Annotated in this window: 53 protein-coding genes and 1 tRNA gene (1 of these 54 running past the window's edge); 23 read left to right on the forward strand and 31 right to left on the reverse strand. The window is 59.9% G+C overall.

What is annotated here, in order from left to right:
- The 3 genes from BZK31_RS03505 to BZK31_RS03515 form a co-directional block, all read left to right on the forward strand.
- The coding region (locus tag BZK31_RS03505) for an efflux RND transporter periplasmic adaptor subunit (protein ID WP_425273291.1) at positions 1-456 on the forward strand (456 nt) is incomplete at its 5' end.
- The gene (locus tag BZK31_RS03510) at positions 453-3497 is read left to right on the forward strand and encodes an efflux RND transporter permease subunit (protein WP_083181290.1); all 3045 of its coding nucleotides are present in this window, start codon (positions 453-455) and stop codon (positions 3495-3497) included. The genes BZK31_RS03505 and BZK31_RS03510, both read left to right, overlap by 4 nt.
- Positions 3498-3681: 184 nt before the next feature.
- Positions 3682-4896: an MFS transporter gene (locus BZK31_RS03515; protein ID WP_083181291.1), complete on the forward strand. Its 1215-nt coding sequence runs from the start codon at positions 3682-3684 to the stop codon at positions 4894-4896.
- A gap of 21 nt (positions 4897-4917) precedes the next feature.
- On the opposite strand, the gene BZK31_RS03520 is transcribed toward BZK31_RS03515, so the two are convergent.
- The 13 genes from BZK31_RS03520 to BZK31_RS03580 form a co-directional block, all read right to left on the reverse strand.
- Positions 4918-5637 (reverse strand): alpha/beta hydrolase, encoded by a 720-nt coding sequence (locus tag BZK31_RS03520; RefSeq protein ID WP_083181292.1) that lies wholly within the window; start codon positions 5635-5637, stop codon positions 4918-4920.
- Between the two features lie 74 nt (positions 5638-5711).
- A complete protein-coding gene (gene gspD / locus BZK31_RS03525) occupies positions 5712-8042 on the reverse strand; it encodes a type II secretion system secretin GspD (protein ID WP_083181294.1) in 2331 nt (776 codons plus the stop codon).
- A complete protein-coding gene (locus BZK31_RS03530) occupies positions 8042-8572 on the reverse strand; it encodes a type II secretion system protein N (protein WP_083181295.1) in 531 nt (176 codons plus the stop codon). The genes gspD and BZK31_RS03530 overlap by 1 nt, the downstream gene beginning before the upstream one ends.
- The gene (gene gspM / locus BZK31_RS03535) at positions 8569-9180 is read right to left on the reverse strand and encodes a type II secretion system protein GspM (RefSeq protein WP_083181297.1); all 612 of its coding nucleotides are present in this window, start codon (positions 9178-9180) and stop codon (positions 8569-8571) included. The genes BZK31_RS03530 and gspM overlap by 4 nt, the downstream gene beginning before the upstream one ends.
- Positions 9161-10243, reverse strand: coding sequence for a type II secretion system protein GspL (locus BZK31_RS03540; protein ID WP_083181298.1), 1083 nt, complete (start codon positions 10241-10243; stop codon positions 9161-9163). The genes gspM and BZK31_RS03540 overlap by 20 nt, the downstream gene beginning before the upstream one ends.
- Positions 10240-10974 carry a type II secretion system protein GspK gene (locus BZK31_RS03545; protein ID WP_083181300.1) on the reverse strand — a complete coding sequence of 245 codons (735 nt, stop codon included), beginning with the start codon at positions 10972-10974 and terminating at the stop codon, positions 10240-10242. The genes BZK31_RS03540 and BZK31_RS03545 overlap by 4 nt, the downstream gene beginning before the upstream one ends.
- Positions 10971-11603 carry a prepilin-type N-terminal cleavage/methylation domain-containing protein gene (locus tag BZK31_RS03550; RefSeq protein ID WP_083181301.1) on the reverse strand — a complete coding sequence of 211 codons (633 nt, stop codon included), beginning with the start codon at positions 11601-11603 and terminating at the stop codon, positions 10971-10973. Before BZK31_RS03550 ends, BZK31_RS03545 begins: the two co-directional genes overlap by 4 nt.
- Positions 11600-11971 carry a prepilin-type N-terminal cleavage/methylation domain-containing protein gene (locus tag BZK31_RS03555; RefSeq protein WP_083181303.1) on the reverse strand — a complete coding sequence of 124 codons (372 nt, stop codon included), beginning with the start codon at positions 11969-11971 and terminating at the stop codon, positions 11600-11602. Before BZK31_RS03555 ends, BZK31_RS03550 begins: the two co-directional genes overlap by 4 nt.
- Positions 11971-12405, reverse strand: coding sequence for a prepilin-type N-terminal cleavage/methylation domain-containing protein (locus BZK31_RS03560; protein WP_083181304.1), 435 nt, complete (start codon positions 12403-12405; stop codon positions 11971-11973). The genes BZK31_RS03555 and BZK31_RS03560 overlap by 1 nt, the downstream gene beginning before the upstream one ends.
- Before the next feature lie 8 nt (positions 12406-12413).
- Positions 12414-12845 (reverse strand): type II secretion system major pseudopilin GspG, encoded by a 432-nt coding sequence (gene gspG, locus BZK31_RS03565; RefSeq protein ID WP_083181306.1) that lies wholly within the window; start codon positions 12843-12845, stop codon positions 12414-12416.
- 25 nt (positions 12846-12870) lie between these two features.
- Positions 12871-14073, reverse strand: coding sequence for a type II secretion system inner membrane protein GspF (gspF, locus tag BZK31_RS03570; RefSeq protein ID WP_083181307.1), 1203 nt, complete (start codon positions 14071-14073; stop codon positions 12871-12873).
- Positions 14070-15794 (reverse strand): type II secretion system ATPase GspE, encoded by a 1725-nt coding sequence (gspE, locus tag BZK31_RS03575; RefSeq protein ID WP_083181308.1) that lies wholly within the window; start codon positions 15792-15794, stop codon positions 14070-14072. Before gspE ends, gspF begins: the two co-directional genes overlap by 4 nt.
- Positions 15795-15887: 93 nt before the next feature.
- On the reverse strand, positions 15888-16115 hold the full coding sequence (locus BZK31_RS03580; protein ID WP_167377835.1) for a hypothetical protein: 228 nt from the start codon (positions 16113-16115) through the stop codon (positions 15888-15890).
- Positions 16116-16597: 482 nt separating this feature from the next.
- On the opposite strand from BZK31_RS03580, the gene BZK31_RS03585 reads away from it, so the two are divergent.
- A complete protein-coding gene (locus tag BZK31_RS03585) occupies positions 16598-19339 on the forward strand; it encodes a beta-glucosidase (protein WP_083181311.1) in 2742 nt (913 codons plus the stop codon).
- A 43-nt stretch (positions 19340-19382) separates the two neighbouring features.
- On the opposite strand, the gene BZK31_RS03590 is transcribed toward BZK31_RS03585, so the two are convergent.
- The 3 genes from BZK31_RS03590 to BZK31_RS03600 form a co-directional block, all read right to left on the reverse strand.
- Positions 19383-20027, reverse strand: coding sequence for a TetR/AcrR family transcriptional regulator (locus tag BZK31_RS03590; RefSeq protein WP_083181313.1), 645 nt, complete (start codon positions 20025-20027; stop codon positions 19383-19385).
- Between the two features lie 117 nt (positions 20028-20144).
- Positions 20145-21320 carry an MFS transporter gene (locus BZK31_RS03595; protein ID WP_083181315.1) on the reverse strand — a complete coding sequence of 392 codons (1176 nt, stop codon included), beginning with the start codon at positions 21318-21320 and terminating at the stop codon, positions 20145-20147.
- 6 nt (positions 21321-21326) lie between these two features.
- A complete protein-coding gene (locus tag BZK31_RS03600) occupies positions 21327-21869 on the reverse strand; it encodes a GNAT family N-acetyltransferase (protein ID WP_083181316.1) in 543 nt (180 codons plus the stop codon).
- Between the two features lie 105 nt (positions 21870-21974).
- Between BZK31_RS03600 and BZK31_RS03605 the strand changes: the two genes are divergently transcribed.
- From BZK31_RS03605 to solA, 3 genes are all read left to right on the forward strand, one after another.
- Positions 21975-22865 carry a LysR family transcriptional regulator gene (locus tag BZK31_RS03605; protein ID WP_083181384.1) on the forward strand — a complete coding sequence of 297 codons (891 nt, stop codon included), beginning with the start codon at positions 21975-21977 and terminating at the stop codon, positions 22863-22865.
- Between the two features lie 285 nt (positions 22866-23150).
- The gene (locus tag BZK31_RS03610) at positions 23151-24734 is read left to right on the forward strand and encodes an aldehyde dehydrogenase (NADP(+)) (RefSeq protein ID WP_083181318.1); all 1584 of its coding nucleotides are present in this window, start codon (positions 23151-23153) and stop codon (positions 24732-24734) included.
- A 467-nt stretch (positions 24735-25201) separates the two neighbouring features.
- Complete coding sequence (gene solA / locus BZK31_RS03615) at positions 25202-26377, forward strand: N-methyl-L-tryptophan oxidase (protein WP_083181319.1); 1176 nt, start codon at positions 25202-25204, stop codon at positions 26375-26377.
- 43 nt (positions 26378-26420) lie between these two features.
- Here the strand turns inward: solA and BZK31_RS03620 are convergent, their stop codons facing one another.
- The 6 genes from BZK31_RS03620 to BZK31_RS03645 all read right to left on the reverse strand — a co-directional run bounded on the left by BZK31_RS03620 (position 26421) and on the right by BZK31_RS03645 (position 34027).
- A complete protein-coding gene (locus BZK31_RS03620) occupies positions 26421-27770 on the reverse strand; it encodes a TolC family outer membrane protein (RefSeq protein WP_083181321.1) in 1350 nt (449 codons plus the stop codon).
- A 1-nt stretch (position 27771) separates the two neighbouring features.
- Complete coding sequence (locus BZK31_RS03625; RefSeq protein WP_083181323.1) at positions 27772-29109, reverse strand: HlyD family type I secretion periplasmic adaptor subunit; 1338 nt, start codon at positions 29107-29109, stop codon at positions 27772-27774.
- Positions 29106-30914 (reverse strand): type I secretion system permease/ATPase, encoded by a 1809-nt coding sequence (locus BZK31_RS03630; RefSeq protein WP_083181325.1) that lies wholly within the window; start codon positions 30912-30914, stop codon positions 29106-29108. The genes BZK31_RS03625 and BZK31_RS03630 overlap by 4 nt, the downstream gene beginning before the upstream one ends.
- Before the next feature lie 83 nt (positions 30915-30997).
- On the reverse strand, positions 30998-31381 hold the full coding sequence (locus tag BZK31_RS03635) for a protease inhibitor Inh/omp19 family protein (RefSeq protein ID WP_083181326.1): 384 nt from the start codon (positions 31379-31381) through the stop codon (positions 30998-31000).
- A 58-nt stretch (positions 31382-31439) separates the two neighbouring features.
- Entirely contained in the window at positions 31440-32879 is a 1440-nt protein-coding gene (locus BZK31_RS03640; RefSeq protein ID WP_083181328.1) for a serralysin family metalloprotease, read from the reverse strand.
- A 476-nt stretch (positions 32880-33355) separates the two neighbouring features.
- Positions 33356-34027, reverse strand: coding sequence for a Bax inhibitor-1/YccA family protein (locus tag BZK31_RS03645; RefSeq protein WP_083181329.1), 672 nt, complete (start codon positions 34025-34027; stop codon positions 33356-33358).
- A 121-nt stretch (positions 34028-34148) separates the two neighbouring features.
- Here BZK31_RS03645 and BZK31_RS03650 point away from each other — a divergent pair.
- The 7 genes from BZK31_RS03650 to BZK31_RS03680 all read left to right on the forward strand — a co-directional run bounded on the left by BZK31_RS03650 (position 34149) and on the right by BZK31_RS03680 (position 37933).
- Positions 34149-34236, forward strand: a tRNA-Ser gene (locus tag BZK31_RS03650).
- A gap of 208 nt (positions 34237-34444) precedes the next feature.
- Complete coding sequence (gene tusD / locus BZK31_RS03655) at positions 34445-34837, forward strand: sulfurtransferase complex subunit TusD (RefSeq protein WP_083181331.1); 393 nt, start codon at positions 34445-34447, stop codon at positions 34835-34837.
- A gap of 1 nt (position 34838) precedes the next feature.
- Complete coding sequence (tusC, locus tag BZK31_RS03660) at positions 34839-35201, forward strand: sulfurtransferase complex subunit TusC (RefSeq protein WP_083181332.1); 363 nt, start codon at positions 34839-34841, stop codon at positions 35199-35201.
- A complete protein-coding gene (gene tusB, locus BZK31_RS03665) occupies positions 35201-35497 on the forward strand; it encodes a sulfurtransferase complex subunit TusB (RefSeq protein ID WP_083181334.1) in 297 nt (98 codons plus the stop codon). The genes tusC and tusB overlap by 1 nt, the downstream gene beginning before the upstream one ends.
- Positions 35494-35829 (forward strand): TusE/DsrC/DsvC family sulfur relay protein, encoded by a 336-nt coding sequence (locus tag BZK31_RS03670; protein WP_083181335.1) that lies wholly within the window; start codon positions 35494-35496, stop codon positions 35827-35829. Before tusB ends, BZK31_RS03670 begins: the two co-directional genes overlap by 4 nt.
- On the forward strand, positions 35826-36827 hold the full coding sequence (locus BZK31_RS03675; protein ID WP_083181336.1) for a glycosyl transferase family protein: 1002 nt from the start codon (positions 35826-35828) through the stop codon (positions 36825-36827). The genes BZK31_RS03670 and BZK31_RS03675 overlap by 4 nt, the downstream gene beginning before the upstream one ends.
- Before the next feature lie 107 nt (positions 36828-36934).
- Positions 36935-37933, forward strand: coding sequence for a glutathione S-transferase family protein (locus BZK31_RS03680; protein WP_083181338.1), 999 nt, complete (start codon positions 36935-36937; stop codon positions 37931-37933).
- 45 nt (positions 37934-37978) lie between these two features.
- Here the strand turns inward: BZK31_RS03680 and cysG are convergent, their stop codons facing one another.
- From cysG to ftsK, 6 genes are all read right to left on the reverse strand, one after another.
- Positions 37979-39373 carry a siroheme synthase CysG gene (gene cysG / locus BZK31_RS03685; protein ID WP_083181340.1) on the reverse strand — a complete coding sequence of 465 codons (1395 nt, stop codon included), beginning with the start codon at positions 39371-39373 and terminating at the stop codon, positions 37979-37981.
- Positions 39373-40653, reverse strand: a complete 1281-nt coding sequence (serS, locus tag BZK31_RS03690; RefSeq protein WP_083181341.1) for a serine--tRNA ligase — start codon at positions 40651-40653, stop codon at positions 39373-39375. Before serS ends, cysG begins: the two co-directional genes overlap by 1 nt.
- A gap of 16 nt (positions 40654-40669) precedes the next feature.
- Positions 40670-41044 carry a fluoride efflux transporter CrcB gene (gene crcB / locus BZK31_RS03695; protein ID WP_083181343.1) on the reverse strand — a complete coding sequence of 125 codons (375 nt, stop codon included), beginning with the start codon at positions 41042-41044 and terminating at the stop codon, positions 40670-40672.
- A complete protein-coding gene (locus BZK31_RS03700; protein WP_083181344.1) occupies positions 41044-42366 on the reverse strand; it encodes a replication-associated recombination protein A in 1323 nt (440 codons plus the stop codon). Before BZK31_RS03700 ends, crcB begins: the two co-directional genes overlap by 1 nt.
- A 19-nt stretch (positions 42367-42385) precedes the next feature.
- Entirely contained in the window at positions 42386-43009 is a 624-nt protein-coding gene (gene lolA / locus BZK31_RS03705; protein ID WP_083181346.1) for an outer membrane lipoprotein periplasmic chaperone LolA, read from the reverse strand.
- A gap of 75 nt (positions 43010-43084) precedes the next feature.
- On the reverse strand, positions 43085-45487 hold the full coding sequence (ftsK, locus tag BZK31_RS03710) for a DNA translocase FtsK (protein WP_083181347.1): 2403 nt from the start codon (positions 45485-45487) through the stop codon (positions 43085-43087).
- Between the two features lie 479 nt (positions 45488-45966).
- On the opposite strand from ftsK, the gene aat reads away from it, so the two are divergent.
- The 3 genes from aat to infA all read left to right on the forward strand — a co-directional run bounded on the left by aat (position 45967) and on the right by infA (position 47733).
- Complete coding sequence (gene aat, locus BZK31_RS03715) at positions 45967-46656, forward strand: leucyl/phenylalanyl-tRNA--protein transferase (protein ID WP_083181349.1); 690 nt, start codon at positions 45967-45969, stop codon at positions 46654-46656.
- Between the two features lie 49 nt (positions 46657-46705).
- Entirely contained in the window at positions 46706-47413 is a 708-nt protein-coding gene (locus BZK31_RS03720; RefSeq protein WP_083181350.1) for an arginyltransferase, read from the forward strand.
- A 101-nt stretch (positions 47414-47514) separates the two neighbouring features.
- Entirely contained in the window at positions 47515-47733 is a 219-nt protein-coding gene (gene infA / locus BZK31_RS03725) for a translation initiation factor IF-1 (RefSeq protein WP_002553999.1), read from the forward strand.
- A gap of 113 nt (positions 47734-47846) precedes the next feature.
- Here the strand turns inward: infA and clpA are convergent, their stop codons facing one another.
- Entirely contained in the window at positions 47847-50120 is a 2274-nt protein-coding gene (clpA, locus tag BZK31_RS03730; RefSeq protein WP_083181352.1) for an ATP-dependent Clp protease ATP-binding subunit ClpA, read from the reverse strand.
- Positions 50121-50150: 30 nt separating this feature from the next.
- Entirely contained in the window at positions 50151-50513 is a 363-nt protein-coding gene (gene clpS, locus BZK31_RS03735; RefSeq protein WP_004884680.1) for an ATP-dependent Clp protease adapter ClpS, read from the reverse strand.
- A gap of 222 nt (positions 50514-50735) precedes the next feature.
- Here clpS and cspD point away from each other — a divergent pair, with 222 nt between their 5' ends.
- A complete protein-coding gene (cspD, locus tag BZK31_RS03740; RefSeq protein ID WP_083181353.1) occupies positions 50736-51005 on the forward strand; it encodes a cold shock domain-containing protein CspD in 270 nt (89 codons plus the stop codon).
- 83 nt (positions 51006-51088) lie between these two features.
- Here the strand turns inward: cspD and icd are convergent, their stop codons facing one another.
- On the reverse strand, positions 51089-52342 hold the full coding sequence (gene icd, locus BZK31_RS03745) for an NADP-dependent isocitrate dehydrogenase (protein ID WP_083181355.1): 1254 nt from the start codon (positions 52340-52342) through the stop codon (positions 51089-51091).
- A gap of 439 nt (positions 52343-52781) precedes the next feature.
- Between icd and BZK31_RS03750 the strand changes: the two genes are divergently transcribed.
- The 5 genes from BZK31_RS03750 to purB form a co-directional block, all read left to right on the forward strand.
- Positions 52782-55007: an NADP-dependent isocitrate dehydrogenase gene (locus BZK31_RS03750; RefSeq protein WP_083181356.1), complete on the forward strand. Its 2226-nt coding sequence runs from the start codon at positions 52782-52784 to the stop codon at positions 55005-55007.
- Between the two features lie 142 nt (positions 55008-55149).
- Positions 55150-55596, forward strand: a complete 447-nt coding sequence (locus tag BZK31_RS03755) for an NUDIX hydrolase (RefSeq protein ID WP_083181358.1) — start codon at positions 55150-55152, stop codon at positions 55594-55596.
- A 60-nt stretch (positions 55597-55656) separates the two neighbouring features.
- Positions 55657-56787, forward strand: a complete 1131-nt coding sequence (mnmA, locus tag BZK31_RS03760) for a tRNA 2-thiouridine(34) synthase MnmA (RefSeq protein ID WP_083181359.1) — start codon at positions 55657-55659, stop codon at positions 56785-56787.
- Positions 56787-57407, forward strand: coding sequence for a high frequency lysogenization protein HflD (gene hflD, locus BZK31_RS03765; protein ID WP_083181361.1), 621 nt, complete (start codon positions 56787-56789; stop codon positions 57405-57407). Before mnmA ends, hflD begins: the two co-directional genes overlap by 1 nt.
- 132 nt (positions 57408-57539) lie before the next feature.
- A protein-coding gene (gene purB, locus BZK31_RS03770; protein WP_083181362.1) for an adenylosuccinate lyase crosses the window boundary here: on the forward strand, positions 57540-57671 show its 5' portion. 1239 nt of this gene lie beyond the right edge of the window; the window shows 132 of its 1371 coding nt (coding positions 1-132); its start codon is at positions 57540-57542; its stop codon lies off the right edge, out of view.

The following is a 57671-nucleotide window of genomic DNA, read 5'->3' on the forward strand; positions in this document are numbered from 1 at the left end:
CTGCCGGTCGGTCTGGCCGCCTCGCTGAGTGAAGAGGTGCGGATCAGGGTGATTTCGCCGCTCAACGAGCAGGTTTCAGTCGGCGCGCGGGTCCGCCAACTGTCGCCACAGATTGACGCCGCGACTCGAACCCAGCGAGTGCGACTGGCGCTACAAGGCCCTGCGGAGCTGTTTCGGCTCGGCTCGACTGTCGCGGTCGAGATCAGCGTAGCCGCCCCGGCGTTTCATCAATTACCGGGCAGCGCCGTGCTGCAGCGCGATGGGCGCACGCAGGTCTGGGTGATTGATCCGCTGACCTCCACCCTCAGCCCGCGCGCGGTTCAAGTGGTGGCGCACAACGGATCAATGGTTCAGGTCGGCGGCGAGCTGCAGGCTGGCGACAAAGTGGTGACTGCGGGCGTCAACTCGATGCACCCGGGGCAGAAAATTCGTATGCAACGAGAGGTCGGTTTGTGAGGGAGCGCTTCAATCTGTCGGCCTGGGGGCTCAGACACCGCACGCTGGTCTGGTACATGATGTTCGTTTCGCTGCTGATGGGCAGTTGGTCATTTCTGAATCTGGGCCGCGAGGAAGACCCATCGTTTGCCATCAAGACCATGGTCATTCAGGCGCGCTGGCCAGGCGCTACGCTGAATGACACCTTGCAGCAGTTAACCGACCGGCTGGAAAAGAAACTCGAAGAAATCGATGCGCTGGACTACGTGAAAAGCTACACGCTGGCCGGTGAATCAACATTATTCGTATTTCTAAAGAGCGAAACCCGCAGCGCCGATATTCCCGAAGCCTGGTATCAGGTACGCAAAAAAATCAGCGATGTACGCGCCGAACTGCCCAGCGGCATTCAAGGCCCGGCGTTCAACGACGAGTTTGGCGATGTGTTCGGCAGTATTTACGCCTTCACCACCGATGGTTTGTCATTTCGCCAGTTGCGCGACTATGTCGAGCAGGTTCGGGCCGACATTCGCAGCGTTCCCAATCTGGGCAAGACCGAGTTACTGGGCGCCCAGCGCGAAGTCATTTACCTCAATTTCTCGATCCGCAAGCTGGCAGCGCTGGGCATCGATCAGCGTCAGGTGCTGCAAAGCCTGCAGGCGCAGAACTCGGTCACGCCCGCCGGCATCATGGAAGCCGGTCCGGAACGTATCGCAGTCAGGGCCAGCGGCCAGTTCACCAGCGAAGCGGACCTGCTGGCAGTCAACCTGCGCTTTGGCGAGCGCTTCTTTCGTCTGAGCGATCTGGCGACCATCGAGCGACGTTACGCTGACCCGCCCTCCTCGCTGTTCCGCTTCAACGGCCAGCCGGCAATCGGCCTGGCGGTTGCGATGAAACAAGGTGGCAACATTCAGGCTTTCGGTACGCAATTGCAGCAGCGGATAGACCAGTTGACCGGCGAACTGCCGCTGGGCATCGACGTACACCTGGTATCGAGCCAGGCGGACGTGGTCGAAAAAGCCATCGGTGGTTTCACCCGCGCGCTGTTCGAAGCGATTCTGATCGTGTTGCTGGTCAGCTTCATCAGCCTGGGCATTCGCGCAGGTCTGGTGGTGGCCTGTTCGATCCCCTTGGTGCTGGCGCTGGTGTTCGTGTTCATGGAGTACAGCGGCATCACCATGCAGCGCATTTCCCTCGGCGCACTGATCATTGCATTGGGCCTTTTGGTGGATGACGCGATGATCACCGTCGAGATGATGGTGACCCGCCTGGAGCATGGCGACACGCGAGAACAGGCCGCAACCTTCGCTTACACCTCGACCGCGTTTCCGATGCTGACCGGCACGCTGGTCACGGTGGCAGGTTTTGTACCGATCGGTCTAAACCACAGTTCGGCCGGAGAGTATGTCTTCACCATGTTCGCGGTGATTGCCGTGGCGCTGCTGCTGTCCTGGCTGGTGGCGGTGTTGTTTGCGCCGCTGATTGGCGTGCATATCCTTAAAGTGTCCGTCGTGCATGCCGCGCCGGGGCGCTGGATGCGCGGCTTCAGTTGCGTGCTGATCAAGGCGCTGGAGCATCGCGGCTGGGTGATCGCCATTACCGCCCTGATTTTCATCGGCTCGCTGTTCGCGGGAAAACTGCTGCAAAACCAGTTCTTTCCAGACTCGGATCGCCCGGAAATCCTGGTCGATATCTATATGCCGCAAAACGGTTCCATCGAAGGCACGCGTCAGACCATGGACCGTTTCGAGGCCACGCTGCAAGACGACCCCGACGTGCTGCGCTGGAGTTCATATGTGGGCAAGGGCGCGGTGCGCTTTTACCTGCCGCTGGATCAGCAACTGAGCAATCCGTTCTACGGCCAACTGGTCATCGTCAGCCAGGGCGGCGAGTCGCGGGACCGACTGATCGGACGGTTGCGCCAGCGGTTGCGTGACGATTATGTCGGCATCGGCGGCTACGTGCAGCCGCTGAACATGGGCCCGCCCGTGGGCTGGCCGATCCAGTACCGGATCAGCGGACCGGACATCGAACAGGTACGCAGCCAGGCCATGGCACTGGCGGCGATTCTCGACGCTCGTCCTGAAATCGGCCAGGTCATCTACGACTGGAACGAGCCGGGCAAGGTGCTCAAGATCGACATCGCGCAGGACAAGGTCCGTCAGTTCGGCCTGTCGTCCGAGGACGTGGCGCAGATTCTCAATAGCCTGGTCAGCGGCACGACCATCACCCAGGTACGCGACGCCACGTACCTGGTCGATCTGGTCGGACGCGCCGAAAGTGATGAACGCAGCTCGATCCAGACCCTTGGCAGCCTGCAGATCCCGACCCCGAACGGTTCGACGGTGCCACTGATGGCCTTCGCCACGCTCAGCTACGAACAAGAACAGCCACTGGTCTGGCGTCGCGACCGCTTGCCCACCATCACGCTGAAAGCCAGCGTGTTGGGTACCTTGCAACCGGCGGCGCTGGTCAAACGGCTCCAGCCTGACGTCGATGCCTTCAGCGCCCGTTTGCCGGTTCGTTACTCGGTAGCAACCGGCGGCGCGGTCGAAGCCAGTGCGCGCTCGCAAGGGCCGATCCTTAAAGTCGTCCCGTTGATGCTGCTGTTGGTCGTGAGTTTTCTGATGATCCAGTTGCACAGCGTGAAAAAGCTGCTGCTAGTGGTTAGCGTGGTGCCGCTGGGATTGATCGGAGTGGTCGCGGCGTTGCTGATCTCGGGCTACCCGCTGGGCTTCGTGGCGATCCTCGGCGTGCTGGCCCTGATCGGCATCATCATTCGCAACTCGGTGATTCTGGTGACCCAGATCGACGAATTCATGGCCGCTGGCGAAAGCCCTTGGGCCTCAGTGATCAAGGCCACCGAACACCGTTGCAGGCCGATTCTGCTGACGGCGGCGGCCGCCAGCCTGGGCATGATCCCGATTGCCCGGGAAGTCTTCTGGGGACCGATGGCCATCGCCATGATAGGCGGAATCGCCATCGCCACCCTGCTGACACTGTTCTTCCTGCCCGCGCTTTATCTGGTGTGTTACGGGATCAAGCCAGCGGGGCAGGTTCGTTGAGGACACGTCGAACAGGGACACCGACATCAACCTCTTTTCCAATCATCACTCACAGAAATATCTTGTATCACCTCGCGGCACCTACTTAATCGCCGTCAAAACCATTAGCCTGCTCGGCATTCCATTCGACTGGCCTGATCGCCGCTATTCGCGGCTTCAGACTGACTGCACGAGCGAGACACCGATGCCCCACTCGACCCAAACCCCACACGGCAGCCTGACCATGACCCGAGGTCTGGTGATGCTGTTTGCGTTCTGCTGCGGCGCCATTGTGGCTAACATTTACTACGCGCAACCGATCATCGAGCTGATTGCACCGGACATCGGGCTGTCCAGCACCGCGGCGAGCCTGATCGTGTCATTGACACAGATCGGTTATGCGCTGGGTCTGTTTTTTCTGGTGCCATTGGGCGATCTGCTGGAAAACCGCAAGTTGATGCTGCTGACCACAGCGGTCGCCACGCTGAGTCTGTTGGGCGCAGCCTTTGCCGAGCAACCGAATCTGTTTCTGCTGGTGTCGCTGCTGGTGGGCTTCAGTTCGGTGTCGGTGCAGATGCTGATCCCGCTGGCGGCACATCTGGCACCCGAGGAGTCGCGTGGCCGCGTGGTCGGCGGGATCATGGGTGGCCTGTTGCTGGGCATTCTGTTGGCGCGACCGGTGTCCAGTCTGGTGGCCGACCATTTTGGCTGGCGTGCGGTGTTCGGCTCGGCCGCGGTAGTGATGATCGGCATCAGCGTCGTGCTCGCAACCACTATGCCCAGACGCGTGCCGGATCATCGGGCCACGTACGGCCAGTTGCTGTTTTCGCTGTGGACATTGTTGCGTACCCAGCCGGTGCTGCGTCAGCGTGCGTTCTATCAAGCGTGCATGTTCGCGACCTTCAGCCTGTTCTGGACAGCGGTGCCGCTGGAGCTATCACGCAACCACGGCCTGTCGCAGACCCAGATCGCGATCTTTGCGCTGATCGGCGCCATTGGTGCGATTGCCGCGCCGATCAGCGGCCGGCTGGCAGACGCGGGCCACACCCGAATCGTCTCACTGGGCGCCTTGCTGTTTGGCGCGCTGAGTTTCTTGCCGGGTCTGGTTCATCCAGCCTACAGCGTCATCGGTCTGGCCATCACCGGCGTCGTGCTGGACTTTTGCGTACAGACCAGCATGGTGTTGGGCCAGCGCACCGTCTACGCACTGGACGCCGCCAGCCGCAGCCGCCTGAATGCGCTGTACATGACCAGCATTTTCATTGGCGGCGCGATAGGATCGGCAGTCGCCAGCCCGCTGTTCGACCATGGCGGCTGGACCTGGGTGCTGATCACAGGAACAGTGCTGCCACTGATTGCGCTGTTGGCGTTTTTGAAGGATGCATCGGGTGAGCGGACTGCGCGGGTCAGCCAGGGCTGAGGCCCGCGCCTCGGGCCTTGATCAGCGGACGGATTTTTTCAGCCAGTCCGCCAGATCCTCGACCTCGGCCCCACTCAAACTGTGGCCCAGGCCCTGATAGCCGTGAAACTCAGGCTTGAGGCCCAGGCCTTTCAGAGTTGCCTCGGCTTCAGGGCCGCTGGCATAGGACACCTGACGATCCTCGGCGCCGTGGCCGATGAAGACGTTCAGCCGCTTGAGCGCGTCATCGGGCTTGAGTTCGGATTTCACCACTGACAGCAGTCGCCCGCTCAAAGCCGCGATTCCTCCCACCAGGGTGGGCTGACGCAGGGCCACTTCGTAGCTCATCATCGCGCCCTGGCTGAAGCCGATCAGGAATACCTTGTCGGGACGGGTCTTGTATTGGTCCGTCGCCTGACGGATGAACGCCGTGAGTTGTCCTGTGCTGTTTTTCAAATCTTCAGTCACGCCGTCATATTCGACCACGCCCGGCTTGCGGGTGAACCACTTGTAGCTGCCAGGCTGCAGCTCCACCGGTGCCTGGACGGACAGGTAGTTATAGTCAGCCGGCAGCCGATCCTTGAGATCGAACAGATCGGCTGCGTTACTGCCGTAGCCGTGAATGAAAATAACCAGCGGTTTGTTCGGCGTGTCGGCACTGGCCTGGGCCAGATAATTCAGGGGCAGATCGGTGTTCAGGGTGTCCTGCGCCTGGACCAGACCCGAGCAGACAAAAAGCAGTGCGGCAAAGAGTTTCAGCATCAATTGAAGACCTCTATTGAACGCTGCCCGCAGGCAGCGTCGTCGGTGGACATTGGGCCAGAAACTAACACACCTCAATTCTGCAGGCTGGCGCGCGATGCCTCGGGCTTGAGCAACTGCATCTGCTGGCGATAGTCGTCGGTGACCTGACGTGCCTGGCTGCTGCTGGTGATCACACGCGGCGTTATGAGTACGATCAGCTCGGTGCGATCCTTGGATTTGAGACTGTTGCCGAACAGCCACTTCAGACCTGGAATGCGCCCCAGATAAGGCACTGCGTTGACCGTCTCGGCATTGTCCTGCTTGATCAGACCGCCCAACAGCACGGTCTGGCCACTTTGCGCGGCGACCTGCGTGGCCACCGAACGGGTCGAGATGCGCGGGTTGCCGTTGAGGTCGGTCGTGCCATTGTCGGCGTCGCTGACCTGCTGCTGAATGTCCATGTACACCAGACCGCCCGGATTGATGCGCGGCACCACGTCGAGGATGACACCGGTCTGCACGTACTCGACGCTGCTCAGAGTGGTGGCCGTGGTGTTGGTGTTGACCGTGGTCTGGCTGATGGGAATGTTGTCGCCCACCTGGATCTGCGCCTGCTGATTGTTCATCACCACCAGCGATGGCGCGGACAGCACTTGCGTGCGCCCGTTGCTCTCCAGCGCACGCAAGGCCACTTGCAGATTGTTGCTCACGAACGAGTAGAAGAACGAATCGGTGGAGGCCAGCGCGGCCCCACCTGCGCCCAGCGCGCCCTGGCTGCCGGCGATGTTGGTGACGTTGCCGGTGGCCCCGGCATTACCCGCCAGACGGCCGAGGTACCACTGCACACCCATGTCCAGTTCGCCCGTCAACTTCACTTCGAGAATGCGGGTTTCGATCTGTACTTGCAGCGGCGGATTGTCGAGGCGCTTGATGGCCGACTCGATTTCCTTCCACTGTGCCGGACGTGTGCGCACCAGCAGCTGGTTGCTGCTCTTCTGCGCGGTGATGCGGGTACTGGCATCCAGCGACTTGCTATTGCCCGCCACACCGCCACCGTCTTCACTGGCCGTATCGCCTTCGTTGTTGCCCTGCTCGTCTTCGGACTCGCCGCTGTTGCCGTTCTGGCTGTTGAGGCCCTGGTTGCCGCCGAAACCGTTGCCACTGCCATTCATGCCGTTGCTCATGCCGCCGCTGCCGCCCAGACCGCTCGAGCTGCTGTTCATGCCGCCACCGCTCATGCCGCCGCCCGTGCCATTGAGCGAGGACAGCGAGGTGGTGCGCAAACCTGGCGCGACCTTGGCAGCCAAATCGTCTTTGATCGCACCGGTGCCGTAGATCTGCCGCAGATACCTGGCCAGGTCCGTGGCCTTCATGTTGCGCACGTCGTATACGTACATTTGCGGCTCGTTGCCGCCGCCTTCGTCGATGGTGTGAATCCACTCGCCGACTTCACGCAGGTATTCGGGCTGGGAAGAAATCGCCACCACCGAGTTGGTTCGCTCGATGGGTAGAAAACGCACCATGCCCGCCAGCGGCATGCCGCTGTCCGGACCGAACATTTTCTGCAGTTCAGGCATCAGTTCGCCGACCGAGGCACGTTGCAGACCGAATACGCCGACCGACATGCCTTTGAGCCAGTCCACATCGAAGGTGTCGATGGTGTCCTGATAGTTGGCCAGTTCTTCCGGCGTACCGGCCATGCTCAGCACATTGCGCGCCGGATCGACCAGCAGAAAGGCGTTTTCCCGGGCAAACGGCTTGAGCAGCTTCTGCATCTCGTTGGCCGAGATGTAGCGCAGCGGGAACAGCCGCGCCGACATGCCGGCCGATGGCTGGGCCACGCGCATTTCCGGGACCAGCTTGCCGGCCACGGCCTGATTGGACGGCAGGATCACATAGCGGTTGCCTTGCTTGATCATGGCGTTGTCGGTCCAGGACAGGAGGGTTTCCAGAATCGACAGGGCTTGCTGCTTGTTGACCGGCTTGGAAGTCGAAAAGCTCACCTCGCCTTTCACGCCCTGGGCGATGCTGTAGTTCTCGTGCAGCAGGTCACCCATGATGCTGTTGATCACCGCTTGAATCGGCTGATTGGTGAAGTTGAAGACAATGTCGCCAGCCTCCCCTGCCTTGGCGGAAGGGGCGGCGGCGGGCTGGCGAATGAAACGCTGATTGCCCTGAATGATCTGGCGCTGCGGCGATGTCGTTGTCGATTGAGGCTGGGCCTGCATCGGCAACTGTTCGCTGCGCGGATCCACTGGCGGACGTTGTGAACCGGTTCCCTGGAGCGCTTCCTGCAGCATGCCATTGTCGGGGTCGAGGGTGTCTCGCTGCGATGCACAGCCGCCAAGGGCGACAGCGGTGGCGAGACAAAGCAGGGGGGTGCGCAAGGTAGCGATGGCGGAAACTCCAGAAAAGGTACCCATCACAGGGTCGAATCGTTGGTAAGGGAAATCGGGGGTGTCGTCGACGGTGGCGGCAGACGCGGCGCAGGCAGACGCAGGGTCTGCGTACGGCCATCAAGGCTGAACGTGGCCTGCATCGGGTCAAGCTGTTCAAGGGTCCAGCCATTGCCCAGCTTGTCGCCCTGCTTCACTTTCAAGGCCGGGCCGCTGGCCTGCTTGAGCAGCGCCACGCGCAACGTGCCATCGAGAATGACGCCGGTCAGCGTCAGGCCCGCCAGGCTGGTGGCCTGCGCATCATTCTTGCGCACCGCCAGATCAGGACTGCGGTCGGGGCTGAACAACGGGGTTTTCCAGGTATTGGCCAGGCTGTCCAGCGTTGCGGCGGGCGCACTTGGTGTCTGCGCGGCCCGATCGACCGGGTTGCGTGGCGCCTGCTCGGGCAGCCACTGCGGGTCATGGGCCGCGCCGCTGAAAATCAACGTCGCAAGCGCGGCCAGTAAAATGACGACACCCAGCAAGGCCCACTCGAGGGGACGCAGGGAACGGATCATTGTCCCCCCTCCGTGGCCGATGCCGGTTGCAGATACCCGCGCACCAGCAGGTGAACGACCAGCTTGCCGGCACCGCCACTGGCAGGCGCATTGGTGTCACGGCGCAAGCTCATCTCGTCGACGAACAGAAACGGGCGCTGGTACTCCAGCGCATGCAGAATCGCGGTCAGCGGTTCGATCGCGCAGTCCAGGGTCAAGCTGACCTTGACCTGCCGGTACGGCTCGGCGCTGTCCTGCTCAGGGGTGATCGGCATGCGTTGGGTCAACGCGCAGCCGCCACCGGTGGTGGCCTGACTGCTGATCAGGTCGGCGACACGTTGCATCAGGTCAGCCGCCACTGCGCTCGGATCGTCGCCGGGCAGCAGGCTGGTGCTGCTCGCCGGGTCGCTGCGCGCCTGTTCCAACTGCTCACGCAGGCTGTCGCCTTGCTTCAACAGGCCGGCATAACGCTGCTGCTGTTCACGCAATTGTTCGGTTTGTTCGCTGATGTCGCGCAAGGGCCCTGCGAACCAGCTGTCGATCAGCAGCCAGTAAGCCAGATACAAGACCAGCGCCAGAATGATCAGCGCCGCGCCGCGCCGTTCACGGCTATTGAGTGGACGACGCATCGGCGCTCTCCTGAGAATCCTGCTGGTCAGGCTGCTGGCTCTGATGCAGATGCGCACGCAGGGAATACTGGTCCTTACCGGTCTTGCTGTCGGGCTGGATAACGCCCTGAAACTGGGCATTGTCCAGACTGCGGCAATCCTTGACGCGGGCGATCAGTGCGCTGGCCTTGGCACTCTGACCGGCGAATGCGACTTCGGCGCTGTCGCTGATTTCCAGATGCTCGATCCAGGTGTCGGACGGCAGGCAGGCCGTCAGCTCGCTGAGCAAGGCCGACAGCGGTGGCTGCGCCGCCTTGCGCCGCAACAGGTAATTGGCCGCGCCGCGAGTGTTGGTCAGTTGCTGACGCAGTTGCTGGACCTCGCTAACCTGCGCTTTTTGCGCCTTGACCTCGGCCTGCATCTGGTCGAGCAATTGCTGGCGGTCATTGAGCCAGAGCAACATGGTGCCCAGCAGCAAGCCCACCGCAAGCCAGAGCAGCCAGCGTTGCAGTCTATGGCCGGAGCGCGACTGCTGCGGACGCAACGGGGCTGGCAGCAAATCCACGCCCATGCGTGCATCGGGCGTACCGACGTCTACCGTGTCGGGCCGAAGGCCGAGCGCGGTGCACTCTTCCAGAATCGCATCGAGGCGCTTGCGCAGCACCGCCACCAGCGTGACCTGAATGAAACCGGCGTTGCGGCCTTCCTGACGGGCGACGAAGTACAGCTGTCCTGCATCGAACGGCGTGAACCTGTCGAGTTCATAACCAATGACCGTCGACAGGTTGCGTGCCGCAGCGAGCGGCAATTGTAGGGTCTGCACCAGGACCAGGGACGATGGCAGGACAAGGATTTTCTGCGCGTCGACAGCGGACGCGGACACCGGCTCGACCAACGGCCAGACATACGTCTGCTCGACGGTCTCATGAACCAGCCATCGACGCACACGCGGCGGCAGGCAGGCGCGCAGTTCCGCGCTCCACCATTGCCAGGCCTGCTGCCCCAGACTGCCACGCCATTGCTGGACGATCCGGTCGCGTAAAGCGATTACCGGTGCCAGACGTGCTGAAACGGATGCATTCATTCTTGCCAACGCAATACCCGATAAGGCTGTGCGCTTCCCTCCGATGGGCTCAATAAAACGATGGTCTGTAACAGGGCGACTACGCCGCCCGGCTGTTCTGCGCGGCTGTCGATGGCCAGTACCTCACCGGCATCGGCCCCCACCGCGCTCTGGTTCGGCAAGTTCAGTGCCCGACGCAACAACGCCGAAGCAAAAGCCGGATCGGGCCGGTCAAGCCCGCTCCATAATGTCACCTCCGGCAACAGCCGGGTGTATAACGCCTGGGTCATGCCCGGCAACTGCCGGACTTCTTCCACGACCCGCAACGGCGCCTGACCGTCTTCGCGTTGCGCATCCAGCGTCTGCGCGATACTGCCGGCCAGGCTGCGGGACGCGCCGCATGCCTGTAACAGCCTGGCGATGTCAGCCGCCGGTGCACTGTTGAGATCCAGCTTGCCGCGCTCGCTGCGGATACTGATTACCAGTTGCGTATCGTCAAACTTCAATGCCACCGGCCGACCATCCGCGACCCAGCGTTTGCGCTGGGTCGGGTCCAGCAATCCTTGCACGGCCATGTTCAGGCCACCTTCGGCGGCCAGCAGCGCCTGCGTATTCTGACGCAACCAGAGCGCCTGGCGACTTTCAAGCTGCACCCAGCCGGCCAGTCCGCCCAGCAGCAGGCTCAACAGGGCCAATACCCAGAGCACCACCAACAGCGCCACGCCCTGCTGACGCGTGTGAACATCACTCACTGGCCACCCGCCCCACCCGAAAGGTCCAGGCGCAGGGCTACCACTTCGCTGACCCAGGCAATCGATCCCTTGACCTTCGCATCGATGCGTACCGCGCCAGGCAGTCGTGTCGGCCAGGGCCAGTCATCCAGCCATCCGGTCGGCTTGCCTTTCGGAGTCAGGCCGCGATAGCTGAAACTCAGCGTATCCACGTTATGCAACAACACCTGCGGCTCGCCCCAAGGCTGCAGCGTGATGCCGTTGGACGACGTGTGAATCCGCTCGAACGTCACCTGCAGATCGCGCTTACCCTCAGGCCCCTTCAACTCAAGGGTGTGCAGTTGAATGCCACCGCCCAACTCGCCCGGCAGAGTGGCCACGAACCGCACGCGCTGCGCCGAGCCTTCGAAAAAGCCACTGTTGGCGTCATCTTCGGCGGAGGTGTCCAGCGGCAATGCCTGACTGATGGATGATCGCAGAAACGCTTGCGCGGCACGCATCTCATCCAGCCCCACGGTGTAGCGTTCGGCCTTGAGCACCGCCCGATTGGCGCCCAGCAAGGCCCCGGCGACCAGCACCAGCAGTACACCCAGCAAACTGATCACCAGCAGAACTTCCAGCAAGGTGAAGCCGCGCTGTGTGCGCCTCAAGACCCGGCACCTGTTACTGCACCGCGCAGCCGCAATGTGCTGAATTGCACGCGGCGCTGATGCTCCTCAAGCGTCAGATCGAGGCGAAACAGCCTGGCCTGATCGTTACTGCCCGACACTTGGCGGATGTTCAGATTCCAGTCGATACCGGCCACCCGCCCCTGTCGCGAACCACTTTCCAACGGCCCGCTGCTTTCCTGATCGAATACCGTACGCGCCGCATGGCTCAAACGGTCACTGCGTGACACCTGCTGCAACGAACGCGCGCTTTGTCCAAACGCCACCAGGAGAACGCCGCTGCAGACCGCCATGACGGTCAGCGCGGCAAGCATTTCCAGCAGCGTGAACCCCGACTGCGACGCTTTCATTAAAGGGCACGCACCTGGACGCTGCCCGTGAGCCAGCCAATGTCGATACGCCAGCGCCGGTCGCCGTCCGCCACCAAAACGTTGCCGCCACTCGAGCCGCCGTCGGGGTAGAACTCCACGGACGACCCCAGATCGGACGCGGTCTGCATCGTCACCTGTAAATGTTCAGGCCAGTGCTGCACCCGTTTCCCCGGTGCCTTGAACGTCAGACGACGCAGATCGAATTCAGTCCGCGCCGGTTGACCGGTCACGATGGCTTTCACCCGCGTTGCACGCAATGCTTCTACCATGTCGCCCACCGCCCGACGTTCGCTGGCGGTGCTCAACCCTTGCTGCAGACCGAATCCCACCAGACCGACAGCGATGCTCATCAACACCAGCACCACCAGCATTTCCATCAGGGTGAAACCACGGTGTGCAGCAGGCATCTTCATACCGGCATTTACTCCCAGTTGCCAAGGTCGGCGCTGTAACCCTCACCACCTGGCTGACCGTCCTGACCGTAGAAAATCAGGTCAAAGCTGCCGTGTTGGCCAGGAAAGCGATAGCCGAACGCATGGCCGAACGGATCCTTGAGGTCCGAAGGCTTGGCGTAAGGCCCATTCCAGCCAGCAGCGTTGCCGGGCTTGTCGGTCAATTGCTGCAACGTCTTGGGTGGAGAGCCGACGTCCAGCGCATAGCTCTCGATCTTCATGCCCAGGCTGGCCAGTTGCGCCTTGCCCGCACCATATTTGCCCTTGTCGACGTTGCCGCCCACCTGACGCACGACGATGGTCGCCACAATGCCCAGCAGCACGATCACCGCGAGCATTTCCAGCAAGGTGAAGCCGCCCTGTCGGCGTGCGTGGGTGAAGCGTTTACGGCTAAAGCTCATCGGGATGGTTTCCTTGTTCATGAATTCAGATATTGCTGGTCAGGCTCATCAGCGGCAGCATAATCGCCAGCATGATCACCGCGACCATGCCCGCCATTACCACCGTCAACGCCGGGACCAGTGCAGCGAGCATGCGATCGATGCCGCGCTTGGCCTCGACATCGAATACGTCGGCAACCTTGAGCAGCATGCTGTCCAGCTCGCCGGCCTGCTCGCCGACTTCGATCATCTGCAGTGCCAGATCAGGCAGCAGCGGCTCGGCACCAAAAGCGCTGGCCAGCGTACCGCCGCCTTTCACTGATTCGGCGGCCTGCCCGACCTGAGCCTGCAACGCGCGGTTGGTGCAGACCTGACGTGCGATCACCAGCGCCTGCAGCAAGGCAACGCCGTTGCTCAACAGCGTGCCCAGCGTGCGAGTCAGACGAGCTGCCTCGATGCGTTGCAACAGCGGACCGATGACCCGGATGCCCAGTACGCGACGATCATGACGCTCGCGTCGCTGCGGGTCGCGCATGCTGATCACCAGCACCCAGATCAGTGCGATCAGACCGGCGAAGACGGCCAGTCCGTAGTCGCCGAGAAATTGCCCAAGGTCGAGAATAACCTCGGTGATCAACGGAATCGGCACACCGAGGTCCTTGAAGATCGGTACGAACTGCGGCACCACATACGCCAGCAGCAACGCCAGCGAACCGAGCACGCCCACGACCAGAAACGCCGGGTAGATCAGCGCATTGATCACCTCGCCACGCAGCAACTGACTGCGTTCCAGGTAATCGCTCAACTGCCGCAAGGTGCTTTCCAGAGCGCCACCGGCTTCACCGGCTCGTACCATGCTTATATACAGCGGTGAAAACTGGCTGCCCTCTTCTTCCAGCGCTACAGACAATGGTTTACCGGCCTTGACCTGTTCGCGAATGCGTTCGATCAGTGCCCTGGTCTGTGGTTGTCCAGGCTGTTTGAGCAGAATTCCAAGCGATCGTTCCAACGGTTGCCCGGCGCCCAGCAAGGTCGCAAGCTGCTGGGTAAAGCTCACCAACGCTGCGCCATTGAGCAGGCCGCTGCCCAGCGCACGGCGCAGGCCGCCGAGCCCTGCGCTGTCCACCTGGAGAACCATCAGGCCACGTTTTTGCAAGGCCGCAACGGCAGCTTCCTGGTCCCGAGCTTCCAGGGTGCCGTTCTGCTGTGCGCCTTGTGTATCCAGCGCGCGGTATTTGAACAGACTCATGTGCCCTCACCCCGCGTGACGCGCAGCACTTCTTCCAGCGACGTGACGCCAGCGACCGCCTGACGCAGGCCCTCTTCATGCAGGGTTCGCAGACCGCCGCGACGAGCTGCCTCTTCCAGCGTTGACGCATCGGCGTGACGCATCAACAAACTGCGCAGTTCTTCGTTCATGACCAGCAGTTCAGTGATCGCACTGCGTCCGCGGTAACCGCCGCCCGGCGCATCGGCGCGCGGCCGGTACAGGCGAATCGGGCGTTCGTCGGTAAAACGTTCGAGACCGTGCTCTGCGACCAGTTCCGGCGGTGCCTCGAAGGCCTCGCGCGTTTCCGGATCGAGGCGACGGACCAGACGCTGCGCCAGAATGCCGTTCACCGTCGAGGCGATCAGGTAACTTTCCACGCCCATGTCCAGAAGACGCGTGATACTCGCCGCCGCACTGTTGGTGTGCAGGGTCGACAGCACCAGGTGACCCGTCAGCGACGATTGAATGGCAATGCGACAGGTTTCCAGGTCGCGCATCTCACCAATCATGATGACGTCCGGGTCTTGACGCACGATGGAGCGCAAGGCGCCAGCGAAGTCCAGACCGATGGAGGGCTTGACCTGAATCTGGTTGATGCCTTCAAGCTGGTATTCCACCGGGTCCTCGACCGTGATGATCTTGCGCTCGGCGGTGTTGAGTCGCGACAGCGCCGTATATAGCGTGGTGGTCTTGCCGGAGCCGGTGGGGCCGGTGACCAGCAAAATGCCGTGGGGCCGCTCAAGCACATCGAGAAAATGATCCAGGCGTTCGCCGTCGAAACCCAGGCTGGGGAAATCGAAGTCAATGGTCTGACGATCCAGCAGACGCATAACCACCGATTCGCCAAAACTGGTCGGCACGGTTGAAACCCGCAAGTCCAGCTCCTTACCCTGGATGCGCAGCATGATCCGTCCGTCCTGGGGCAGACGGCGTTCGGCGATGTCCAGGCGGGCCATGATCTTGACGCGGGAAATCACCGCGGCCGACGAACTGGACGGCGGCGCTTCGGCTTCGTGCAGCACACCATCGATGCGATAACGCACTTTGAGCTGGCTTTCGAACGGTTCTATATGAATGTCGGAAGCGCGCTGCTCGACAGCGCGCTGCAGAATCAGGTTGACCAGACGAATGACCGGCGCTTCGGACGCCAGGTCCTTGAGGTGTTCGATGTCCTCCAGCGAGCCACCCTCGTCATCAAGGTTCTCGATCAGCGTACCCATGGCCGAGCGTCCCTGACCGTAGTAGCGCTCGATCAGAGTTTCCACTTCATTGCGCGGTCCGATCGCCAATTGCACCGACGCTTCACAGGCGTAGGCGATGGCCTGAAACGGGTACAACACGGCAGGGTTGGCGCTCAACACCTGCACACCCTCTTCACTCCATCCCACCGGCACCACTTGATAATGACGCATGAAGCGTTCGGTCAGTGGCGGCAACGGATCAAGAAGCGGCGGCAGTGCCTCCGCCATTAATAGAGGCGCCTGCAGCAGCGCGGCCCAGGCTCGCGCCAGTTCGAATTCCGACACCAGTCCAAGGCGCGTCAGCAAGCCGAGCAATCCGGTGCCTTCGGATTCCTGCTGCAAACGCTGTGCACGCTCCAGATCCTGCGGCTTGAGGCCGGCATTTTGCGTCAGCCAGGCACACACCTGCCCTGCGTCAGGAATCAGTATCTGGGTAGCATCAACGGGGAGTGGCTGCATGGGCGAGGACGTCTACTGCTCGGAGGGACAGGTTCACGGCCCTTACCCGCCTCGAAAGGTCAGGCAAGGGCCGTGGTCAGAAGCATCAAACGGTCAGTTTGACTGTTTCTGAGGCGTTGCGTTCTGTGGACGGCCACCTTTTGTGGTTTCGGTCTTCTGCGACTGCGCCTTCTGCGCCGCTTTCGCGTCGGTGGCCTGGGTCATAACGGTCGAATCGCTGGCACCCGACGTCGCATCGGCGTCGGTCGCTTCAGCAGCCAATACCGCACCGCTCAATGCCAGACCCGCAATAACACCTGCCGCCATACTGGACAACTTCATAACAATTACTCCTAGGGATAAAACAATAAGCCCACACTGAGGAGGGCCATAAGAAACACTAAAAAGAGAAAAACCAGAAAGCCACTACTTAAACTGATCGAGACAACCTGGCACGCCTGAAAAATCCTAAACCCATCGACCAGTAGGTTTAAGAAGAGTTCCTGATCTGTAACGAAAAAAGACCAAATTGAAGAAAAATACGCTTTTGTTTGACATTTATGCCCGGTTTTAGACTTAATTGTAACGCTTTACGAGTTCAAAGTGCCATCAAATAGTAGCCTTATGATCTCACTCCGCACAATAAAAAACATAATAAATAAAACCCGGAAACTTGTTTAAACACCCCACCTATCGCCTCCCGGACACGCGGGATAAATCGCGATAACGGGTCACTGTTACCTGAAGAAAAGATAACAGGCGAGCGCTCTATAAGCACTCGCCTGCGGGCAAACTTCTTAATTGCAAAGTCGTTGGAGAGCCGTATGAACAAACGAAAGATGATGGGTGCACATTCCGCACTGGCCTTGTTGGCGCTGGCTGTGTCGCAGGTACATGCTGCTGACGCGTCCACCCTGCAGGCACGTGAAGCTCGCGCCGAAAAAGCGGCGCAGAAGACGCTGGACAAAATGACTCAGGAAGAAAAGCTGGCCTACATCGGCGGCACCGGCGGCTGGGATGTGAAACCCCTCTCCAATTACGGCGTCCCGCAGATTCACGGTGCGGACGGCGGTGTCGGCGTGCGCTACACCAGCGAAGGCAACGCACAGGGCGTGGTCTATCCATCGGGCCCGAACCTGGCGGCTACCTGGAACCCGCGCCGCGCCATCGACCTTGGCCGTGCGCTGGGTTATGACACCGCAGTCGGCGGCTACCAGTTCGTCACCGGTCCGGGCGTAAACCTGTACCGCATGCCTTACGGCGGCCGTGCGTTCGAATACCTGTCCGGTGAAGACCCGTTCCTGGGTGCAAGCCTGGCGCCGGGCGTGATCAACGGCATCCAGTCCCGTGGTGTGTGGGCCAACGCCAAGCACTTCGCAGCCAACGATCAGGAAAGCAACCGCTTCAACCTTGACCAGATCATGAGCGAGCGCGTGCTGCGCGAGATGTCGCTGCCAGCGTTCGAATCCTCGTCGAAGAACGGCAACGTGGCGATGATGATGTGCGCCTTCCAGAAAGTGAACGGTGACTTCGCCTGCGAAAGCGACCATCTGATCCGCCAGATCTTGAAGAAGGAATGGGGCTACAAAGGCTTCGTGCAGAGCGACTACAACGCTGTCGTGCACGGCCTGAACGCCGCTCAGGCAGGCACTGACCTGGACATGATGGGCTTCCAGATGAACAGTAAGGTGCTCAAGCCTTATCTGGACAGTGGCGAGCTGAGCGCTGCGACCATCGACGACAAGGTCCGTCGCATCCTCAAGCAGATCTACCTGTACAAGTTCGACAGCAAGACCCCGTCGACCCTGCACAACATGAACAGCGCCACCAGCAACAAGGTCGCGCTGAACGCGGCCCGTGAAGGCATCGTACTGCTCAAGAACCAGAACGACCTGCTGCCGCTGGACAAGCAGAAAGCCAAGCGCATCGCCGTGGTCGGTAACCTGGCCAAATACTCGCCACCGACCGGTTTCGGCAGCGCCAACGTTATGGCCAGCCATTACGTCAGCGAGCTGAGCGGTCTGCAGCAGATGGCACCCAATGCCAAGGTCGAGTTCATCGACGGTCTGTCGCTCGACCCGAGCACCACGCCCTGGACCAGCACCGACCAGGCGGGCAATGAAACGCAAGGCATGAAGGTCGAGTACTTCAGCAACACCAACTGGTCGGGCGATGCCGCTGTGACCCGTACCGAGCAGCATGTCGACCTGGACTGGGCGAACGACAAGAACCTGCCGTTCGACAGCAACACCTCCGGCTCCGACCCTTACACCAGCAAAGGTTCGACCTCGGGCTCGCTCAACGGCGACACGTCTTCGACCTCGATTCGCTACACCGGCAAGATCACGCCGACCGAAAGCGGCGAACAGGTCTTCAAGGTGCGTGCCGACGGCGCTGTCCGCCTGTGGGTCAACGGCAAGTTGATCATCGACAATGGTGACGGCAAGCCACTGCCGGGCAACAGCATTCCGCCAACCATCCCGGAATTTGCCAAGATCAGTCTGCAAGCGGGTCAGTCCTACGACGTGAAGCTTGAGTACTCGCGCCGCGCGGGCTACCTGTCGACCATGGGCGGCCTGGTGGGCGTACAGATGAGCTGGGCGTCGCTGAACGCGCCGCAGGATCTGTCGGCCTACGACGCTGTCGTGGTTGCGGTCGGTAACAGCAATGAGTACGAAGGCGAAGGTTTCGACCACAGCTTCGACCTGCCTGAGTACCAGAGCCAACTGATCCAGAGCATCGCCAAAGTCAACCCGAACACCGTGGTGACCATGTTCGGCGGTACCGGTCTGAAGATGAGTGACTGGATCGATCAGGTTCCGGTCGCGCTGCACGCGTTCTACCCTGGGCAGAACGGTGGTCAGGCCCTGGCTGAAATCCTGTTCGGCAAGGTCAACCCGTCGGGCAAGCTGCCGATCAGTATCGAACGCAACATCGAAGACAACCCGATTTTCGAGACCTTCCCGAAATTCGACAACCAGAACTCGCTGGCCGAAATGAGCTACAAGGATGACCTGATGCTGGGTTATCGCGGCTACGAGAAGAAGGGTATCAAGCCGCTCTATCCGTTCGGCTATGGCCTGTCTTACACCACGTTCGGCTACAGCAACATCAGCGTGACGCCTGGCGTTGCGGTAGGTAATACGCCGATCAAGGTGTCGTTCGACCTGACCAACACCGGCAAGGTCGGCGGTTCGGAAGTGGCACAGTTGTATGTCGGTCAGCAGAACCCGAAAGTCGAGCGTCCGATCAAGGAACTCAAAGGCTACAAGAAGGTGTTCCTCAAGCCGGGTGAAAGCAAGCGTGTGACCATCGAGCTCAATGATCGCTCGCTGGCCTACTTCGACACCAAGAGCAATCAGTGGGTGGTCGATGCCGACACCTTCAACCTGTCACTCGGTGCCTCGTCGCAGGACATTCGCCTGAACGCCAAGCTGGTCAACTCGTTCCGCCAGGAACTGTCGACCACCACCAGCAACCCGCTGCCACGTTCGGCGCTGAACTCGGTGAATGTCGAGAAGCCACCGGTCAAGACCGGCGGCGTGTTCGATCAGACTGTCGAGTAAGCGCTTGACGCAGTGACTGATTGAATGACGGACAGAACAAGGCTCAAGGACGAGCCCTTACCGCTGCATCGACCTGCGCAATGTAGGCATCGAAGCTCTCGACCAGATCCACCCGGTCGGGAAAGCGCAGCCACTGGATCTGCAGTCCGTCCATCATCGACAGTATCTGCTGAATCAGAATATCCAGATCCACATCAGCCCTCACCTCCCCGCGCTCGACCAGCTCCGAAAACTGCGTCAGCAAGTGCGCGTGTATCCGCTCGTAACGCGTCTGAAACCACTCGTAGGCAGGCTGGTTGTCCAACAGACTTTCGGCATTGAGGATCGAAAACGCCCGCACCACGCCCGGCGCAGTCGAGTTGGAACGATTGATCGCCCGCAGGCCGCCAAGCAGGCCGGTCAGGGTATTATCGGTCCGGACTTCAGCGGCAATTCGCCGATTGACCTCGTCCCGCCGCTCCAGAACCCCCATCAACAGCGAGATCTTGCTGGGAAAATGATGCAGCAGACCTGCGACGGAAATGCCCACGATGGCCGCTACTTTGGCCACCGAAGCACCGGTATAGCCTTCCAGGGAGAACACCTGCAAAGCCGCATCGAGCAACTCCTCGCGACGCTTTTCGCCTTTCGGCGCACGTCGTTGCCGGGTCGCAACCGTAGCGGTTTCCCTGGGTTCAAGCTGTGTCATATAAAGTTCCTTTTTAAGCAGTTGAGCCAACCCTACCCATTCGAACCCGAAGTGGCAACGGCAATGACTGCCCGGTCATATTAAGATCGTTTTACCTTATCCCTGACATCTGCCGGATCACGTCACCGCAAAGGGCTTCGCCTGGCAGTGGCGCTGCAGTATGACCGCCATCACCAGAAACACACCGCTTATCCCCAGCGAAAGCCACAACAACCCGCGATCACCCTCGACCTCCTGCACCCAGGCATAGAACCAGGGCGCGACCGCCGACATCACGAACCCGGGTGCCAGCAGCCGGCCTTGCAGGCGCGCATAGTGACGGTGCGCGAATAGCTCGAACGGCAGACTGGCCCGCAGCAGCGTACCCAGGCCGTTCATGGCCCCATAAGCGAAGACGAACAGACAAGCCAGCATGGCCAGCCCCTGACTGTGCAATGCCGTCACGAAACACAGCACCATGCCGACCGCCACCCAGACGTTCAAACGCAAGGCAGACAGATGCTGCCCCATGAGTCGACTCGCCAGCCGTGCGCAAGTCTGACCGATCCCCCACAATGCGACCCATGCCACGGGTACGCCCATACTCGCCAGCAGCGCGGGCAAATGCGCCGAGAGACCGGCCGACAGGAAGCCGATCAGCATCATGCACAGCGCATAACCCGCCTGGCGCAGCCAGCCTGCCGCAGGATCGGCTTCCTTCCTGGCTTCGAGGGCCAATGCCTCTGTCTTGGCGCCCTCCGGCAAACCACTCATCAGCAAGCCGCCCAGCAATGCGAAACAGCCATACAGCGCCACCGCGCTGCGCCAGCCAACTGCGTCGAGCAAGGCGTGCCCCAGTGGCCAGAACACCGCTGAAGCCAGTCCGCCAAGCAACGTGATCTGCACCATCAGCGGCCGAGAACGCGTACCGATGAGCCCGGCCAGGGATGCGAACAAGGCATCGTACAGCGACAGGCGCATACCGATGCCCAACAGTGCCCAACCGAAAAACCAGCCTGGCGCACTGCCACACATCGCCAGCACGCAGCAACCCGCGGCCGCCATTGCGCTGCCCAGTTGCAGCACCTGACGCGGGCCCAATCGCTGAATCAGCCCGGCAACGGCAGGCGAAACCAGGCCCATGATCAGCAGGGCGACCGACAGACCGGAAAACACCCGCTGCCCGCTCCAGCCCAGATCCTCGGCGATGGCCTTGCCGAACGCGCCTGGCAGGTAAAAGGTCGTGCCCCAGAGAATCAGCTGTGCGCCTCCCAGCCTGAGAACGGCAAACCGAGGCAGATCAGCGCTTTTCATCTGCGCTCAGACCGAGCGTTCGGCTGGCGCTGTCGAGGCCCCGTCACCCAGCGCCCGCTGCATCAACACCGTATCGACCCAACGGCCATGCTTGAAGCCGACCGATTCGAACACGCCGACCCGATGAAAACCCTGGCGTTCGTGCAGGCGCAGCGACGCGGCATTTTCACTGTTGCCGATGACCGCGATCATCTGCCGCCAGCCGCCCTGCTCGCAATGCGCGACAAGATCGCCCAGCAATGCCCGTCCAATGCCCATGCCACCCAGGCCATCGCGCACATAGACCGAGTCTTCGACAGTGAAACGGTAGCCCGGACGGGGTCGGTAAGGCGTGACGTAGCCATAGCCCAGCACTTCACCCGAGCGCTCGGCGACGCGATACGGCAGGCCGTTTTTCAGAACCAGCGCCCGACGGCGCAGCAGTTCTTCCAGGCTGGGCGGCTCCAGTTCAAAACTGGAAATACCGTGCAGCACGTGCTCGGCGTAGATCGCATGAATGGCGGGCATGTCATCGTCGCGGGCGTCACGCAGAACAAAGGTTGGGGTCATGGCAAAACTCGTGAGCGGGTGGCTGAGAATGACTGTCATGATGCGGCCAGCTAATCCATTAAAAAAGCTATGATTAATCATCCACAGCATAAGAAATACTTTGCCATGCGCCGATTGAACCTCACTCATCTGCACACCTATTCGCTGGTCATCGCCCATGGCAGTTTTTCGGCGGCGGCCGAGCGGCTGCATCTGACGCAACCAGCGGTCAGCCTGCAAGTCAGACTGCTTGAAGAGCACCTGAACCTGCGTCTGATCGAACGTGTGGGCAAGCGTCTCAAGCCCACCTCGGCAGGCGAAACCCTGCTGGAGCACATCTTGCGCATCGATGCGGTGATCGAGGACGCATTGCTGGAACTGTCCAGCCATGCCCACGGGATTGCCGGGCAGATCTCCATCGGTACTGGCGCGACGGCCTGTATTCATTTGCTGCCACCGCTGCTGCAAACCTTGCGTCGCCGCTTCGCGCAACTGGACGTACGGGTGAGCACCGGCAACACCGACGTCATGATCAAAGCAGTCGAGGAAAATCGTCTGGACCTGGCCCTGGTCACCTTGCCCGCCTCCGGCCGCAGTCTGGACGTGACGCCGCTGCTCGACGATGAGTTCGTGGCGATTTTTTCCGACAGTGCCCCATCGATACCTGCCCGATTGACCGCCGAGCAATTGAGCGAGTTGCCGCTGGTGGTGTTCGAGGCCGGAAGCAGTACCCGACTGTTGATCAGCGAGTGGTACCTGCAGGCCGGGATCCGGGTAAAACCGGTGATGGAACTGGGCAGCATCGAAGCAATCAAGGAAATGGTCGCCGCCGGGCTGGGCTACAGCATCGTGCCGCGCATGTCAGTGGCCGCGGTCCACCATCGACGCGGTTTGCAGGTTCACGCCTTGACACCGGCGCTGAGCCGCACGCTGGGCATCGTTCTGCGTCAGGACAAGCCGGTCAGCAAAGCACTTCGTCAGGTGCTCGACGCATTACAGACGCTGAAAGGGTCATAAAGACGGCTCATTATTCTTGTTCGGGAACGCGCATGCTCTATAAAGAGCCGCTTCGCGGCACCTGTAGGCCCCGCACAACCGGTAGGCAACCGCCGCCCGGCAGTTGCGTCAGTGGCGAGCCAGGTTGTACGATGACTGCCAACTTGATCAACAGATAACCCGCTGGCCTGCTCACAAACGCCAGCACACTGCGAATACCGTAAAGCGACTCGGCAACCCATAAGGAGCGCACGGCCCGGATATTTCGACGCCCGCCTCCCCCCTTCAAAACAACAGGAGATACCGATGCCTAACATTCTCGGCCAGAACTTTATCGCTGGCGGCCGCAGCGCTCTGGGCCAAAGCCTGCAAAAAAGCCTGGATGCCACCACGGGCGAAGAACTGCCTTACAGCTTTCATCAGGCCACCGATGGCGAAATCGACGCCGCGGCCCTCGCTGCCAAAAGCGCCTTCCCTGAATACCGCCAACTGAGCCCGGCCCGTCGCGCCGAATTCCTCGACGCCATCGCCGATGAACTCGACCAGTTGGGTGACGATTTCGTCGCCATCGTTTGTCAGGAAACCGCCCTGCCGCAAATGCGCATTCAGGGGGAGCGCGGTCGTACCAGCGGCCAGATGCGTCTGTTCGCCAAAGTGCTGCGTCGCGGCGATTTCGTCGGTGCGCGTATCGACCTGGCTCTGCCGGACCGCAAACCATTGCCGCGCGTGGACCTGCGTCAATACCGCATTGGCGTCGGCCCGGTCGCCGTGTTCGGCGCCAGCAACTTCCCATTGGCATTCTCCACCGCCGGTGGCGACACCGCTGCTGCACTGGCCGCAGGCTGCCCGGTGGTGTTCAAGGCGCACAGTGGCCACATGGCAACTGCCGATCTGGTCGCCAGCGCAATCATCCGCGCTGCTGAACGTACCGGCATGCCAAAAGGCGTGTTCAACATGATCTTCGGCAACGGCGTGGGCGAAGGCCTGGTCAAGCATCCGGCCATTCAGGCCGTCGGCTTCACCGGTTCGCTGAACGGCGGCAATGCCCTGTGCAAAATGGCCGCAGAACGGCCACAGCCAATCCCGGTGTTCGCCGAAATGTCCAGCATTAACCCGGTGGTTCTGCTGCCAGGCGCGTTGACCGCACGTGGCGAAACCGTGGCCAAGGAGCTGGCCGCATCGGTCGTCATGGGTGCCGGTCAGTTCTGCACCAACCCGGGCGTGGTCATCGGCCTGCGCTCCCCGGCGTTCTCCTCGTTCCTTGAGCAACTGACCGAGCAGATGGGCAGCCAGGCGCCACAGACCATGCTCAACGCGGGCGGTCTGCGCAGCTACAGCAAAGGCGTCGAGCACCTGCTGTCGCACCCGGGTGTCACTCACCTGGCCGGCAAGCCGCAGGAAGGTAAACAGGCTCAGGCGCAGTTGTTCAAGGCTGACGTCAGCCTGCTGCTCAATGGCGACCAACTGTTGCAGGAAGAAGTCTTCGGCCCGACCACACTGGTCATCGAAGTCGCTGACGACGCGCAATTGAAGGAAGCGCTGCTCGCGCTGCGTGGTCAGCTGACCGCTACCCTGATCGGCGAACCTGCCGACCTGAGCCAATACAGCTGGCTGCAACCGCTGCTGGAAGAAAAGGTCGGTCGCATTCTGGTCAACGGTTACCCGACCGGCGTCGAAGTCTGCGAAGCCATGGTCCACGGCGGCCCGTACCCGGCGACTTCGGACGCACGCGGCACCTCGGTGGGCACCCTGGCCATCGACCGTTTCCTGCGCCCTGTCTGCTATCAGAACCAGGCCGACAACCTGTTGCCGCCTGCGCTGCAAAACGCCAACCCGCTGGGCCTGCGTCGCCTGGTCAATGGCGAGTGGAGCGATCAGCCGATCGTCTGATGGTTGAACGTGTTGGATAAGAACGGCGCGCCCAGTCAAAGGACGCGCCGTTTTTTTATGCGCTTCGTGCTCGTGCTGCCAATCGCAACGCAGTTGCGAAAACACTGAAAAATATTTCCGTTTTGTGAGTGCAGTCGCGTTGGACAGCGCTGTTTTTTCAGCTAACGGCAGCACCAACGAGGTGCGCGACGGCCGCTGTTCATAAAATAACCACACCGCTACACACCACGTCGCACAAGGGTTTCAAAAAGTTACCCACAGACATACCCACGATTTCCGTGGACAACTTCTGACAAATTTCGAACCTCAAAACCGGCAATGAGTGCAAGCCAAAAATCTTCCATCTTGCCCCTGCAAATCCGGGCCGAAATATGCATGCCCGGCCCGCTCATTTCATTGGATGACACTGGCGGTTGATTCCGGATTCACTTTGCCTTGAGATAGGCGTTTTGCCGGGGCGTGTGCAAATGGAGCAACATTGTGAAGTGGCGGTTATCGGCCTTGGCGCGATGGGTGCGGCGACGCTGTATCAATTGGCCAGAGAAGGCGTGGACGTGCTGGGTGTCGATCGCCACGCCCCGCCCCACACGCAGGGCTCCAGCCATGGCGACACGCGCATCACGCGGCTGTCCGTCGGTGAAGGTCCGCAATACCTGCCGCTGGTTCGCGACTCGCATCGCATCTGGCGCGAACTGGAAGCACTGTCCGGCGAGTCGCTGTTCGAACAATGCGGCGTGCTGGTGATGACCTCCAGCCCGGATTACAGCCCTGAAGACAGCGACGATTTCACCCACACGACCATCGCGCTGGCCCGTGCGTATGGCGTGCGGCATGAGGTGCTGACCGCCAATACCATTCGCGAGCGGTTCGCGCAGTTCAGCCCGGTGCTCGATACTGCCATTGGTTACTTTGAGCCGGAAGGCGGATTTGTAAGGCCCGAGCGCTGCATAGCCACACAGCTCGATCTGGCAAGAAAACTGGGCGCGCGGATACGCACCAACGAGACCGTGACTGACTTGCAGGCTCATGGCGAACAAGTGCGGATCACCACCGACGATGGCTCGATCATCGCCAACAAAGTCATTGTCAGTGCAGGCATGTGGTCAGCCGATCTGCTGGGCGAACCCTTCAGCGACTTGCTGCGAGTCTGTCGTCAGAAGCTGTTCTGGTTCGAGTTGGACGAAGACGCCAGGTTTGCGTCGGTTTCGCCCACCTTCATCCTGAGCCACGGGCCGGGTGAGGAAGACGTCAATTACGGTTTCCCACCGTTGCCCGGCGAAGGCAGCATGAAGATCGCCACCGAGCAATATCGACAAGCGTCGCTGGCCAATGAGCTGGATCGGACGATCAGCACTCAGGAAGCGCAAGAGATGTTTCAAACTCAAGTGCGTGGCCGGATCGCAGGCCTCAGAGCCAATGTCGTCAAGTCATCGGTCTGCGCCTATACCGTGACTCCGGATTACCATTTCATCATCGACGACCATCCACGCCTGAAAAACGTGACGGTCGTCTCGGCCTGTTCGGGGCACGGCTTCAAACACTCGGCCGGGTTGGGCCTGGCATTGGCGCAACGCTGCCTGCATGGCAAAAGCGACGTGGACCTGTCGGCATTTTCGCTAAAGCGCTTTGCCGAGCAGCTGTGACCAGACCCAGGACCTATGTTCGCCGCCCGAGACTGCCCGTCCATCAACGCGCTTTTACAAATGCATCGTCGACACGGGCAAGGTCGGTGTCACGCAAGGTGCCCGCGTGATAGTGCAGCTTGATCCAGGCCATCAGGTAGTCGTAGCGCGCCTTCGCCAGGTCGCGGCGCGTGCTGTAAAGCTGCTGTTCGGCATTGAGGGCATCGAGATTGATGCGCTCACCGCCCAGAATGCTCTGACGTGTCGACTCGACCAGTGCCTGCGCGGACACCAGCGCTTTCTGATAAGCGCGCAGCTTGCCCAGACCTGAGGCACAGGCATTGAACTGACGTCGCAACTCGATCAGGGTTTCCCGAGTCTTGCCTTCCAGTTCGTACTCGGCCTGCTCTCTGACGCTGTTGGCCTGGCGAACCGAGGCGCTGGTGCCGCCGCCGGCATACAACGGCAGGCTAAGCTCGATACCCACGGTATTGGTGTCGTAGCGCTGGTTGTAGGTGTTACCGCTATCGGACTCGTTCTGCCGGATACTCGCGTACGCATTGACCCTGGGCAGGTGGCCAGCACGATTGCGCTCCACCTCGTAACGCGCCACTTCCAGCGCCTGGCGCTGAGAGGCGAGCACAGGGCTGTTGGCCATGGCCAGCGCGTGCCACTCGGTAAAACTCGACGGCTCCAGAACCATGGCCTGGAAGCCGTCTCTCAGCGGTTCAAGCTGCTCAATGGCGACGGTAGGCTCACTGAGCAACGCACCGAGCTCGCGCAACGCGACATCCTGTTCGTCGCGGGCTTCGATTTGCTCGGCAATGGCCAGTTCGTTGCGTGATTCGGCTTCGAGAATGTCGGTGCGGGTGCCCTCGCCTTGCCAGAACATCTGTCGGTTCTGCTCGAACTGCCGCTCGAAGGCCTGCTGTTTGGCCTGGGCAATATTGATCTGGTCCTGGGCGAACAACGCTTGCGTATACGCCGTCAGGACCCGAACCAGCAACTCCTGACTTTTGCTGCGAAAGGTTTCGTCGGCGAACAAGGCCTGGGCAACGCCCTTGCGATAGCTGGCGTAGGCTTCGTAATCCAGCAAGGGTTGCTGAATCACCAGACTGGAACCGAAGCTGTTGTAATGACGGTGATCGGTGGTGTCTTCACGCCCGCCCTTCAACGTGGCCTTTGAATCGTTGCGGCCTTTGTTGTAGTTGTACGAGACCTTCGGCAACAGACCTGCACGGCCGATGGCGCGATTCTCCAGCCCCGCGTCACGCTCCTTGAGCGCCCCGAGGAACACCGGATCGTTGCGCAGCGCCTGTTCATAGACCTGAAACGGTCCCATGGCATGGCTGGCGGAAGACGCACAGAGCAACAGGGCTGCCAGCGCGACAGCCTTTGGGGTTAACTGGATCATCCTATTCCTCGGTCAACGCGGAGCCGGCACGATCCAGCAAAGGTTTGAACAGATAATTGAGCAGCGAGCGCTCACCGGTGCGAACGAACATTTCTGCGGGCATGCCCGGCTTGATCACCAGACCGTTGAGCCTCTCCATGACCGCATCGCTTACCGAGGTACGCAACACGTAATAAGGCTGGCCGGTTTTTTCGTCTTCCATCTGGTCGGCCGAGATCAGGCTCACTTCGCCGCTGACCCGTGGCGTACGGCTTTGATTGAACGCCGTGAACAAAATATCCACGGGCAGATGACTGCCGACCTTGTCGATCAGGTTGACCGGCAGACGCCCTTCAACTTCCAGCCGAGTGCCCTGCGGGACGACCTCCAGCAGCGTTTGCCCGGCGCGCACCACCGCCCCTTCAGTGTGGACGCCAAGGTTCACCGCAATCCCGTCGGCAGGCGCAAGAATTTCGCTGTGTTGCAGGCTGAAGCCGGCCGACGCCAGTTGTTGCTCCAGGGTCAGGGTTTTTACCTGCGCATCGGCCCACTGGGTGCGCACCTCTTTCTGGTATTCCTCGCGCTGCTGCTGCAAACGCAGGCGTGATTCGATGATGCCCTGCTCAATCCGCCCGGTTTCTCCCGCGTTCTGCGCCAGTTCCTGCTGGACCTGGGACAACTGACGCTCGTATTCGAGGAGGCGGTTGCGCGGAATGAATCCATTCTGGGCCAGCGGCTGGAGGTTGCTCAGTTGCTGGCGCAGCGAATCTGCCTGCGCCAGGAGATCGGAGCGCGCCCGGCGCGTGCCGGCCAATTGCGCACCGGCACCTTCGATACTGGCCTGCAGGCCGGCCTGTTCACGGGCCAGCGCCTGACGACGGCTGCTGAACAACTGCCGCTGCCCTTCAAGCACCATGGCCAGCCGAGGATCGGGATTCTGCCCATGCCCGGCGGCGATCAGTTCGGCAGGAAATTTCACTTCATTCAGGTTGTCGCGCTCGCTCTGCCAACGGGCCAGACTCGCCCACGCCATGCGGTACTGGGCGCGCAGTGACTGTACATCGGCCTCAACCTGAGTCTGATCGAGGCGGAACAGCGGCTCACCTTCTTTGACCGCCTGGCCTTCACTGACCAGAATCTTGCTAACCACCCCGCCGTCCAGCGACTGCACGGCCTTGCGCTTGCCCGACACCACCACCGTGCCCTGCACGGCAATACCCTGATCCAGCGGTGCCAGGCTTGCCCACAGAAAAAAACTGCCCGCGCCTACCAGTGTCAGCACCCAACCGGCACGCGTAAAAAACTGCACGCCACGCGCCTTGCCCGGAACGGCGTAATCCTTATCGAGTGGGCTGCTCATACTTCTGACTGCCTGTTCTGGGTGCCGTACTGACGGCTCATGGAAAGCCCGACCGCCGAACGCGGTTGCGGTTGCGGTTGCGGTTGCGGTTGCGGTTGCACGGAGGGTTGCGTCTGGGAAGACTGGCCGGACAAGGCTTGCAGCACCTGGGCGGTAGGTCCGAACGCCTGCATGCGCCCCTCGCTCAGCACCAGCAACTGATCGGTCTGAGACAGCGACGGCGTCCGGTGCGTGACCAGCACTACCGTGCAACCACGCGCCTTGAGTTCGCCAATCGCGCGGGTCAGCGCGGCTTCGCCCGCCGTGTCCAGATTGGAGTTGGGCTCGTCGAGCACCACCAGTTTCGGTTCACCATAGAGGGCTCGCGCCAGCGCAACCCGTTGCTTCTGGCCACCGGAAAGGCCGCTGCCGTCGTCACCCAGTCGCGTGTCGTAACCTTGCGGCAGGCGCAGGATCAGTTCGTGCACGCCCGCCAGCTGTGCCGCAGTGACCACCGCGCCTGCATCGCCGTCACGAAAACGCGCAATGTTCTGCGCCACGGTGCCGCCGAACAACTCAATGTCCTGCGGCAGATAACCGATGTGGATACCCAGCGCTTCGCGGTCCAGCCGGTGCATGTCCGCACCGTCAAGACGGACTTTGCCGCCCAGCACGGGCCAGATACCGATCAACACCCGCGCAAGGGTCGATTTGCCGGAACCCGATGCACCCAGCACGCCGAGCACTTCTCCTGCCTTCAGTTGAAAGCTGACCTGATGCAATGTGGGCACGCCCGCGCCCGGCGGCGCAGCGCTGACCTGCTCAAGGCCGACTTGCCCACGCGGCGTTGGTAACGCCATGCGCTCTGCAGGTTCGGCGTAAGTCTTGAGCAATTGATCGAGACGTCCATAGGCCAGACGCGCCGAACTCCACTGTTTCCACACGGCAATCAACTGGTCGATGGGACTCAATACCCGGCCCATCAGGATCGAACCCGCGATCATCATGCCTGCGGTCATTTCACCACGAATGACCAGCAGCGCGCCCAGCCCGAGCACCAGCGATTGCAGGCACAGGCGCAGCGCCTTACTGATCGAACTGATCACTGCGCCCGTGTCACTGGCGTCGTTTTGCCGGGCCAGAAAACGCCCGTGCACGTCAAACCAGCGCCGACGCAGTGCATCGAGCATGCCCATCGCCTGAATGGCCTCGGCCTGCTGTAAATGACGAGTCGCCAGTTGTGAGGACTGTTGTGAAAAACCGCTGGCCTCGCCCAACGGCTTGCGAGTCAGCCATTCGTTCAGACAGGCCAGCAGCACCAGCAGCGCAGCGCCTGCCGTAGCCAGCAGTCCCAACCACGGATTGAACAGGAAGATCACCGCCAGGTAGATCGGGAACCAGGGCGCATCGAAAAACGCAAACAAGGCTGGCCCGGTGAGAAACTGGCGGATGAACGTCAGGTCACCCAGGGCCTGACCCGCCTGCCGTTGCCCGGCATGCAGGTTGCTCTCGAAAGCGGCCTGATAGACGCGCAGGTTGAAACGTCGCTCAAGTTCACTGCCGATCCGAATCACCACGAAACTGCGAATCATCTCCAGCAGGCCAATGAAGGCAAAAAAGCCAACGACCATTAGCGTGAGCATCACCAGCGTGGTCTGGTTTTGCGAGGTGAGTACACGGTCATAAACCTGCAGCATGTAAATGGATGGGGCCAGCATCAACACGTTGATCAGGGCGGTGAAACAACCAACGCTGATCAGCGCGCGCTTATAGTGCGCCAGGGCTTTATACAAAGGGGGGTGGGCACCCAAAGGCAACGCACTCATGGTTCTTCCTTGAAGGCAGCATCTGCCGCCGGGTGACATCCGTGGGGATTCAATGTGTTACGAAGGGGGATACGACGCGACAATTACTCAGCGACGCGCTCCAGATTCAGCAGTTCGCCACCGGGCAGACGTGCCTGATAATGCTGGCTTCCAAGATGATTGAAATGAACCAGGCCAGAGCCTTCCTTGCCGGTGAACGCCAGGCCATCGGGCGTTGGAAACCATCCCGTGGGCGTTTCATTCAGCCAGCGTGCCGCGCAAGCCGGATCGCCTCCCAACTGCGGGTTGTCGGTGCTGAGGTGCAACTCGCACGCTTCGCCAGGTTGGGCCTGCATGAACAGTCGCCATTTTCCGCTCAGCTCTGCGGGGCTGGGTAACTTCAAACTTGTGGCCATACCGACTCCAGAAATCCCCGTCGACAGCACCAGCGCTGCCGTTATGTTTCGAAAAAAATGATAGGTGTTCATCGTGGGTGCGTTCCGGAACATGGACGGCTCAGACTGAGCCGTCCATGAGTGCTACGGGTTAAACCACGATATCCGTGGCGAGTGCCTGGCCAACGGTACCCACCAGGAAGTCAGCCACGCCTTGACCGGTGAAGTCGATGGCAAGGCTGCCCAGGTTGGTGCTCTGGCTATAGTTCAGGATCGCTTCGCCGGCATGACCGCTGAAGGCGTTGACGAACTGCAGCGAAGTCAGCGCCGAGATGGCCGACACGTCGATCTTGTCCTGACCTTTGGTAAAGTCACGGATCGTGTCTTGGGCTGCACGGTTGGAGTCGGAGCTGGCACCGAACACGAAAATGTCCGCACCCGCGCCGCCGGTCAGCGAGTCGGCACCGCCGCCACCGTAGATGATGTCGTTGCCGGCACCGCCTTTCAGGTCGTTGGCCGCAGCATTACCTACCAGCAGATCGTTGCCCGAACCACCGATGGCGTTTTCCACCAGCACGCCTTTGGCAATGGAAACGTTACCCACCATGCCACCCACGTCCGAGAACGAAGCCTCGTTGAGGTTGATTTTCTGGTTCTGGGTAAAGCCGGAGAAATCCAGCGTGTCCTTGCCACCACCGTCCCACACCGCGAACACCACCTTGGACGCGGCGGACGTTGCGCTGTAGAAATCACGCCCTGCGGTGGAGTTGAAACCGTACACCGTGTCACCGGCGCGGGTGCTCATGTTCGCACCGTAGAGTTGCTGTATGGCAGCAATGTCATCCACCAGCGGTGCCGATGAATAAACCGGCGTGCCACCTTTGACGAAGTTCTGGTCGGTATTGGACTCACTCCAGTAACTCATGACGCTGTAACCACGCGTGTCTTCCGCGTAGCTGACATCGTTGTAAGTCGGGTTGCCTTCGCCGGCGTTGTAATCGCCAGGGTGAGACAGGCCCAGGGAGTGGCCGATTTCATGGGTCAGAGTCTGACGGCCGTAGTTGCCGTTGTCAGGGGTCAGGTTGACGGTGTACGAGTTGTTGGTCAGGTACCAGGATTGACCGTCATAACGGCTGTTGCCGCTTGGGAGGTAGGCAAATGCCGCACCGCCACTGCTGCCGTCGCTGTAGTTGCCGAAGGTCATGTGCCCGTCGCCGCCGGACGCCGCCTGCGTGAAAGTAACCTTGGCGACGTCTGCCCAGGATTGCATCGACAGCACAGCTTGAGCTTTCTGCTGTGTGTTGAAGGCGCTGAACGTTCCCAGTGAGGTGTCGAACCCGGAAGGTCGGGCTGTCAGGAACGTATAGGTGAGATTGATGGTGCCGTTGCCGTCGCGATCAGCCCATGCAGCGTTGTCGCGCAGGATGTAATCAGCGGCTTGATCGACCGAATACGAAGGTTTGCCATTGATCGTGAGGTTGCCACCGCGATCGTAAGTATGGATGAACGTATCGATCTGGTTGAACGCTGTGCTTCCGGTCGCAGCCAGTTGAATGGCTGAGAGCGCGGCATTTTCTTTCACTTTCGACATGTCACTTCCTTGTCTACAAATGGAACAGCTTGGTGCGACAGCCTCCCTCGGTTAGCGAGAGAGTCCTGTCACTCGCCTTTGAAGCGTAAGCAAACTGACACATTTGGAAATCCTGTGTCTATGCCTCGACGACGAAGAAAATCGGGCAAAGCAGGAAAATGCCTACAGGCATTGGGGAATAACCTGATAATTATTTTAGTGATACCTCACTGCGTCATAAGCGCCTGAATGGCTTGTAACAATCCTGATAAGTATGACCGATCAGTCATGGTTTTTATGACTGTTCAGTCAGCTATTTTTGAGAGAGGTAGTACGTTGATTTGCGATCAGCCTGGCGGGGTGGGCGGGAGACTGTCAGGTGCGGCGATCTGGCCTCTTACCTCACCAATACGCAAACGCCCCGACAAGTCGGGGCGTTTGTTTAACACGTTGCACACCTGATGTTCATTTGATGTTCAGTCAGGGGTGAAGCGTTATCAGTCATCGCGGCTCATGATGCCGAAGATCTGCAACAGGCTGATGAACAGGTTGTAGATCGAAACGTACAGGCTGACGGTTGCCATGATGTAGTTACGCTCGCCACCGTGAATGATCGCGCTGGTCTGAAACAGGATGCAGACCGACGAGAACAGCACGAAACCTGCGCTGATCGCCAGTTGCAGTCCGCTGATCTGGAAGAACAGGCTCGCCAGAACCGCAGCCAGCAGGACGAAGAAACCGGCGGTGATGAAACCACCCAGGAAGCTCATGTCCTTGCGAGTGATCAGTACGTACGCCGACAGACCACCAAACACCAGTGCCGTCATCGCGAATGCGGAGCTGACAACCTCGGCACCGCCCGCCATACCCAGATAACGGTTGAGGATCGGGCCCAGCAGGAATCCCATGAAACCTGTCAGGGCGAATGTGGAGACCAGACCCCAGACCGAGTCACGCAGCTTGTTGGTCAGGAAGAACAGGCCGTAGAAACCGATCAGCACCACGAAGATATTCGGGTAACCGACCCGCATCTGTTGCGCCACGAACGCCATGACACCGCTGAACGCGAGGGTCAGGGCCAGAAGACCATACGTATTGCGCAGGACACGACTAACCTCTAGCTGGTCGGCCTGCATGCCGGTTTTAAGGGCGTAATCCTGTTCGCGCATCGCGAAACTCCTTACTGTTGAAATGTTGAGTTGCAAAGATCATAACAGAGGCGCTGCAACTGGCTAGTCAGAGAGTTTGACAGCTTGTTTCATTACGGTATTATGGCGCCCGCAACGAAGTGGAGGTATGGCCGAGTGGTTTAAGGCAGCAGTCTTGAAAACTGCCGACTGTAACAGGTCCTAGAGTTCGAATCTCTATGCCTCCGCCATATTCAGTAGCGCAAAGCCCTGATCCTTCAGGGCTTTGTCGTTTCTGGGGTTTGGCAGCCATGCGGCTTGGCAGACCCGGCCACAGCAGCGCATCCGCGGGTCCCGCGCTGAATGGCTGCCCTCTTTACGTCATCCCGCAGCGTGCAAACTCACACCCCCGCCCCCGAATTCTTTATCATTGCGCATGTTTTGCCGGCAGAGCCAACCATGAAATTCGCCATATCCCTTTTCTCCGCAGGCCATGCGCCCTCTTCCCGGCGTGCGCTGCTGTTTGCCAAGGCGGTGCTCGCGGGCGGACATGAGATCGTGCGGCTGTTCTTCTATCAGGACGGCGTACACAGTGCTTCGGCCAACGCGGTGACGCCTCAGGACGAACAGGACCTACCCGGTCAGTGGCGCGAATTCATCGTCGAGCATCAGCTTGACGGTGTGGTATGCATCGCTGCCGCCTTGCGCCGCGGGGTACTGAATCAGGAAGAAGCCGAGCGCTATCAACGCCCTTCGGCCAACCTGCTGCAACCGTGGGAACTATCAGGTCTGGGACAACTGCACGATGGTGTGCAATCGGCAGACCGCCTGATCTGTTTCGGGGGACCGTGAAATGCCCAAGTCACTTTTGATCGTCAGCCGCCAGTCACCCTGGTCCGGGCCCGGAGCCCGCGAAGCGCTGGACATCGTGCTGGCGGGCGGCGCATTCGACCTGCCCATCGGCCTGTTGTTTCTCGACGACGGCGTGCTGCAACTGCTGCCGCAGCAGACTGCAGCCGCTCTGCAGCAAAAAGACCTGACCGCCAACCTCAAGGCCCTTCCGATGTTCGGCGTCGAGGACATTTATGCCTGCGCGCGAAGCCTTACTGAACGCGGCGTGCCGAACACTGACCTGGCTGAAGATATCCGGGTACTGTCGGGCAAGGGTGAACTCTCGGCACTCTTCGAACGCTACGACCAGGTGATTACGATCTGATGAGCACTCTGCACGTTCTTTCCCATTCACCTTTCACCGACACCCGGCTTGACAGTTGCCTGCGTCTGCTCGGCCCCCAAGATGGCGTTCTGCTGTGCGGCGACGCCACGTATGCGCTGCTGCCTGACAGCGCGCCCTTGCAGAAACTGCGCGAGGCCGGATTGCAGTCGCTGTTCGTGCTTGAAGAAGATGTCCAGGCGCGCAACCTTAAGCCATCGAGCGGGATCGTCAATGTGGATTACGCAGGCTTCGTCGAGTTGTCGATACGCTTTGACAAAGTGAACACCTGGTTATGAAACAATTGATCGTGGGCGAACGCACACTGGATCTGGACAAGGATGGTTTTCTCAAGGACCTGAATGACTGGTCCATGGATGTGGCCCGTGCACTGGCCGCCGAAGAAGGTCTGAGCCTGACGGCCGAGCATGTCGAGATTCTGGAGGTGCTACGTAAGTTCTATGCCGAGTTTCAGCTGTCGCCTGCGACCCGCCCGCTGATCAAATACACCGCGCTGAAACTGGGTGTCGAAAAAGGCAACAGCCTGCACCTGAATCGCCTGTTCAACGGCACCCCCGCCAAACTTGCCGCCAAGCTGGCGGGCCTGCCCAAGCCGACCAATTGCATATGAACGATTACGCCCCCCTTGTCACCGAAACACCAGCAGAACACCCCTTCGCCCAGTTCGTTCGCATTCTGGGCAAAGGCAAGCGCGGTGCGCGCAACCTGACGCGTGAAGAGGCTCGTGAAGCGATGGGCATGCTGCTCGACGAAAAGGTCGAGGATACCCAGCTTGGCGCCTTCCTGATGCTACTGCGGCATAAGGAAGAAAGCCCGGAAGAGCTCGCAGGCTTCACCGAGGCGGTGCGTAAACGCCTGAACGCTCCGCCGATTCAGGTCGATGTCGACTGGCCGACCTATGCGGGCAAGAAGCGTCACCTGCCGTGGTACCTGCTGGCCGCCAAATGCCTGGCCCAGAACGGAATCAGCATCCTGCTGCATGGCGGCGGCGCGCACACCGCCGGACGTCTGTACACCGAACAATTGCTGAGCGTGCTGAACATCCCGCTGTGCCGCAACTGGTCGTCCGTCGAAGCGGCAATGACAGAACGCAACCTGGCGTTCATTCCGCTCGCCGACTGGGCACCTCAGTTGCAGCGCATGATCGACCTGCGCAACACGCTGGGGCTGCGCTCACCGATCCATTCACTGGCGCGGATTCTCAACCCGCTGCAAGCGCGGTGCGGGCTGCAGAGCATCTTCCACCCCGGCTACCAGAGCGTGCATCGTGATGCCAGCAGTCTGCTGGGTGACAATGCAATCGTCGTCAAAGGCGACGGCGGCGAGATTGAAATCAACCCGGACACCCTCAGCCACCTGTACGGCACCACTGACGGACAACCGTGGGATGAAGAATGGCCTGCTCTGTCACCGCGTCGCCATGTCAAACCGGCCTCTCTCGACCCACACCACCTGGTGGCCTTGTGGCGGGGTGAAGTCGAAGACAGTTACCCCCAACTCGCATTGATCTCGACCATGGCGCTCGCGTTGCGCGGCCTCGGTGTCGCGCGCGAAGAGGCGTTTGCCCAAGCGCAAATCTTTTGGGAGCGACGTCAGAAGGATCTTTAAAGCATCGGCTCATTCGATGGTTATCGGTCACAATTTGCGCTTTTTGGTCGAACCGATGCCTCTAGACTGGTCTCCAAGCTCTACATAATCAGAGACGGGAGTCAGACATGGGCCTTCTGGTCGAAGGACGCTGGCATGACCAGTGGTACGAAAGCAGCAAAGACGGCGCGTTCCAGCGCGAAAATGCCCAGCGTCGCAACTGGGTAACCGCCGACGGCAGCCCCGGGCCTTCAGGCGAAGGTGGATTCGCCGCCGAAGCGGGTCGGTACCATTTGTACGTTTCGCTGGCCTGCCCGTGGGCGCATCGCACGTTGATCCTGCGCAAGCTCAAAGGGTTGGAGGGTCTGATCGATGTGTCGGTCGTCAGTTGGCTGATGCTGGAGAACGGCTGGACCTTCGATCAGCAGAAAGGCTCCAGTGGCGATGCGCTCGACGACCTGAGCTTTCTGCATCAGCGCTACACCGCTGACGACCCCACGTATTCAGGGCGCGTCACCGTGCCGGTGCTCTGGGACAAGCAGCAGCAACGCATTGTGAGTAACGAATCGGCGGAAATCATCCGCATGTTCAACACAGCGTTCGACGAGCTGACCGGCAACCGGCTGGACTTCTATCCGTCAGCGCTGCAGGCGACGATTGACGAACTCAACGAGCGAATCTATCCCAAGGTCAACAACGGCGTATATCGCGCAGGCTTTGCAACGTCGCAGAGCGCTTACGAAGAAGCCTTCGATGACGTATTTGCCGAACTGGACGAGCTGGAAAACCTGTTGGGTGAAAAGCGTTATCTCGCTGGCGAGCACCTGACTGAAGCCGATGTGCGCCTGTTCACGACCATCGTGCGCTTTGACGCCGTCTATTACAGTCACTTCAAATGCAACCTGCGGCGGATCGCGGATTACCCCAACCTGAGCAATTGGCTACGCGAGCTGTACCAATGGCCGGGTATTGGTGAAACCGTGAATGTCGAACACATCAAGGGGCATTATTACGCAAGCCATCGCACCATCAACCCGACCGGAATCATTCCCAAAGGGCCTGCGCTGAATCTTGAGGCAAGCCACGATCGTGAACGGTTGTCCGGCATGAACGTCTGGAAGAAGTAGACAGGCGAAGCTGGATAGCCCGAGCGGGCTATCCAGCGGCCGGCATCAGACAGTTGCCTGATTGCCTTCGAACCAGGCCAACTTCTCTCGCAGCTTGACCACCTCACCAATGATCACCAACGTCGGGGCGTGTACTTCATGCTCCGCCACCAGTTGCGGCAGGTTGGCCAACGTGCCGGTGAATACCCGCTGGTTGGTCGTGGTGCCCTGCTGGACCAGCGCCGCCGGCGTATCCGCCGAACGACCGTGACGGATCAACTCTTCACAGATGACCGGCAGACCAATCAGGCCCATGTAGAACACCAGCGTCTGCGCCGGAGCGACCAGATCCGACCACGGCAGGTCGGTGGTGCCATCCTTTAGGTGGCCGGTGATGAAACGCACCGATTGCGCATGATCGCGATGCGTCAGCGGGATGCCCGCATACGCGGCGCAACCACTGGCAGCAGTAATGCCCGGCACTACCTGAAACGGAATGCCATGAGCAGCCAGTTCCTCGATTTCCTCGCCACCCCGGCCGAAGATGAATGGGTCGCCACCTTTCAGGCGCACAACGCGCTTGCCCTGCTTCGCCAGATCCACCAACTGCTTGTTGATCTGATCCTGAGGGACGGCATGTTCCGAGCGACGCTTGCCGACGTAGACACGTTCGGCATCGCGGCGGCAAAGGTCGAGGATCGTGGGTGCCACCAGCCGGTCGTACAGCACCACGTCGGCCTGTTGCATGAGGCGCAACGCCTTGAATGTCAGCAGATCGGGATCGCCAGGACCAGCACCCACCAGATAGACCTCACCGGTTTCCGCTGGCGGTTCGCCTGCGATCTTGGCGATCAGCAAGCGCTCCGCTTCAGCGCCCTGCCCGGCAAGTTGGCGGTCGGCAATGGCGCCCTGGAAAACATCTTCCCAGAAAGCCCGGCGCTGCTGCACGTTTGGAAACAGGCCTTTGACCTGATGACGAAAGCGTGCGGCCAGCCCGGCAAGCTGCCCGTAAGTCGACGGAATCCAGGTTTCCAGCTTCGCCCGGATCAGACGCGCCAGCACCGGCGCATCGCCGCCACTGGACACGGCAATCACCAACGGCGAGCGGTCGACGATGGCCGGGAAGATGACCGTACACAGTGCAGGAGCATCCACCACGTTGACCGGCACACAACGCAGCCGGGCATCGTGGGACACCTGAGCGTTGAGCGGCTCGTCGTCGGTGGCGGCAATGATCAGCACGCAACCGTCCAGATCATTCTCGTGGTAGCCGCGCAGAATCAGCTCGCCGCTGCTCTGAACCACCAGGTCACGCAACTGGCTCTCGATTTCCGGAGCGACGACCCTGATGACGGCCCCGGCTTCAGCGATCAGCCGTGATTTGCGCAGGGCAATTTCACCGCCGCCGACCACCAGCACCCGGCTGCCACGCAGGTTATGGAACAGCGGCAGAAATTCCATTAACCGATGACCTCGAGTCCGCCCATGTAGGGCTTGAGCACGTCGGGCACATGGATCGAGCCATCTGCCTGCTGGTAGTTTTCAAGCACCGCAACCAGAGTACGTCCTACTGCCAGCCCGGAACCGTTCAAGGTATGCACCAGTTCCGGCTTGCCGGTTTCCGGGTTGCGCCAGCGAGCCTGCATGCGACGCGCCTGGAAGTCTCCGCAATTGGAGCATGAGGAAATTTCGCGGTACTTGTCCTGGCTCGGAATCCAGACTTCAAGATCGTAGGTCTTCACCGCACTGAAGCCCATGTCACCGGTGCACAGCGCCAGCTTGCGATACGGCAGTTCCAGCAGTTGCAGAACGCGTTCGGCGTTGCCGGTCAGCGACTCGAGCGCTGCCATGGACTCGTCCGGCGAGACGATCTGGACCATTTCGACCTTGTCGAACTGGTGCTGACGAATCATGCCGCGTGTATCACGACCCGACGCACCAGCCTCGCTACGGAAGCACGGCGTGTGAGCGACGAACTTCAATGGCAACTGTTTGGGATCGAGAATCTCACCCGACACGATATTGGTCAGCGAAACCTCGGCAGTCGGGATCAGGTACAAGTCCGCTTCGCCTTCGCGGGCGATCTTGAACAGGTCTTCTTCGAACTTCGGCAACTGGCCAGTGCCCTGCAAAGCGGGCGCCTGAACCAGATAAGGCGTGTAAGCCTCTTCATAGCCGTGCTCGTTGATGTGCAGGTTGATCATGAATTGTGCCAGTGCGCGATGCAGACGAGCGATCGGCCCGCGCAACAGGGCAAAACGTGCACCGGAGAGCTTGGCGGCGGTTTCAAAGTCCAGCCAGCCGTATTGCTCGCCCAGCGCGACATGATCCTTGACCTCGAAATCGAAACGGGTCGGCGTGCCCCACTCGCTGACGACGACATTGCCTTCTTCATCAGCGCCAACCGGTACGGATTCGTGCGGCAGGTTCGGGATGTTCAGCACCAGCGCATCCAGTTCTGCCTGAATGCCGTCCAGCTCGACCTTGCCTTCACTCAGCTCGGTGCCCATGCGCTCGACATCCGCCATCAACGGCGCAATGTCTTCACCGCGCTGCTTGGCTTGACCTATGGACTTGGAACGGGCATTACGCTCGGCCTGCAACTGTTCGGTGCGGGTCTGCACAACCTTGCGCTGGGCTTCCAGCGCTTCAATACGGGCCACGTCCAGTGTAAAGCCACGGGAAGCCAGGCGATCCGCTACGTCCTGAAGTTGAGTACGTAACAGTTTGGAATCGAGCATATCGTTCTCTCGTCTATCAAAGTCTGGTCAGGGACAGGCCAACCCAGGTTGCGAGCAGCCCGCCGAACACGCTGATACCGGCATAGCCCAGGGCCAGCGGCAGTTGCCCGCTTTCCAGCAGGCGCAACGTGTCCAGTGAAAAGGAAGAAAAGGTCGTCAGACCTCCAACAAAGCCGACGATCAGGCCGGCACGAATTTCGATTGGCACTTCAGGGCGCAGCAGAAACAGGCCATACAGCACGCCGATGATCAGGCAACCGACGATGTTCACGGCCAAAGTCGCAGTGTAGAAATAACGCGGCCAGTTGGCGCTGATCCATGTCCCTGTCGCAAAGCGCAATAATGTACCAGCGATACCGGCAATCGACACCGCAAGAATGGTCTGAATCACTACTTTCTCCGCTTGCGAGGGCTGGCCTGGTCAAGGGCACTGAGGTGCCTGAGCTTTTCACCGATCTTCAATTCCAGGCCGCGAGGCACTGGCTGGTAATACTGCCGGGGCTCGAGGTCGTCAGGAAAGTAGTCCTCACCTGCTGCATAGGCGTCCGGCTCGTCGTGGGCATAACGGTATTCTTCGCCGTAGCCGAGCTGCTTCATAAGCTTGGTCGGCGCATTTCGCAGATGCAGCGGAACCTCGAGCGAACCGTGCTCGGAGGCTTCGCGCATGGCGCTCTTGAACGCCATGTACACCGCGTTGCTCTTCGGCGCGCAGGCCAGATAGACGATCGCCTGCGCAACCGCCAGCTCGCCCTCCGGACTGCCCAGCCGCTCCTGCACATCCCATGCGGACATGCACAGCGGCAAGGCGCGAGGGTCGGCATTGCCGATGTCCTCACTGGCCATGCGCACGACACGACGCGCCAGATACAGAGGGTCGCATCCACCGTCGATCATGCGTGCGAACCAGTACAACGCCGCATCCGGATTGGAGCCGCGAATCGACTTGTGCAGCGCCGATATCTGGTCATAAAACGCTTCGCCGCCCTTGTCGAAGCGACGTCGGCTGTCGCCGAGCAGGCTCTGGAGCAGTTCAGTGCCGATCACACTGCCATCTTCGGCAAGATCGGAGGCATTCTCGAGCAGGTTGAGCATGCGTCGACCATCGCCGTCGGCGGCGGCCATGAGAATAGTGAACCCTTCGTCATCCAGCGTCAGATTGCGCTGCCCAAGGCCGCGATCTTCAGTCAGGGCACGATGAACCAGCTTGCGCAATGCCGTCTCGTCCAGACTCTTGAGCACATAGACCCGGGCTCGCGACAGCAATGCATTATTGAGTTCGAACGAGGGGTTTTCGGTGGTCGCACCGATGAAGATCAGGGTGCCGTCTTCGACATAGGGCAGAAACGCATCCTGTTGCGACTTGTTGAAACGGTGCACCTCGTCGACGAACAGAATGGTCCTGCGGCCGTACTGCCCGGCCTGCTGTTTTGCCACCTCGACAGCCTGACGAATCTCTTTTACCCCGGCCAATACCGCCGACACCGTCTCGAAGTGTGCATCGGAGACCTTGGCCAGCAGCCTGGCGAGCGTGGTCTTGCCCACGCCGGGCGGGCCCCAGAAAATCATGGAGTGCAGCGCGCCCTGCTCCAGCGCCTCGCGCAACGGCTTGCCGTGAGCGAGCACGTGTTCCTGACCGACATACTCGTCCAGATTGGTCGCACGCAAGCGGGCGGCCAGTGGTTGAGCGATGGGTTCGCGGCTAAACAGGTCCATGGTCAGGAATCAGGCCTTCTTACTCTTGAATGACATCAGCACCCTTGGGTATCTGGAACTGAAATTTGCTGGCGGGGATCGATTCGTTGGCCTTGACGCCCGTGAACAGAATGTTGGTGCGCTGTCCGACGCTGTCGATCAACTGCATGTCGTTGATGATGCCGTTACGGAACGACAGGCGCAGGCTGTCGAACAACGTGTCCTTGGTCTTTGGCTTGAGCACGAAGTCGATCACGCCGCCCGCCTCCTTGGCAGTGATGTCGAAGCTTTCGCTGATTTTGGACACGTCACCGGACAGCAGCAGCGCCGGGGTCTGGGTCAGACGCTGATCGAGGGTCTTGATGGTGACCTGCTCAAGGTCCGGGTCCCAGAGGGATACTTTTTTACCGTCGGACACCATCAGTTGTTCCTGGGGCGCGTCAGTGTGCCAATTGAACAGACCTGGACGCTGCAGCGCCATTTCACCCGAGGTTTCCTGCAATTGTGTGCCACTGCCGTCCAGCGTCAGCTGGGAGAAGCGCGCCGTCAGAGTGCGGGAGTTTTCCAGCAACTGGGTCAGGCGTGTCACGTCCTTGCTGTCTGCATGAGCGGGAATCACGGAGAAGGTAAGTACGGTTGCCAACAGCATGCGGATAAGACGCATGGAATTCCTCTTGCAGTCATTGGATGTAGCGACAGCGAGCATGACCCGCTGTCGACGCAGTATTACGCTTCGCGATCAGTCACGCATCGGGCCTGGTGCGATGACCTCGCGAGAGCCGTTGGTGTTCATGGCGGTCACGACACCGGCCATTTCCATCGCCTCGATCATACGTGCAGCCCGGTTGTAGCCGATCTTGAGTTTACGTTGTACGGCGGAAATCGACGCGCGGCGGCTCTCGAGAACGAACTTGACCGCTTCGTCGTAGAGCGCATCGCTTTCGCTGTCTTCACCGCCTTCGCCACCGCCGCCATCGAAGCCGCTGCCGGCTTCTTCGACGCCCGCCAGAATGTCGTCGTTGTAATCCGGAGTGCCGCGCAATTTCCAGGCTTCCACCACGCGGTGGACCTCTTCGTCGGAGACGAACGCGCCGTGTACCCGGATCGGCAAACTGGTGCCCGGCGGCATATAGAGCATGTCACCGTGACCCAGCAATTGTTCGGCACCACCCTGGTCGATGATGGTACGTGAATCGATCTTGCTCGATACCTGAAATGCCATACGCGTCGGGATGTTGGCCTTGATCAGACCGGTGATCACATCCACCGACGGCCGCTGGGTCGCGAGAATCAGGTGGATACCCGCAGCACGGGCCTTCTGGGCGATACGCGCAATAAGCTCTTCGACCTTCTTGCCGACAATCATCATCATGTCAGCAAATTCGTCCACCACCACCACGATGGTTGGCAGCTTGGTCAGCAGCGGCGCTTCGTCATGAATGCTTTCGCGCTTGTACAAAGGATCCGCCAGCGGCTCGCCAGCATCCTGCGCATCCTTGACCTTCTGATTGAAGCCCGACAGGTTACGCACACCCATCTTGGCCATCAGCTTGTAGCGGCGCTCCATTTCGGCCACGCTCCAGCGCAATGCGTTGGCCGCGTCCTTCATGTCGGTCACCACCGGGCACAGCAGGTGCGGGATGCCTTCGTAGATCGACAGCTCAAGCATTTTCGGGTCGATCATGATCAGCTTGGCGTCATCAGGCCCGGACTTGAACAGAATCGACAGAATCATCGCGTTCACGCCCACCGATTTACCGGAACCGGTGGTACCGGCCACCAGCAGGTGCGGCATCTTGGCCAGATCGGTGATGACCGGCTTGCCACCGATGTCATGGCCGAGCGCCAGGGTCACAGGCGACTTGGCATTGTCGTACTCGGGCGTCGACAAGACCTCGGAGAAGCGCACGATCTGGCGGTCCTCGTTGGGAATTTCGATACCTACGGTGGTCTTGCCGGGAATAACTTCAACCACGCGCACGCTGGTCACGGCCAGCGAACGCGCCAGGTCTTTCGCAAGATTGGAGATACGGCTGACTTTAACGCCGGCAGCCGGCTGGATCTCGTAACGGGTAATGACCGGGCCGGGGTGAATGGAGTCCACCGACACCTCGACGCCGAACTCCTTGAGCTTGATCTCCAGCAGATGCCCGACCGCCGCCAGGGATTCCGGCGAATAGTTGAGCTGCTTCTTTTCCGCCGGATCGAGAATCGAGATCGGCGGCAAGGTGCCCTCCACCGCGCTGTCGACGAACAGTGGTGCCTGCTTTTCCTTCTGCACACGCTTGCTCGGTTCCGGCGGACGGGACGGCGCAGGAGCAATGACCGCAGGCACGTGTTTTTCGCGCTCGGTCATGTGTTTGCTGAGGGATACCTCGCGCTCGATTATACGCTCGCGGGCCTTGGCCTGTTCGCGGCGATCGGAGGCAACCGGGGCTACGACGTCGTTGACCTGCATGTCGACTTCACGCAACTGCGCGACCATCTGCTTGCGTTCGGCACGCGCCGTCCACCAGCGGTTGGCTGCGCCCTGGAAAAGCTCGAACAGGTCCAGCGTAATCTTGCCGGTCACATCCATGACTTTGAACCAGGACAGGTCGGTGAATACGGTGAGACCGAACAGGAACAAGGCAATGAACAGCAAGGTGCTGCCCTGAATGTTCAGGGCTCTCTTGGCCAGATCACCCAGCACTTCGCCCAGCACGCCACCGGCGGAACCCGGAAAGCCTGCCGCGAAATGAAAATGGATGTGCGCCAGTGCAGCACCCGCCAACACCAGAAACACCAGACCGATCAGGCGCCAGGAGAATAGCCAGCCGCTCCACTGCCACGGTTCGTGACGATGACGGAAGACCTGCCAGGCCTTGATGGCCAGCAGCAACGGAAAGATATAGGCGAAATAGCCCAGGACCATGAACAGGATATCTGCGCAGAAGGCGCCGGCACGACCGGCAGCATTCTGTACCTGCGCAGCACTGCTGGTATGGCTCCAGCCAGGGTCGCTCTGGTCGTAGGTCAACAATGCCATCATCAGGTACAGGCACAGTGCACCGAAGGCGATCAAAGCGCCTTCCTTGAGCCGATAATGCAATTGCTGCCGCCAAAGCGGGACAGCGCTGGGTGCTGGTGTGGATTTCTTCAAAACGCTTTATTTCCTGCGCTGGAGCGCGAACATCTCGTTGATTGACTATGAACGACTGTCACCGGCACCGGCTGGACCCTGATGGAAAAGGCCAGCAGCCATCTGAAACGCCTGATCGAGAGCCGTTTGAATGATAATGCGCAAAGTCGCCATTGTACGGCCTTAAGGCGTTCAAGGTCTGTACGAAAACGCGCTGAACCGATTTCATGCCAGATAAAACCCTGCGTAAAGGCCGCTGATGTTCAAACATTGCTGACAACGTTCAATTTGAGCATGCATTTTCTTTGCTGACAAAGGCTTATGACAGGTTTCTCTCAACAACCCGCAGCCATGGCTCGATAACCAGACCGTCCCTGCGCACGATCTACCGCACAGGGCAGGTACACGCCATAATGACGACCGCTTGTGACCGCGTTTGCCGCACGGAGTTGCAAACACGCCGCCCAGGCGCCCTCCCCTTCCGCAAAGTCGTGATGCCCATGCTGACCTGGTTACAACGCAACAGCCTCGATTTCCCGCCACTGGACAAGGCACTTCGCGAGCCCAACGGATTGCTCGCGGCGGGCGGCGACCTGTCCGCCGACCGCCTTGTCCGCGCCTACCGCCATGGCTGCTTTCCGTGGTTTCAGGACGGGCAACCCATCCTGTGGTGGTCGCCCGATCCGCGAACCGTACTCCTGCCCGAAGAGCTGCACGTCTCGCGAAGCCTCGCCAAGACCCTGCGCCAGGCCCGCTACACTGTGACGTTCGATCAGAACTTTGCAGCCGTTATTCAGGCCTGCGCCGAACCACGCAGTTATGCCAACGAAACCTGGATCACCCGCTCAATGCAAGAGGCGTATCTGGAGTTGCATCGCCGCGGCCACGCACACAGCGTCGAGGTCTGGGAAGGCGATACATTGGTCGGCGGCCTCTATGGCCTGGCGATGGGGCAGCTGTTTTTCGGCGAGTCGATGTTCAGCCGCGCAGACGACGCCTCCAAAGTCGGCTTTGCCACACTCGTTGAGCGCCTCCGGTTCTGGGGCTTCGTCCTGATCGATTGCCAGATGCCTACGCGCCACCTGCAAAGCTTCGGTGCACGATCGATTCCGCGCCAGGTATTTGCCGATTATTTGAACCGGCATCTGGATAGCCCGACTAACGCAGACTGGTTACCTAGGCGAGTTTGACAGGCTGGCATACACTCATGATTAAAGGTTTTTCGACAAGGGGGCGATCATGACGGAGCTGGCGCGGCTTAAGTTTTATGCCACTCAACCCCACACCTGCAGTTATTTGCCTGAAGAGCAGGCGACGACACTGTTTCTGGACCCCAGCCAACCTATGGATGTTCAGGTCTATGCCGACCTGTCCGACATGGGCTTTCGTCGTAGCGGCGATCATCTTTACCGGCCGCACTGTCAGAATTGCAGCGCCTGTGTGCCCGCACGCATCCCGGTGAATCTTTTCGTGCCGGACCGCCAGCAAAAACGTATTCTGAAACGCAACACCGACATAACAGTGCGCAGCACCAAACCGGTGTTCACCCAGGAATACTTCGATCTTTATCAGCGCTACATCGAACAACGGCATGCCGATGGCGATATGTTTCCACCCAGTCGCGATCAGTTCTCGACCTTTCTGGTTCGCGACCTGCCGTTTTCGCGTTTTTACGAGTTCCGGCTGGATGGACGCCTTCTGGCAGTGGCCGTGACCGACCTGCTGCCCAACGGACTGTCCGCCGTCTATACCTTCTACGAACCCGACGAAGAACGCCGCAGCCTGGGGCGCTATGCGATCCTGTGGCAGATAGCCGAAGCCGCGAGGCTGCAGTTGCACGCGGTGTACCTCGGATACTGGATAAAGAACTGCAAAAAGATGAATTACAAGACCCAATATCGCCCTATTGAGCTGCTGACCAACCAAAGATGGGTGACTCTGTATTGAACCCCTTGGCTTAAACAGGTTTTTTCGGGCACAATGCACGCCGCTTTTGCCTGGCGCCACTTGCACCGGGCCACTCATTTGTATACCGAGGGCTTTACTGCATGTCGAAAGAAGACAGCTTCGAAATGGAAGGCACTGTCGTCGACACCCTGCCCAACACCATGTTTCGCGTGGAGTTGGAAAACGGGCACGTCGTAACCGCGCATATCTCCGGCAAGATGCGCAAGAACTACATCCGTATTCTGACCGGTGACAAGGTGCGTGTAGAGCTGACGCCCTACGATTTGAGCAAAGGGCGTATCACCTACCGCGCTCGTTAATCAGGCTTTAACAAAAACGCCCGGCACATGCCGGGCGTTTTTGTTTGCCGAATGAATCAGCCATTACCCTCTTCAACTGCGCCCGCAACCGAGCGCAATTGAAGAGTGTTGCCTCAGGCCATTTCTGCGGTGGTTTCGTAGTCGAAGGTAATTTCGCCATCCTTGATGTCGATATGAACCACGCCACCATGCTCCGACAATTCGCCAAACAGGATCTCTTCGGCCAGCGGCCGCTTGATCTTGTCCTGAATCAGGCGAGCCATCGGTCGGGCACCCATCGCCGCATCGTAGCCGCCCTGCGCCAGCCAGCTTCTGGCCGCATCGGACACTTCGAGCAGAACCCGCTTGTCCTCCAGTTGCGCCTGCAGTTCGGTGAGGAACTTGTCCACCACGCTCTTGATGACTTCGTGGCTGAGACGGCCAAACTGGATGATGGTGTCCAGACGGTTGCGGAACTCAGGCGTGAAGCTCTTCTTGATCACTTCCATCGCATCGGAAGAATGATCCTGATGCGTGAAACCGATCGACGCACGCGCCGCGGATTCAGCACCGGCGTTAGTGGTCATGATCACGATCACGTTACGGAAATCCGCCTTGCGCCCGTTGTTGTCGGTCAACGTACCGTGATCCATCACCTGCAGCAGCAGGTTGAAGACTTCCGGATGGGCCTTCTCGATTTCATCGAGCAGCAGCACGCAATGCGGCTGACGCGTGATGGCTTCGGTGAGCAGACCACCCTGATCGAAACCGACATAGCCTGGAGGCGCACCAATGAGACGCGAAACGGTGTGCCGCTCCATGTACTCGGACATGTCGAAGCGAATCAACTCGACGCCCAGCGCCTTGGCCAACTGACGGGCCGCCTCGGTCTTGCCGACACCGGTCGGACCTGCGAACAGGAACGAACCGACAGGCTTGTCCGGGGATTTGAGCCCCGCGCGGGACAGTTTGATGGCGGTGGACAGCGAATCGATTGCCGCATCCTGACCGAACACTGTGAGCTTGAGGTCGCGCTCCAGGTTACGCAGCAACTCTTTATCGGAGCTGTTGACGTGCTTTGGCGGAATACGCGCAATCTTGGCGACGATGTCTTCGACCTGAGGCACGTCGATGCGCTTGACGCGTTGCTCGATGGGCTGCAGACGCTGATAGGCGCCCGCCTCGTCGATTACGTCGATCGCCTTGTCCGGCATGTGACGGTCGTTGATGTAGCGCGATGCAAGCTCTGCCGCGGCACGCAACGCCTCATCGCTGTACTCGATGCTGTGATGCTGCTCGAAACGTCCTTTGAGGCCGCGAAGGATGCCAATGGTGTCTTCGACCGAAGGCTCGGACACATCAACTTTCTGGAAACGGCGCGCCAAGGCACGGTCCTTCTCGAAAATTCCGCGGAATTCCTGGAAGGTGGTCGAGCCGATGCAACGGATATCACCCGAAGACAGCAGAGGCTTGAGCAGATTCGACGCGTCCATGACCCCACCGGACGCGGCGCCGGCGCCGATGATGGTGTGAATTTCGTCGATGAACAGAATCGCATGAGGACGCTTGCGCAGCTCATTGAGCAGCGCCTTGAAGCGCTTCTCGAAGTCACCGCGGTACTTGGTGCCGGCCAGCAGCGCACCCAGGTCGAGCGAATAGACAACACTGCTGGCGAGCAGATCGGGCACCTGATTGTCGACGATGCGCTTGGCCAGGCCCTCGGCGATCGCGGTCTTGCCCACGCCCGCCTCTCCGACCAGCAGCGGGTTGTTCTTGCGGCGACGCGCCAGAATCTGTGCGACCCGCTCGACCTCATGCTCACGGCCGACCAGTGGATCGATGCGCCCCTGACGCGCCAATTCGTTCAGATTGCTGGCATAGGCATCCAGAGGATTGCCAGAGGAAGATGCTTCACCGCCCTCGTCGTCCTGCATATCTTGCTCACCTTCAGAAGAGTGTTCGCCATGCCCTGGAACCTTGGAGATACCGTGGGCGATGTAATTGACGACATCAATCCGGGCTACGCTCTGCTGCTTGAGCAGAAACACGGCCTGGCTTTCCTGCTCACTGAAAATCGCAACCAGTACGTTCGCACCGGTCACTTCGCGCTTGCCGGAGCTCTGTACGTGGAAGACTGCGCGTTGCAGCACGCGCTGGAAGCCCAGCGTGGGCTGGGTTTCGCGATCCTCGTCATGCACGGGAATCAGTGGTGTGGTGGAGTCGATAAACTCCTGCAGATCATGCTTGAGCTTATCGAGGTTTGCGCCGCAGGCACGCAAGACAGTGGCTGCAGCCTCATTATCCAATAAAGCCAGCAGGAGGTGCTCGACCGTCATGAACTCATGACGTTTTGAACGAGCTTCCTTGAAGGCCAGATTGAGGGTGACTTCGAGCTCACGGTTTAACATAGCTTCACCTCATACCCAAGTGGTCGGCGATTAACCGTCCTTCTCGATCTCACAGAGTAGTGGATGCTGGCTCTCCCTGGCGTATTGATTGACCTGCATTGCCTTGGTCTCGGCGATGTCGCGGGTAAACAATCCGCAGACTGCCCGTCCCTCTGTATGGACGGCCAGCATGACCTTGGTGGCCAGCTCACGATTCAGGTTAAAAAACACCTCGAGCACTTCAACGACGAAATCCATCGGGGTGTAGTCATCGTTAAACAAAACCACCTTGTACATCGGTGGAGCCTGCAGGGTCGGCTTGGCGTCCTGCACTGCGATGCCAGCCGAGTCGTCCTCGTGTGACTGCGGACCATCCTGATTGAATGTTAGTCGAATCTTGCTGAATGCATGCATGGAAAGAAACGTTCATGGTAAAGGGCGGATTGAGCGTTAGTCGCAGTCTGACCGGTTTTCAAATGGACTGCCGCATGACCTTGACTATCAGCTAAACGGTGTTACAAACAATAGAGCCCACATTGGGTAAAAAGGGTCCGCGCAGTCAACCAAAATTTTTTAGGTCAGGCGGATTGAGGTGGATGATACTCCAGACGGAGTCCTTTGCAGAGGGATATGGCTATGCTCAGTGGTAAAGTCAAGTGGTTCAATAATGCAAAAGGCTATGGATTTATCCTTGCCGACGGCAGGGATGAAGATCTGTTCGCCCATTATTCGGCTATCAACATGGATGGTTACAAAACACTCAAGGCGGGCCAACCGGTCAGCTTCGAGATTATCCAGGGCCCGAAAGGTCTGCATGCAGTGAACATCACCACAGTCACAGCAAGCGTCAGCGCTGCGGCTGAGGGTTCGAATGCGACCCAGAAAGCTTCCAATGTGCCAGCCTGAGGCGAACCACCACAAACGCCAGCCATAGGAAACTGCCGGTTCAGACCCGTCTGAACCGGCAGTTCTGGATCGCTGGACAGGCGTTACATGTGCGCAATCAGCGCATTGCCGAATGCTGATGAGGACAGCAACGTTGCTCCCTCCATCAAACGCTCAAAGTCATAGGTCACCGTTTTAGCGGAGATTGCGCCGTTGGTGCCCTTGATGATCAGGTCGGCCGCCTCGGTCCACCCCATGTGCCGCAACATCATTTCAGCCGACAGAATCAACGAACCGGGATTGACCTGATCCTTGCCTGCATACCTGGGCGCTGTTCCGTGCGTCGCCTCGAACATCGCCACGGTGTCCGACAGATTCGCGCCAGGCGCGATGCCGATCCCACCCACCTGAGCCGCCAGGGCATCGGAAAGGTAGTCGCCATTGAGGTTGAGCGTAGCGATCACATCATAGTCGGCTGGCCTCAACAGGATCTGCTGCAACATGGCGTCAGCGATCACGTCTTTTACCACGACCTCTCTGCCGGTTTTGGCGTTTTTGAACCGCATCCACGGACCGCCATCGAGCAAGGTCGCTCCAAACTCATTTGTCGCCACCTCATAGCCCCACTCCTTGAAGGCGCCCTCGGTGTATTTCATGATGTTGCCTTTGTGGACGATAGTCAGCGAAGTCCGATTGTTGTCGACAATGTATTGCAGCGCCTTGCGCACCAGGCGTTGAGTACCTTCTTTGGAGACCGGTTTGACGCCGATGCCGCAGTCCTGCTCGAAGCGGATTTTGGTAACGCCCATCTCCTCCTTCAAAAATCCGATGACTTTTTCAGCCTCGGCTGAACCCGCCCGCCATTCGATTCCAGCGTAAATGTCTTCCGAATTTTCGCGAAAAATCGTCATATTCACATCGCCCGGCTTTTTCACCGGACTGGGCACGCCTTCGAACCAGCGAACCGGGCGCAGGCAGACGTAAAGGTCCAGCTCCTGACGAAGCGCGACGTTCAGCGAACGGATGCCTCCGCCGACAGGCGTGGTAAGCGGCCCTTTGATAGACACGACGTACTCCCTCACCGCCTGCAGGGTTTCGGCAGGAAGCCACGTATCCGGGCCATAGATCTGTGTCGCCTTTTCGCCAGCGTAGACCTCCATCCAGAAGATCTTGCGTTGTCCCTCATACGCCTTTTGAACGGCGGCGTTGACGACCTCGATCATCACCGGACTGATGTCGACACCGATACCGTCGCCTTCGATGAACGGGATGATCGGGTTGTCAGGGACTTTCAATGAGTGATCGGCGTTGACTGCTATTTTCTCACCATTGCTTGGAATGATTATCCTGGATTCCATGACTGACTCCGTTTTCGGGTCTGTTTGGACTGCATGACAACCCTTGAGCGTAGCCACGCCCATTGGCAGCCGCAAACCCAAGCGCCTGGCGGACACCGCGCAAAACGCTTGAAAACATTGGGCCAGAGCGGTTTCGTTCGACCATCGGCGAATATTCATTATTCGATAGCACGCATAGCATTAATGCGTGGCGCCAAGGGTTTGATATACTGCGCGCCGTGACCGCAGAGTCATAAAGGCTGACCCGTCTGAAACAGACTTCTCAGCCTTCCAGATGCGCCGGACTGATGCTCGTCCGGCAGCTTGACGCTCGACTGATGCACCCAACATCACCGCGAATAAACCTCGACCCAGGCTCATGACTGAACTGTGAGCAGAGTGCATACCCTGCGCGTATCGAGATTTTGTGCATGCTCAGCAAAACAGAGAGTTAATACGAATGTCCAACCGCTCGAAGATCATCTACACCTTCACCGACGAAGCTCCGGCCCTCGCCACCTATTCGCTGCTGCCCATTATCGAAGCGTTCACCGCCTCCTCCGATATCGACGTGGAAACGCGTGATATCTCCCTGGCAGGCCGCGTTCTCTCCAGCTTCCCGGAGTCGCTTGGCGCCGATCAACAAGTGCCGGATCATCTCGCCGAGCTGGGCAAACTGGCTACCACGCCAGAAGCCAACATCATCAAACTGCCTAACATCAGCGCCTCCGTTCCACAGCTGAAAGCCACCATCAAGGAGCTTCAGGAGCAGGGTTTCAAGATTCCCGACTACCCTGAAGCACCGTCCACCGACGCCGAGAAAGAAACCCGCGCCCGCTACGACAAGGTCAAGGGCAGCGCCGTGAACCCGGTTCTGCGCGAAGGCAACTCCGACCGCCGCGCACCGCTGTCGGTCAAGAACTACGCTCGCAAGCACCCGCACAAGATGGGCACCTGGTCGGCCGACTCCAAGGCTCACGTAGCCCACATGAGCAACGGCGACTTCTACGGCAGCGAAAAAGCGGCCCAGATCGACGCCGACAACACCGTCAAGATCGAACTGGTAGCTCAGGACGGCACCACGACCGTTCTCAAGGAAAAAACGGCCGTCAAGGCGGGCGAGATCGTCGACTGCTCGGTCATGAGCGCAAAAGCCCTGCGTAGCTTCATCGCTGCCGAGATCGAAGACGCCAAGAAGCAAGGCGTGCTGTTCTCTGTGCACCTGAAAGCCACCATGATGAAAATCTCCGATCCGATCATGTTCGGTCTGATCGTCGACGAGTTCTACAAGGATGCGCTGACCAAGCACGCCGATACACTCAAGCAGATCGGCTTTAGCCTGAACAATGGCATCGGCGACCTGTACGACCGTATAGGCACCCTGCCCGCTGACAAGCAGGCCGAGATCAAAGCCGATATCGACGCGGTTTACGCCGTACGCCCACAACTGGCGATGGTCAACTCCGACAAGGGCATCACCAACCTGCACGTGCCAAGCGACGTGATCGTCGATGCATCGATGCCTGCGATGATCCGTGATTCCGGCAAGATGTGGGGCACCGATGGCCAGCTGCACGATGCCAAGGCCGTGATCCCGGATCGCTGCTACGCCACCATTTATCAGGCTGTGATCGAAGACTGCAAGAAGAACGGCGCTTTCGATCCGACCACCATGGGCAGTGTGCCAAACGTTGGCCTTATGGCTCAGAAGGCCGAAGAATACGGCTCGCACGACAAAACCTTCCAGATCAAGACCGACGGCGTAGTGCGTGTCACCGACAGTCAGGGCAAGCTGCTCATGGAGCAGAAGGTCGAGACCGGCGACATCTGGCGCATGTGCCAGGCCAAGGACGCGCCAATCCAGGACTGGGTCAAACTGGCCGTGAACCGCGCACGCGCCAGCAACACTCCGGCCATTTTCTGGCTGGACGCTTCCCGCGCGCACGACAGCGTGATGATCGAGAAAGTGCGTCAGTACCTGCGCGATCACGACACCTCGGGCCTGGACATCCAGATCCTGTCGCCGGTCGAAGCCATGAAGCTGACCCTGGAGCGCACCCGCGCCGGCAAGGACACCATCTCGGTAACCGGTAACGTGCTGCGCGACTACCTGACCGACCTGTTCCCGATCATGGAACTGGGCACCAGCGCAAAAATGCTGTCGATCGTACCGCTGATGAATGGCGGTGGCCTGTTCGAGACCGGTGCCGGCGGTTCGGCTCCGAAGCACGTTCAGCAGTTCGTCGAAGAGAACTTCCTGCGTTGGGACTCGCTGGGCGAATTCCTGGCGCTGGCCGCTTCGCTGGAACATCTGGGCAATGCCTACAACAACCCGAAAGCATTGGTGCTGTCCAAGACCCTCGACCAGGCCACTGGCGAGTTCCTGGACCGTAACAAGTCGCCTTCGCGTAAGGTCGGGGGCATCGACAACCGCGGCAGCCACTTCTACCTCACCCTGTTCTGGGCCCAGGCACTGGCTGCGCAGAATGACGATGCAGCCCTGAAGGCTCAGTTCGCTCCGCTGGCCAAGACCCTGACCGACAACGAAGAAAAAATCGTTGCCGAACTGGGTGCGGTGCAAGGCAAACCGGTGGAAATCGGTGGCTACTACTACGCCAATGCCGAGAAGACCAGCAAAGCCATGCGCCCGAGCGCGACCTTGAACGCAGCCATCGCCGCGTTGTAAGGGATTGATGGGCGACGCTTCGCGGCGTCACCCTCAAGCAAGGCCCCGACGCATGCGTCGGGGCCTTTTGCATTCAGAACAGCAAAGGCCCGCAGCACGCACATCGCGCCCCCGCCTGTCCCTACTCTCAAAGGAGCTCCCTATGACCTGGCAAGCCCATGTCACCGTCGCCACGATCGTCGAGGATCAGGGCCGCTTTCTGTTCGTCGAAGAGATCAAGGCCGGACGCAAGGTACTCAATCAGCCGGCCGGCCACCTGGATCCGGACGAAAGCCTGCAACACGCTGCCGTACGCGAAACACTCGAAGAAACCGGCTGGGACGTCGAACTGACCGGCGTGGTAGGCATTTACCTTTATACCGCGCCGAGCAATGGCGTCACGTATCAGCGTATCTGCTTCGCGGCCAAAGCACTGCGCCATCATCCGGACTACACACTTGATGAAGGCATCGTCGGCCCCCTGTGGCTAACCCGGGATGAACTGATGACCGAGCAGGCACGCTGGCGCAGCGAACTGGTGCTGCGCTGCGTCGATGATTATTTGAATGCCGAACGTTTCAGTCTCGACCTGCTGCGCGACAAGGCGTGAGACTCGACGCCCTCAGCCTGATAGAATCGCGTCCTTTTCAAGGCCACCCATTGAATCCCTATGCGTGATCCAGCCCCCTCCAACTCAGAAATGAAGCGCGTCATAGTCGGCATGTCCGGCGGCGTGGACTCTTCCGTTTCCGCCGTACTGCTCATGGAGCAGGGTTATCAGGTGGAAGGCTTGTTCATGAAGAACTGGGAAGAAGACGACGGAACGGAATATTGCACCGCCCGCGAAGACCTGGCCGATGCTCAGGCCGTGTGCGACAAGATCGGCATAAAGCTGCACACCGCCAACTTCGCGGCGGAATACTGGGACAATGTCTTCGAACATTTCCTGGAAGAGTACAAGGCCGGGCGCACTCCCAACCCCGACATCCTGTGCAACCGGGAAATCAAGTTCAAGGCCTTCCTCGACTACGCCCTCATGCTTGGCGCCGATCTGATTGCCACGGGCCACTATGTGCGCCGCCGTGACATTGACGGACGTACCGAACTGCTCAAGGGACTGGACCCGAACAAGGACCAGAGCTACTTCCTGCACGCCGTCGGCGGCAAGCAGATCGCCAGAACCCTGTTTCCGGTCGGCGAACTGGAAAAGCCGGAAGTGCGGGCCATCGCGGAAAAGCACGGCCTGGCGACGGCCAGGAAAAAGGATTCCACTGGCATCTGCTTCATTGGCGAGCGGCGCTTTACTGACTTCCTGCGCCAGTACCTGCCAGCGCAGCCGGGCGAAATCAAGACCACCGAAGGCGAAGTCATCGGTCGCCACAGCGGTTTGATGTACCACACCATCGGCCAGCGTCAGGGCTTGGGCATTGGCGGCCTCAAGGACGCCAGCGACGACCCTTGGTACGTACTGGTCAAGGACCTGGAGCATAACGAACTGATCGTAGGCCAGGGCAACGATCACCCGTGGCTGTTCTCCCGGGCGCTGGTTTCCTCGGAAATCTACTGGGTCAACCCCATCGACCTGAGCAGCCCGCGCAAGTTGACCGCCAAGGTTCGCTATCGTCAGGGCGACCAGCAGTGCACGCTGGAAAAAACTGCCGTCGGCTACCGCGCCACGTTCGACGAACCACAGCGCGCCGTGACACCTGGCCAGTCCGTGGTGTTCTACGATGGCGAAATCTGCCTGGGCGGCGGCGTGATCGAAATCGCCGAACCCTGGACCAGCAAGGATACGCGTTGATGACACCGACTCAGGAACAATTAACCGCTCTGGGAGGTGTATTCCAGGCCGCCGTTCTGGTCGACAGAATTGCCAAGACCGGACAGGTCAGCGAGGCAGCGTTGAGCTGCATGATCGGCAGCCTGCTAATCGTCGATCCCAAGGACACGCTGGACGTGTACGGCGGCGACGACCTGAATCTGCACGAAGGCTATCGCGCCATGGTCAGCGCTTTGGAGCGCGACCCCGCGACCCTGCAACGCGAGCCACTGCGCTATGCACTGTCGATGCTGGGCCTGGAACGTCAGTTGGCCAAGCGTGACGACATGCTGGAGACCATCGGCAAACGCATTCCGGTCATTCAGTCCCAAGTCGAGCATTTCGGCGTGGCGCACGAGAACGTGATTGCCGCCACTGCCGCGCTGTACCAGGACACCCTGAGCACACTGCGCCAGCGTATTCAGGTGCACGGCGACATGCGTAACCTGCAGCAGCCCAACAACGCCTCGAAGATTCGCGCCCTGCTGCTGGCCGGTATCCGCTCCGCGCGCCTGTGGCGGCAAGTGGGCGGTCATCGCTGGCAACTGGTCTTCAATCGACGCAAGATGTTGAAAGAACTCTACCCATTGCTGCACGGCTGACCCGCCGCGCAACAATGACCTTCACCACCACAGGCACGGTGTGATCTACGCTGGTCAGTCCGCCTCAGTCGGACTGATTTTTCATGTATGATACGCGCCCCTTTTCGTTGCCCGACTGTCCGAGAGCACCCCATGCAGCTTTCTTCGCTCACCGCGGTTTCCCCTGTTGATGGCCGCTACGCCGGCAAAACCCAGGCCTTGCGCCCCGTTTTCAGCGAATACGGCCTGATCCGTTTTCGCGTGATGGTTGAAGTACGCTGGCTC

The organism is Pseudomonas floridensis (genome assembly GCF_002087235.1).
Taxonomy (GTDB): Bacteria; Pseudomonadota; Gammaproteobacteria; order Pseudomonadales; family Pseudomonadaceae; genus Aquipseudomonas; species Aquipseudomonas floridensis.

Coding starts and splice junctions, on each gene's coding strand:
- BZK31_RS03600 (WP_083181316.1), bottom strand. CDS start 21,869: ATGACCCCAACCTTTGTTCTGCGTGACGCCCGCGACGATGACATGCCC.
- BZK31_RS03670 (WP_083181335.1), top strand. CDS start 35,494: ATGAAACAATTGATCGTGGGCGAACGCACACTGGATCTGGACAAGGAT.
- gspD (WP_083181294.1), bottom strand. CDS start 8,042: ATGGGTACCTTTTCTGGAGTTTCCGCCATCGCTACCTTGCGCACCCCC.
- BZK31_RS03515 (WP_083181291.1), top strand. CDS start 3,682: ATGCCCCACTCGACCCAAACCCCACACGGCAGCCTGACCATGACCCGA.
- BZK31_RS03520 (WP_083181292.1), bottom strand. CDS start 5,637: ATGCTGAAACTCTTTGCCGCACTGCTTTTTGTCTGCTCGGGTCTGGTC.
- gspE (WP_083181308.1), bottom strand. CDS start 15,794: ATGCAGCCACTCCCCGTTGATGCTACCCAGATACTGATTCCTGACGCA.
- infA (WP_002553999.1), top strand. CDS start 47,515: ATGTCGAAAGAAGACAGCTTCGAAATGGAAGGCACTGTCGTCGACACC.
- BZK31_RS03675 (WP_083181336.1), top strand. CDS start 35,826: ATGAACGATTACGCCCCCCTTGTCACCGAAACACCAGCAGAACACCCC.
- BZK31_RS03590 (WP_083181313.1), bottom strand. CDS start 20,027: ATGACACAGCTTGAACCCAGGGAAACCGCTACGGTTGCGACCCGGCAA.
- BZK31_RS03530 (WP_083181295.1), bottom strand. CDS start 8,572: ATGATCCGTTCCCTGCGTCCCCTCGAGTGGGCCTTGCTGGGTGTCGTC.
- clpS (WP_004884680.1), bottom strand. CDS start 50,513: ATGCATGCATTCAGCAAGATTCGACTAACATTCAATCAGGATGGTCCG.
- icd (WP_083181355.1), bottom strand. CDS start 52,342: ATGGAATCCAGGATAATCATTCCAAGCAATGGTGAGAAAATAGCAGTC.
- BZK31_RS03560 (WP_083181304.1), bottom strand. CDS start 12,405: ATGAAGATGCCTGCTGCACACCGTGGTTTCACCCTGATGGAAATGCTG.
- BZK31_RS03585 (WP_083181311.1), top strand. CDS start 16,598: ATGAACAAACGAAAGATGATGGGTGCACATTCCGCACTGGCCTTGTTG.
- tusB (WP_083181334.1), top strand. CDS start 35,201: ATGAGCACTCTGCACGTTCTTTCCCATTCACCTTTCACCGACACCCGG.
- BZK31_RS03610 (WP_083181318.1), top strand. CDS start 23,151: ATGCCTAACATTCTCGGCCAGAACTTTATCGCTGGCGGCCGCAGCGCT.
- BZK31_RS03640 (WP_083181328.1), bottom strand. CDS start 32,879: ATGTCGAAAGTGAAAGAAAATGCCGCGCTCTCAGCCATTCAACTGGCT.
- tusD (WP_083181331.1), top strand. CDS start 34,445: ATGAAATTCGCCATATCCCTTTTCTCCGCAGGCCATGCGCCCTCTTCC.
- hflD (WP_083181361.1), top strand. CDS start 56,787: ATGACACCGACTCAGGAACAATTAACCGCTCTGGGAGGTGTATTCCAG.
- BZK31_RS03720 (WP_083181350.1), top strand. CDS start 46,706: ATGACGGAGCTGGCGCGGCTTAAGTTTTATGCCACTCAACCCCACACC.
- cysG (WP_083181340.1), bottom strand. CDS start 39,373: ATGGAATTTCTGCCGCTGTTCCATAACCTGCGTGGCAGCCGGGTGCTG.
- BZK31_RS03540 (WP_083181298.1), bottom strand. CDS start 10,243: ATGAATGCATCCGTTTCAGCACGTCTGGCACCGGTAATCGCTTTACGC.
- BZK31_RS03635 (WP_083181326.1), bottom strand. CDS start 31,381: ATGAACACCTATCATTTTTTTCGAAACATAACGGCAGCGCTGGTGCTG.
- clpA (WP_083181352.1), bottom strand. CDS start 50,120: ATGTTAAACCGTGAGCTCGAAGTCACCCTCAATCTGGCCTTCAAGGAA.
- BZK31_RS03630 (WP_083181325.1), bottom strand. CDS start 30,914: ATGAGTGCGTTGCCTTTGGGTGCCCACCCCCCTTTGTATAAAGCCCTG.
- serS (WP_083181341.1), bottom strand. CDS start 40,653: ATGCTCGATTCCAAACTGTTACGTACTCAACTTCAGGACGTAGCGGAT.
- BZK31_RS03750 (WP_083181356.1), top strand. CDS start 52,782: ATGTCCAACCGCTCGAAGATCATCTACACCTTCACCGACGAAGCTCCG.
- solA (WP_083181319.1), top strand. CDS start 25,202: ATGGAGCAACATTGTGAAGTGGCGGTTATCGGCCTTGGCGCGATGGGT.
- BZK31_RS03620 (WP_083181321.1), bottom strand. CDS start 27,770: ATGATCCAGTTAACCCCAAAGGCTGTCGCGCTGGCAGCCCTGTTGCTC.
- lolA (WP_083181346.1), bottom strand. CDS start 43,009: ATGCGTCTTATCCGCATGCTGTTGGCAACCGTACTTACCTTCTCCGTG.
- BZK31_RS03625 (WP_083181323.1), bottom strand. CDS start 29,109: ATGAGCAGCCCACTCGATAAGGATTACGCCGTTCCGGGCAAGGCGCGT.
- BZK31_RS03645 (WP_083181329.1), bottom strand. CDS start 34,027: ATGCGCGAACAGGATTACGCCCTTAAAACCGGCATGCAGGCCGACCAG.
- tusC (WP_083181332.1), top strand. CDS start 34,839: ATGCCCAAGTCACTTTTGATCGTCAGCCGCCAGTCACCCTGGTCCGGG.
- BZK31_RS03555 (WP_083181303.1), bottom strand. CDS start 11,971: ATGAAAGCGTCGCAGTCGGGGTTCACGCTGCTGGAAATGCTTGCCGCG.
- mnmA (WP_083181359.1), top strand. CDS start 55,657: ATGCGTGATCCAGCCCCCTCCAACTCAGAAATGAAGCGCGTCATAGTC.
- gspF (WP_083181307.1), bottom strand. CDS start 14,073: ATGAGTCTGTTCAAATACCGCGCGCTGGATACACAAGGCGCACAGCAG.
- aat (WP_083181349.1), top strand. CDS start 45,967: ATGCTGACCTGGTTACAACGCAACAGCCTCGATTTCCCGCCACTGGAC.
- BZK31_RS03605 (WP_083181384.1), top strand. CDS start 21,975: ATGCGCCGATTGAACCTCACTCATCTGCACACCTATTCGCTGGTCATC.
- BZK31_RS03595 (WP_083181315.1), bottom strand. CDS start 21,320: ATGAAAAGCGCTGATCTGCCTCGGTTTGCCGTTCTCAGGCTGGGAGGC.
- BZK31_RS03580 (WP_167377835.1), bottom strand. CDS start 16,115: ATGAAGTTGTCCAGTATGGCGGCAGGTGTTATTGCGGGTCTGGCATTG.
- BZK31_RS03755 (WP_083181358.1), top strand. CDS start 55,150: ATGACCTGGCAAGCCCATGTCACCGTCGCCACGATCGTCGAGGATCAG.
- gspM (WP_083181297.1), bottom strand. CDS start 9,180: ATGCGTCGTCCACTCAATAGCCGTGAACGGCGCGGCGCGGCGCTGATC.
- cspD (WP_083181353.1), top strand. CDS start 50,736: ATGCTCAGTGGTAAAGTCAAGTGGTTCAATAATGCAAAAGGCTATGGA.
- BZK31_RS03680 (WP_083181338.1), top strand. CDS start 36,935: ATGGGCCTTCTGGTCGAAGGACGCTGGCATGACCAGTGGTACGAAAGC.
- gspG (WP_083181306.1), bottom strand. CDS start 12,845: ATGAGCTTTAGCCGTAAACGCTTCACCCACGCACGCCGACAGGGCGGC.
- BZK31_RS03700 (WP_083181344.1), bottom strand. CDS start 42,366: ATGGACCTGTTTAGCCGCGAACCCATCGCTCAACCACTGGCCGCCCGC.